At 38.2% G+C, this 57,671-nt stretch carries 50 protein-coding genes and 1 tRNA gene (2 of these 51 cut by a window edge); 13 read left to right on the forward strand and 38 right to left on the reverse strand.

The genetic code is table 11. From position 1 onward, the window contains the following. From BFL47_RS05980 to BFL47_RS06020, 9 genes are all read right to left on the reverse strand, one after another. Window positions 1-1,393, reverse strand: partial view of a hypothetical protein gene (locus BFL47_RS05980; RefSeq protein ID WP_069658898.1) — the 5' portion only. 8 nt of this gene lie to the left of the window's left edge; only the first 1,393 of its 1,401 coding nucleotides appear in the window; the start codon lies at window positions 1,391-1,393; the stop codon falls past the left edge of the window. Between the two features lie 156 nt (window positions 1,394-1,549). Beyond that, entirely contained in the window at window positions 1,550-4,876 is a 3,327-nt protein-coding gene (locus BFL47_RS05985; protein WP_069658899.1) for a TonB-dependent receptor, read from the reverse strand. 126 nt (window positions 4,877-5,002) lie between these two features. Next, a complete protein-coding gene (locus BFL47_RS05990; RefSeq protein WP_069658900.1) occupies window positions 5,003-5,992 on the reverse strand; it encodes a FecR family protein in 990 nt (329 codons plus the stop codon). 119 nt (window positions 5,993-6,111) lie between these two features. Then, window positions 6,112-6,666 (reverse strand): RNA polymerase sigma factor, encoded by a 555-nt coding sequence (locus tag BFL47_RS05995; RefSeq protein WP_069658901.1) that lies wholly within the window; start codon window positions 6,664-6,666, stop codon window positions 6,112-6,114. 89 nt (window positions 6,667-6,755) lie between these two features. Next, on the reverse strand, window positions 6,756-8,129 hold the full coding sequence (locus BFL47_RS06000) for a S41 family peptidase (RefSeq protein ID WP_069658902.1): 1,374 nt from the start codon (window positions 8,127-8,129) through the stop codon (window positions 6,756-6,758). A 126-nt stretch (window positions 8,130-8,255) separates the two neighbouring features. Continuing rightward, window positions 8,256-8,330 (reverse strand) — tRNA-Val (locus BFL47_RS06005). A gap of 94 nt (window positions 8,331-8,424) precedes the next feature. Beyond that, the gene (locus BFL47_RS06010) at window positions 8,425-8,934 is read right to left on the reverse strand and encodes a glutathione peroxidase (RefSeq protein WP_069658903.1); all 510 of its coding nucleotides are present in this window, start codon (window positions 8,932-8,934) and stop codon (window positions 8,425-8,427) included. Between the two features lie 30 nt (window positions 8,935-8,964). Further along, window positions 8,965-10,608 (reverse strand): NAD+ synthase, encoded by a 1,644-nt coding sequence (locus BFL47_RS06015; RefSeq protein ID WP_069658904.1) that lies wholly within the window; start codon window positions 10,606-10,608, stop codon window positions 8,965-8,967. Between the two features lie 32 nt (window positions 10,609-10,640). Next, the gene (locus BFL47_RS06020) at window positions 10,641-11,261 is read right to left on the reverse strand and encodes a porin family protein (protein ID WP_069658905.1); all 621 of its coding nucleotides are present in this window, start codon (window positions 11,259-11,261) and stop codon (window positions 10,641-10,643) included. Between the two features lie 21 nt (window positions 11,262-11,282). On the opposite strand from BFL47_RS06020, the gene gldB reads away from it, so the two are divergent. After that, the gene (gldB, locus tag BFL47_RS06025; RefSeq protein WP_069658906.1) at window positions 11,283-12,314 is read left to right on the forward strand and encodes a gliding motility lipoprotein GldB; all 1,032 of its coding nucleotides are present in this window, start codon (window positions 11,283-11,285) and stop codon (window positions 12,312-12,314) included. Between the two features lie 3 nt (window positions 12,315-12,317). Here the strand turns inward: gldB and BFL47_RS06030 are convergent, their stop codons facing one another. Continuing rightward, window positions 12,318-12,977, reverse strand: a complete 660-nt coding sequence (locus tag BFL47_RS06030) for a hypothetical protein (RefSeq protein ID WP_139125772.1) — start codon at window positions 12,975-12,977, stop codon at window positions 12,318-12,320. A gap of 393 nt (window positions 12,978-13,370) precedes the next feature. Then, window positions 13,371-14,363 carry an aldo/keto reductase gene (locus BFL47_RS06040; protein ID WP_069658909.1) on the reverse strand — a complete coding sequence of 331 codons (993 nt, stop codon included), beginning with the start codon at window positions 14,361-14,363 and terminating at the stop codon, window positions 13,371-13,373. A 578-nt stretch (window positions 14,364-14,941) separates the two neighbouring features. Between BFL47_RS06040 and BFL47_RS06045 the strand changes: the two genes are divergently transcribed. Next, the gene (locus BFL47_RS06045; protein ID WP_139125773.1) at window positions 14,942-15,397 is read left to right on the forward strand and encodes a hypothetical protein; all 456 of its coding nucleotides are present in this window, start codon (window positions 14,942-14,944) and stop codon (window positions 15,395-15,397) included. A 68-nt stretch (window positions 15,398-15,465) separates the two neighbouring features. Here the strand turns inward: BFL47_RS06045 and atpG are convergent, their stop codons facing one another. The 8 genes from atpG to BFL47_RS06085 all read right to left on the reverse strand — a co-directional run bounded on the left by atpG (window position 15,466) and on the right by BFL47_RS06085 (window position 21,259). Further along, entirely contained in the window at window positions 15,466-16,356 is an 891-nt protein-coding gene (atpG, locus tag BFL47_RS06050; RefSeq protein WP_069658911.1) for an ATP synthase F1 subunit gamma, read from the reverse strand. Window positions 16,357-16,418: 62 nt separating this feature from the next. Further along, the gene (gene atpA / locus BFL47_RS06055; RefSeq protein ID WP_069658912.1) at window positions 16,419-17,993 is read right to left on the reverse strand and encodes a F0F1 ATP synthase subunit alpha; all 1,575 of its coding nucleotides are present in this window, start codon (window positions 17,991-17,993) and stop codon (window positions 16,419-16,421) included. Between the two features lie 70 nt (window positions 17,994-18,063). Beyond that, on the reverse strand, window positions 18,064-18,612 hold the full coding sequence (gene atpH / locus BFL47_RS06060; RefSeq protein WP_069658913.1) for an ATP synthase F1 subunit delta: 549 nt from the start codon (window positions 18,610-18,612) through the stop codon (window positions 18,064-18,066). 28 nt (window positions 18,613-18,640) lie between these two features. Beyond that, window positions 18,641-19,150 carry a F0F1 ATP synthase subunit B gene (gene atpF / locus BFL47_RS06065; protein WP_170827282.1) on the reverse strand — a complete coding sequence of 170 codons (510 nt, stop codon included), beginning with the start codon at window positions 19,148-19,150 and terminating at the stop codon, window positions 18,641-18,643. A gap of 88 nt (window positions 19,151-19,238) precedes the next feature. Continuing rightward, a complete protein-coding gene (gene atpE / locus BFL47_RS06070) occupies window positions 19,239-19,454 on the reverse strand; it encodes an ATP synthase F0 subunit C (protein ID WP_016197443.1) in 216 nt (71 codons plus the stop codon). A 37-nt stretch (window positions 19,455-19,491) separates the two neighbouring features. Then, window positions 19,492-20,619 carry a F0F1 ATP synthase subunit A gene (gene atpB / locus BFL47_RS06075; RefSeq protein ID WP_069658914.1) on the reverse strand — a complete coding sequence of 376 codons (1,128 nt, stop codon included), beginning with the start codon at window positions 20,617-20,619 and terminating at the stop codon, window positions 19,492-19,494. 20 nt (window positions 20,620-20,639) lie between these two features. After that, window positions 20,640-21,014: a hypothetical protein gene (locus BFL47_RS06080; RefSeq protein ID WP_069658915.1), complete on the reverse strand. Its 375-nt coding sequence runs from the start codon at window positions 21,012-21,014 to the stop codon at window positions 20,640-20,642. Then, entirely contained in the window at window positions 21,011-21,259 is a 249-nt protein-coding gene (locus BFL47_RS06085; protein WP_069658916.1) for an AtpZ/AtpI family protein, read from the reverse strand. Before BFL47_RS06085 ends, BFL47_RS06080 begins: the two co-directional genes overlap by 4 nt. A 170-nt stretch (window positions 21,260-21,429) precedes the next feature. Here BFL47_RS06085 and porW point away from each other — a divergent pair, with 170 nt between their 5' ends. Genes porW through uvrC form a run of 3 tightly spaced genes read left to right on the forward strand, consistent with a single transcriptional unit; the run spans window position 21,430 to window position 28,234 of the window. Then, complete coding sequence (gene porW, locus BFL47_RS06090; protein ID WP_139125774.1) at window positions 21,430-24,144, forward strand: type IX secretion system periplasmic lipoprotein PorW/SprE; 2,715 nt, start codon at window positions 21,430-21,432, stop codon at window positions 24,142-24,144. A 4-nt stretch (window positions 24,145-24,148) separates the two neighbouring features. Next, window positions 24,149-26,380 (forward strand): penicillin-binding protein 1A, encoded by a 2,232-nt coding sequence (locus BFL47_RS06095; protein WP_069658918.1) that lies wholly within the window; start codon window positions 24,149-24,151, stop codon window positions 26,378-26,380. Between the two features lie 21 nt (window positions 26,381-26,401). Further along, on the forward strand, window positions 26,402-28,234 hold the full coding sequence (uvrC, locus tag BFL47_RS06100; protein ID WP_069658919.1) for an excinuclease ABC subunit UvrC: 1,833 nt from the start codon (window positions 26,402-26,404) through the stop codon (window positions 28,232-28,234). On the opposite strand, the gene porN is transcribed toward uvrC, so the two are convergent. The 9 genes from porN to BFL47_RS19560 form a co-directional block, all read right to left on the reverse strand. Beyond that, entirely contained in the window at window positions 28,231-29,109 is an 879-nt protein-coding gene (porN, locus tag BFL47_RS06105; protein WP_069658920.1) for a type IX secretion system ring subunit PorN/GldN, read from the reverse strand. The two genes, uvrC and porN, sit on opposite strands and share 4 nt — an antisense overlap. A gap of 7 nt (window positions 29,110-29,116) precedes the next feature. Beyond that, window positions 29,117-30,640, reverse strand: a complete 1,524-nt coding sequence (gene porM, locus BFL47_RS06110; RefSeq protein ID WP_069658921.1) for a type IX secretion system motor protein PorM/GldM — start codon at window positions 30,638-30,640, stop codon at window positions 29,117-29,119. A gap of 36 nt (window positions 30,641-30,676) precedes the next feature. Beyond that, window positions 30,677-31,489, reverse strand: a complete 813-nt coding sequence (gene porL / locus BFL47_RS06115) for a type IX secretion system motor protein PorL/GldL (protein ID WP_069658922.1) — start codon at window positions 31,487-31,489, stop codon at window positions 30,677-30,679. A gap of 27 nt (window positions 31,490-31,516) precedes the next feature. Then, the gene (gene porK, locus BFL47_RS06120) at window positions 31,517-32,833 is read right to left on the reverse strand and encodes a T9SS ring complex lipoprotein PorK/GldK (protein ID WP_069658923.1); all 1,317 of its coding nucleotides are present in this window, start codon (window positions 32,831-32,833) and stop codon (window positions 31,517-31,519) included. 130 nt (window positions 32,834-32,963) lie between these two features. Next, window positions 32,964-33,731 (reverse strand): uroporphyrinogen-III synthase, encoded by a 768-nt coding sequence (locus BFL47_RS06125; protein ID WP_069658924.1) that lies wholly within the window; start codon window positions 33,729-33,731, stop codon window positions 32,964-32,966. Between the two features lie 7 nt (window positions 33,732-33,738). Further along, window positions 33,739-34,677, reverse strand: a complete 939-nt coding sequence (locus tag BFL47_RS06130) for a DUF4271 domain-containing protein (RefSeq protein ID WP_069658925.1) — start codon at window positions 34,675-34,677, stop codon at window positions 33,739-33,741. Between the two features lie 23 nt (window positions 34,678-34,700). After that, window positions 34,701-35,036, reverse strand: coding sequence for a hypothetical protein (locus BFL47_RS06135; protein WP_170827283.1), 336 nt, complete (start codon window positions 35,034-35,036; stop codon window positions 34,701-34,703). Window positions 35,037-35,149: 113 nt separating this feature from the next. Further along, the gene (locus tag BFL47_RS06140) at window positions 35,150-36,205 is read right to left on the reverse strand and encodes a nucleoid-associated protein (RefSeq protein WP_069658963.1); all 1,056 of its coding nucleotides are present in this window, start codon (window positions 36,203-36,205) and stop codon (window positions 35,150-35,152) included. A gap of 289 nt (window positions 36,206-36,494) precedes the next feature. Next, entirely contained in the window at window positions 36,495-36,689 is a 195-nt protein-coding gene (locus BFL47_RS19560; RefSeq protein WP_131676596.1) for a hypothetical protein, read from the reverse strand. Window positions 36,690-36,924: 235 nt separating this feature from the next. Between BFL47_RS19560 and BFL47_RS06145 the strand changes: the two genes are divergently transcribed. The 5 genes from BFL47_RS06145 (at window position 36,925) to BFL47_RS06165 (ending at window position 44,461) form a co-directional block, all read left to right on the forward strand. Beyond that, the gene (locus BFL47_RS06145; RefSeq protein WP_069658927.1) at window positions 36,925-37,536 is read left to right on the forward strand and encodes a TetR/AcrR family transcriptional regulator; all 612 of its coding nucleotides are present in this window, start codon (window positions 36,925-36,927) and stop codon (window positions 37,534-37,536) included. Beyond that, complete coding sequence (locus BFL47_RS06150) at window positions 37,533-38,882, forward strand: TolC family protein (protein ID WP_069658928.1); 1,350 nt, start codon at window positions 37,533-37,535, stop codon at window positions 38,880-38,882. The genes BFL47_RS06145 and BFL47_RS06150 overlap by 4 nt, the downstream gene beginning before the upstream one ends. Before the next feature lie 6 nt (window positions 38,883-38,888). After that, window positions 38,889-40,022, forward strand: a complete 1,134-nt coding sequence (locus BFL47_RS06155; protein WP_069658929.1) for an efflux RND transporter periplasmic adaptor subunit — start codon at window positions 38,889-38,891, stop codon at window positions 40,020-40,022. A 27-nt stretch (window positions 40,023-40,049) separates the two neighbouring features. Beyond that, a complete protein-coding gene (locus tag BFL47_RS06160; protein ID WP_069658930.1) occupies window positions 40,050-43,250 on the forward strand; it encodes an efflux RND transporter permease subunit in 3,201 nt (1,066 codons plus the stop codon). Window positions 43,251-43,444: 194 nt separating this feature from the next. Beyond that, window positions 43,445-44,461, forward strand: a complete 1,017-nt coding sequence (locus BFL47_RS06165; RefSeq protein ID WP_069658931.1) for a LacI family DNA-binding transcriptional regulator — start codon at window positions 43,445-43,447, stop codon at window positions 44,459-44,461. Between the two features lie 106 nt (window positions 44,462-44,567). Here the strand turns inward: BFL47_RS06165 and BFL47_RS06170 are convergent, their stop codons facing one another. The 3 genes from BFL47_RS06170 to BFL47_RS06180 all read right to left on the reverse strand — a co-directional run bounded on the left by BFL47_RS06170 (window position 44,568) and on the right by BFL47_RS06180 (window position 47,489). After that, window positions 44,568-45,002: a hypothetical protein gene (locus BFL47_RS06170; RefSeq protein WP_069658932.1), complete on the reverse strand. Its 435-nt coding sequence runs from the start codon at window positions 45,000-45,002 to the stop codon at window positions 44,568-44,570. 443 nt (window positions 45,003-45,445) lie between these two features. After that, on the reverse strand, window positions 45,446-46,630 hold the full coding sequence (gene uxuA, locus BFL47_RS06175) for a mannonate dehydratase (RefSeq protein ID WP_069658933.1): 1,185 nt from the start codon (window positions 46,628-46,630) through the stop codon (window positions 45,446-45,448). A gap of 16 nt (window positions 46,631-46,646) precedes the next feature. After that, on the reverse strand, window positions 46,647-47,489 hold the full coding sequence (locus BFL47_RS06180; protein ID WP_069658934.1) for an SDR family oxidoreductase: 843 nt from the start codon (window positions 47,487-47,489) through the stop codon (window positions 46,647-46,649). Between the two features lie 547 nt (window positions 47,490-48,036). On the opposite strand from BFL47_RS06180, the gene BFL47_RS06185 reads away from it, so the two are divergent. From BFL47_RS06185 to BFL47_RS06195, 3 genes are read left to right on the forward strand one after another with little or no spacing between them, the layout of a single operon-like run. After that, window positions 48,037-48,624, forward strand: coding sequence for a Crp/Fnr family transcriptional regulator (locus tag BFL47_RS06185; protein ID WP_069658935.1), 588 nt, complete (start codon window positions 48,037-48,039; stop codon window positions 48,622-48,624). 55 nt (window positions 48,625-48,679) lie between these two features. Then, entirely contained in the window at window positions 48,680-49,402 is a 723-nt protein-coding gene (locus BFL47_RS06190; RefSeq protein WP_069658936.1) for a pirin family protein, read from the forward strand. After that, entirely contained in the window at window positions 49,402-49,704 is a 303-nt protein-coding gene (locus tag BFL47_RS06195; RefSeq protein WP_069658937.1) for a hypothetical protein, read from the forward strand. Before BFL47_RS06190 ends, BFL47_RS06195 begins: the two co-directional genes overlap by 1 nt. A 51-nt stretch (window positions 49,705-49,755) precedes the next feature. Here BFL47_RS06195 and BFL47_RS06200 read toward each other — a convergent pair whose 3' ends face one another. The 7 genes from BFL47_RS06200 to BFL47_RS06230 all read right to left on the reverse strand — a co-directional run. After that, a complete protein-coding gene (locus BFL47_RS06200; protein ID WP_069658938.1) occupies window positions 49,756-50,943 on the reverse strand; it encodes an ABC transporter permease in 1,188 nt (395 codons plus the stop codon). Window positions 50,944-50,947: 4 nt separating this feature from the next. Next, window positions 50,948-51,904 carry an HlyD family secretion protein gene (locus tag BFL47_RS06205; RefSeq protein WP_069658939.1) on the reverse strand — a complete coding sequence of 319 codons (957 nt, stop codon included), beginning with the start codon at window positions 51,902-51,904 and terminating at the stop codon, window positions 50,948-50,950. A 162-nt stretch (window positions 51,905-52,066) separates the two neighbouring features. Continuing rightward, the gene (locus BFL47_RS06210; RefSeq protein ID WP_083257038.1) at window positions 52,067-53,464 is read right to left on the reverse strand and encodes a TolC family protein; all 1,398 of its coding nucleotides are present in this window, start codon (window positions 53,462-53,464) and stop codon (window positions 52,067-52,069) included. Between the two features lie 102 nt (window positions 53,465-53,566). Next, window positions 53,567-54,130, reverse strand: coding sequence for a Crp/Fnr family transcriptional regulator (locus tag BFL47_RS06215; RefSeq protein ID WP_069658940.1), 564 nt, complete (start codon window positions 54,128-54,130; stop codon window positions 53,567-53,569). 98 nt (window positions 54,131-54,228) lie between these two features. After that, window positions 54,229-55,341 carry an endo-1,4-beta-xylanase gene (locus tag BFL47_RS06220; protein ID WP_069658941.1) on the reverse strand — a complete coding sequence of 371 codons (1,113 nt, stop codon included), beginning with the start codon at window positions 55,339-55,341 and terminating at the stop codon, window positions 54,229-54,231. A gap of 70 nt (window positions 55,342-55,411) precedes the next feature. Further along, entirely contained in the window at window positions 55,412-56,170 is a 759-nt protein-coding gene (locus tag BFL47_RS06225; RefSeq protein WP_245681319.1) for a polysaccharide deacetylase family protein, read from the reverse strand. A gap of 206 nt (window positions 56,171-56,376) precedes the next feature. After that, a protein-coding gene (locus BFL47_RS06230) for an endo-1,4-beta-xylanase (RefSeq protein ID WP_069658943.1) crosses the window boundary here: on the reverse strand, window positions 56,377-57,671 show its 3' portion. The gene runs 385 nt beyond the window's last position; only the last 1,295 of its 1,680 coding nucleotides appear in the window; the start codon falls outside the window, past its right edge; the stop codon is at window positions 56,377-56,379.

A 57,671-nucleotide genomic window follows, 5' to 3' on the forward strand; every position in this document is an offset into this window, starting at 1 on the left:
CTTTAGTCTGAGTAGTAAATACTGTCCAGTTTTTTAACCAGGTAGCGCCTGAAGCTGTACCTTTTGCAACCGCACCGGCTGTTGCTGGAATAGGTGAAGTTGAACGCGGAATCAACGTGTTCACGTTGTAAGCAGTAGAATGATCTGTGTAAAACGGCGTACCGCTAGTACCAAGTAACAAGTAAGTATTTGCAGAAGAAGCAGTACTTGCAGGAGTATATGCACCGGTTGCGCTATATGCATGTAGAATATTGCTGCTGAAAGTACCAGTTGCTAGATCTTCAGTAGTTACTCCATTTGGGTAGCCACCAATAACTGAATTCTGAATGTCAAAATTCGTATTTCTTCTAAAACGAGCACCTAATTTAAGCACTGAATTGTTTGAGCTTGTACCTAATAAGGTAAAGTTCCTTAACACAGGCAATGTTTTGGGAGTATTCGTATAAGGCGCAGCTTTTTCGTTATCCGATTCGATACCATTAGCATCAGATACACCACCAGAAGTACTGTGAGTAGAGCTTAAAGCTTTAAGACCTACTGCATACTGAATAGTACCGGTGTAACCGAAATCAAAATCAAAGTCATCGTCGTCACCACCTGCAGCAACTAAATAGGTTGCGTTTACAGTTCCACCGAAGAACTCGAAACTGTCATCGGCAGAATAAGTAACCTGGATGTGGTTTAAAGTTGTACCTGAACCGACACCACCAAGAGTTAAGCCATTGATCTCATTGTTAGCGAATAATACCAATCCAGGATATTCGATACGAACATACTTTAATATACCTGAATTATCTACATTGTCAGATCCACCATAAGTAATATCAACACCTGTAGGTGGAGTTGGTAAACCTTCAATAACTGTAGTATTCGGTTGATTAGTATCAGCATCTCCTAATAAAATTACCCCACCAAAATCACCTGCTGCCCTACTGCCAGGCGCATTAGGTGATGTAAACACGATTGGAAGGGCTTCAGTACCCTGCGCGTCGAGCATAGCACCTTTTACTACCACCAATACACCCCGAATATTTTTGTTGATAGTTACACCGCCTTCTGTTGCAGTATAGGATTTAAACGCACCTGATGAAAGGATAGAACCCGCCGGAATTTTTAAGGTTTTACCGCTTGGCACATAACTTACACCATCAATTAACCAAACCTTGTTGCTGGTCAGGTTGATAATGTTGTCTGTGGCATTACCGTCAAAGTTGTCCTGAATGACTCCATTAACATCAATAGCGATGCTTTGAGTAGGGTTTGTGAAACCTGCAGATGCAGCACGATCGTAGTTACCGCTACCATCATTACTTTGTTCTTTTCTGCAACTAGTTACAAGGAAAGCGGCGGCTACTATAGCTACCAAGCCTGCATTTTTGATTTGTTTTACCATTTTTTTTGTTGATTAATTTTTAGTACTGCTAAGTTAAAATGTTTATTGTTAAGTAAGTATTATTAATTGATATACAAATTATTATGACGTTTATATAAAGTTAGAAGTGAATTAATTATGCTATGAACCTTAACCAACAAATTGTACTAGTTACTATTAAAAACTGTAGGTAAATATCAAACTGTACGTTCGTCCGTACTCGGTTCCATATCGTATTCTATCACCATGCTCCAATTCATAATTATCCGTTCCTTTGATCCTTGTAAAACCATTGCTAAAGTCGCCCTCCCAAGAACTGGCGTTAGTGTAAAACTCATCACGGGTGTTCAACAGGTTAGCCACGTTAAACTTAATTTCTGCTTTTTGCTTTAGTAACTTTCCACTGAGTTGCAAGTCAACTAAGGTGCGCACCCTTTGAAATTCAGTCGATTTCGGATCTACGGAGACGATATATGAACGATAACCAGATCTGTTAAAACTCATGGTGGCACCTGCATATGAAGACTGGTAAGCCAAACCTGCATTGATAATGTAGGGTGACTGGCCAATGAGCGGACGTTTAAAGTCTTGTACAACTTCTATCTTAGCCGGCTCTTTGTCAGGATTTGCATAATCATATTCTGGATTATCAATCTTTGAAATCGTTTTTATCTCGCTCCAGATATAGGCCGCGTTACCATAGATATTGAAGTTGGCCAGGCTTGGGCTAATCACATTCAGCGATTTGCGAAACTCCATTTCAATTCCGGTGTTTTTCGCCGACTGTTGATTTTGATAGGTCAGTATAAGCGTAGAAGCTCCAGGGCTTAAATTTACGAGCTCCACAGGGCGATCTAAATATTTATGGAATCCTGATATTGAAAAGACCTCTCCGGGGGAAGGATAATATTCGAATCGCAGGTCAATATTTTGAATTTTGGTACTGCTTATATTGCCGCCGCTGATAGATGCTTGTAAGAATGGATCAGGGAATGCAAATGTGGCCGTCTCCCTAAAATCAGGTCTAATCATGGTTTTGGCATAGGCCGCACGAATATTAGTTTTTTCACTAAGACTGAAAATAGCATTTACTGATGGCAAAAAATTCCAATTCTTTTCGCCGGTGAGTATAGGCACTTCCTGATTAATGATCGCATCGGGGTTCTGTTCCTGTAGTAGTTGCCTGCGACGAATCTCTTTCTCCTGACGGTTTGCTAAGTTGAAGTTTTCAGCACGCAGTCCATACACTAAACGTAATTTATTAGTAAAAAAGTGCTGATCCAGCATCAGATAGGCAGCATGGTATTTTGAGTCGGCATTAAAAAGACCTCCGTTTTCAGCATCCATATAATAGTAAGCCTGGTTAAGTCCATACCCGACTTTTTGCGGGGAAAGCAAAGTTTCATAGAAATCGGTAAATGTATGCTGGTCGCGCTTAGCATATATTTTTGCAAAATAAATATCCTGGCTTCTCTTTTTATACCAGCCGGTGTAACCTGCCTTGACCAGGCTTCTATTTTTCAAAAATGGGAAAGGATAACTTAGGTTCAGTGCCCAGTTAAAATCGCGCTCTTTGATGGCCGTCCATAAACGATAGTCCCATACGTAATTACCGGCAACTGCTGCGAGCGTAGTTACATTTGGCCTTTGATAGAAGGTTCCAAATGTCTTATCCAAAAGAAAGTATGAAAATTTACGTGTATCCACATGCTGCTGGTTAAGGTTAGTGAATCCGCCGCTCCAGTCTAATTTGAAGCCCTTTTGCCCCATACTATGTTCTCCTTCAATTTTATGCTGCGATAAGGTGGTAAAAACAGGATCTATAAAATTATTATTAGTCATCTGGTTGTTGTTATTCAACCCTTTGCTGGTATAGAATTCTTCGTTAAAAATTCTTGTATAAAGATTTTTAATATTCACTTTGAACCTACGGCTTTGCAACCCCGCGTTTAAAACACCACCAAGGGTAGTGTTAAAAATATAGGCTGTACCCCGGGTGGCAGTATCAGAAGGATCATTATAAAAATCTTTTCCCATACCTAGTTCTCTTGCCGATGTGAAAGCGTTTGCCTGCTGCGTATTTCGGTATGTAAGGCCTGCAATAAAACCCGCCTTTATGCCTTTGGCCTGGTTGAGCTCATATAATCTTCCTAATGTAAATCGATAATTCTGGTTCGGAGTTGCTGTATATTTATAGCGTTTAAAGCCGTCGGAATTGAAGCGTTTGCTTTGCTCAATTGCTCCGGCATAACCAGTTTTAAACCCATTTGCGTCGGTAGCCTCTATACGAGGGTCATCCTGACCAGATGCCATACTCCAGGATACCAGGTTATCCGGCCGTTTGCGCCTGCCGTCATCAAAGCCCAAATAATCGCTTTTGTCCCGGCCGCCAGCAGAAAGGAAATCTTTTCCGGTCGTCCGATCATTATAACCGGCACCTAAGCTTATACTAAGATAATTATTATTAGGAATGGCCAGGGTATTGACCATTACCTGCCCGCCAACAAATTCAGCGGGCATGTCAGGCGTAGCCGTTTTGTTAACTACCACACTGCTAACCAGCTCTGTCGGAACGATATCAAACGAAAAGTTACGGCGATTGAGATCAGTATTTGGTAAGGTGAGACCGTCAATCAGTGACTGATTGTAGCGTTCAGTCAAACCGCGTACCACTACGTATTTATTATCTAAGATCGTAACGCCACTAATCCTTTTTAATACTGCCCCAACATTGTTGTCCGGTGTGCGGGCAATCTGTTCTGCGGAAATACCATCAGTAACCGAAGCAGCGTTTTTCTGCTGGGCATAAAGCCCTGCTATACTTTCTCTTCGGAAGGAAGATTTAACAATTACTTCGTTCAATGCTTTATTGGCAACATTCAGCACAATATCCAGACTTGTCAGCTGATCGTCTTTAACAATAACATCAGCTATACTTTTTGTCTGAAACGAGATATAACTTACTTCAAGGGTATATGTACCAGCTGGTACATTAAATTGGTAGGTACCGTCAACGCTGCTCTGCATTGCCTTGTTCAGTTCCCGGATCCGGATGTTTGCTCCAGGAAGCGCTTCGCCTTTATTATCTACTATTTTGCCCGCAATGCGACCGGGCTGTGGTTTTCTTGCATTTTTAACCTGTGGTTTGGTGTAATTGACAGCTACTGACTTATTGCTAACAGAGAAACTAAATCCAGATCGGTTCAAATCATTCAACACTGTTCCTAACGGCGTTTTGGTATAACGGATATTTTCCAATAACACTTTTTCAAGTGAATTATCATAGTAAAATTTATAGCCTGTCTGTTTACTGAGTTCTTTAAAAAGTGTGATTGCGTTTACTTTATTGATATATTGAACACTAACCGGGTTAGAAATATTGCTATTGGCCTGGGCAAAAAGGGGCGTACCCAATAAAATGAAAATATATAAGAGATTAAATCTAACCGGTTTTTGATAACTTCTTTTTAATCTATTAGTTAGGATATGTATATAAAATTGCATATTTTAGAAAAATTTTTTACGATTTTTTGTATAAGATTTAATTTTTAGTAGCGGGTTTGCTACCCGCATTTAGAAAGTGCCGTTTTACCGAACGGCACTTTCTTTTTGATCTAACCTTTAGTAGCGCTATTTCTTCATGAATGTGTATGTTAAGCTGTCTGTTTTGGTGAATTTAAGTTTATGAATAAAAGAGAGGGAGCTAAGAATTTCATCGATGGTCTTGCCCTTAAAATCTCCATTTACTGTAAAATTTTTGGTGCCAACATGATCGAATACGATGTTGACTTTATGCCATGAAGCTATCCTGTATACAGCTTCGCTAAAAGATGCCCTTTCGAATACAAGACCATTCTCAACGGGATTGCCTGGCTTTGCATTAAATGTGCTTAATGTTTCTTTTCCGTCTATATATTCGTATGCGTTGCCAGGGGTAAGAAAAATAACAGAACGGGATGAGTTTTTGTCTGTTGGGCGAATAGCGACCTTACCAGTATACAGGTTTACCTTCCCCCAGTGGTATACCGAATTATATTCAACCGTAAAAGAGGTGCCAAGAGCAGTAGTCTGCAATTCCCCGGACTCTACACTGAATGGTTTTTCCGGATTTTTGGTGACTTGAAAAAAGGCTTCTCCTACTTTAAGATACACCCTGCGTTCTTCTTTTCGGAAAGCTTTTGGATAACGGAAGACAGAACCGGAAGAAACGGTTACTATGGAACTATCAGGAAGAATCACCTTCAATGTTTTTCCTATTTCCGCCTCTACTGTAATAAAGGTTTTGGTATCTTGTATGAAACTGTAATACTGGAAACCTTTTGCACCGGCAAAAAGAAAGAGTACAGCTGCTACACTGGCGGCGATTTTATAAATCACCCTTTGCGGCCTTTTTTTGCCAGGAATGATTTTGGCGGTAAGATTCTGTTTTATGGAAGCTAAGGATTGTTCAATATCATCAGGAACATCCAATGCTTGGGATACCTCCAGTTCTGTTTCATCGTTAAGCAGCGATAGATGTGCTCCACTTGCTGTCATTTCCCAAAACTCATGTTCCTCTGAAGGACTTAGCGTTCTGTCTGCGAATTTTTTTAAAAGTTCTTTTTTCCTATGCTGATCCATTCTATATCCTTCACCGATTGCTTTTTTGACCGGTTACATTGATATATACAGTAAAAGCTAGGGGCAAGGGGGGCTTGATATGGAAATATTTTTTTTAAAGCCGTAACGGGAGCACTTGGCTATAAATATTCCCCTGACTGATTAAGCACGGATAGCTTCCGCGTAGCTTTGCTGATATGGTCTTTTACGGTTTCTTTGCCTATAGAGAGCTGGGTGGCAATCTCGTCATAGGACAATCCATGCACTCTTGACATTAAAAAAACCTTTCTTCTTTTTTCGGAAAGGATGGAGTGTGTTTTTTCAATTAACGAATTGATGTCCATGCGGGAATAAACGTCCTCACATTTAACTTCGCTATCATCCTTATTGCAGTAATCAGCATATGCGACCTCCTTTTTCTTTTCCTTAGCCAACTCCTGCAGCCAGTTATAAAAAATACTTCGGGCAATTTGATTTAGGTATTTTTTTACACCCTGTTCCTGATCTATATTATTGCGGTAATTCCATAAACGAATAAATGTATCCTGTACCAATTCCTCCGTAATTTCACGCGAATGGGTGTTTTGGTAGAAGTAAAGCCATATATTCCGGCTAAATAAATTAAAGACGAGCTCAAAGGCTTTTTCATCGCCTTCAATAAATCTTTTTATGATATTTGTTTCTAAACTTTCCATTGGATTGACAAGTAAGAGCTTCAAAGTTATTTATTATGGACCCAACCTATTTTATCTAAAAGTTATATATATGTTAACTTTTAGCATTGCTACGGTAGTCTGTTGATGTTTACCTGACCTGAATTTTTATCTATAGCCTCCCTTGAATCATAAAGTATTCGGGTGGGCACCTGATTTGTAAATGACTTAGCTTCTGCAGTGCCATTTATTCTTGAAAGGGCACTTTTTATGAGCGGATCGCTTAGGTCGCCAAAGGGGACAAGAGTTTCGCTGAACTCATTTGCAGGAATATCAGGGACTAAACCGGAAGGATAATCCCCTTCACTTTTACTATTGTACAGTTTGAAAATCATCGGTTCGATACTCCAATTATTATTTTTCCCGGTGTTACCATCGCTAATTGTGAAAGAAGCCATATCCTTTCCAAGTGTAGTATTGCCAACCTGAACAACAGTGACATATGGCCTTAAACTTTTTATCAAAAATTCTGCTGCTGAGGCCGTGTGGGTTCCTGTAAGGATAAAAACCCTGCTTATGGGCAACCGCATCGCTTCCAGTTCCTGGAAGCTGAATGAATATCCTGGGGAAATTTTTGATATCGTTTTTTCAAAAGCTTCCCTGCGTGTTCCGGCATTCTTATTGCCTTTATACTCAACGAAAATGTCATCTTGGTTTACATTTGAAAGTACTGCGGCGAGTGCAGCACTCATGCCAATGTCCCCTCCGGGGTTATATCGAAGGTCTATGATCAGTTCAGTAGCGTTTGCGTTCTTAAAGAATGCGAAAGCGTCTTGCAAATCAAATTTTGACCGCCCTTCAAATGAATTATAAAAAAGATAGGCCGTTGGCTTCCCCCCATTTTTAAATACCTTGTAGAGGTACACCGGATTTTCAGAAATCAGAGTAGCACCGAGCGTAACAGTACTTTTTCCTTCAATGTCAAGGGTGATGCTACGTTTTGCGATTGCTGATTCAACTAAATTTGCAATATTACTAGCTAATGGTTGTGTTCCATTGATGCTTTTTATGATGCTTCCCCGTTGAAGCCCGACGACCTGTGCCTGAGTACCTGGTACCACCAGCACCAAAGCTGTTTTTATCGTACTTGAACTTTCCTCATACACCACCAGATCAAAGCCGAAAGTATGAACGAGGGAGGGGTAATAGCTTTCTCGATAAGATGGGTTCGTTAGCCTGGAAAACCGGTCATCTGTATTTTTAATGGATGAAAAAAAATCAAGTGGCTCCTGATCAAGATTAGATTTAGAGGGAAGTGCATTATTCCAATAATAATAGACCTTCATGCTATCCATTACCCAGTTATTGATATATTGATTAGAGCCTGAGGGATAGTCGGGTTCAGTATTGTCTTTTTTGCAGGAGCTTTGTGTAAACGAAAATATCAGGATGAAGAGTAGCCAGGGAATGAAGAACTTTTTTGAAGTACATAGTCTATTCCACATGATGCTTACTTTAGGTAATTATTGCATGCAAAATTAGGCGGCTAATGTTAATATATGATTAAGTTTTATAGAGAATAACGTGTCTTTAAAAAAAGAAAACCCTCTCTATGAAATAGAAAGGGTTTGTGGAGGCTACTGGGTTCGAACCAGTGACCCTCTGCTTGTAAGGCAGATGCTCTGAACCAGCTGAGCTAAGCCTCCTTGATCCCTAAACAGTGTTCCTGTTTGGGATTGCAAATATAGGCGCAGATTGTAAGATTACAAAATAAAATGCAAAATACCCTACCTCCCTGATCTACAGATATTTGGTCAATTCAGGAGACAAAGGTTCGGTTTTTGATCTGAAACGATGGATCAATTTGCCGTTCTCATCGATTAAAAACTTCTCAAAGTTCCAGTTGATATCACCTGTAAAATCCGGATTTTCGGCAGTAGTCAAATATTTAAACAAGGCAATCTGATCGTCCCCTTTTACGCTTACCTTGTCACCTAATAGAAAAGTAACACCATAATTAGCTTTACAGAATTCTTTAATTAATTCATTGGAGCTCAACTCTTGTTTGAAATTATCGGCAGGGAAGCCAATAACAACTAGCTTGCCTTTATACTGCTTGGAAAGCTGCTCAAGCCCTGCATACTGCTTGGTAAATCCGCATTTGGATGCAGTGTTCACGATAAGGATTTTTTTACCCTTGTAAGCGCTTAAATCAATCTTATTGCCATCAATAGATTGTATTTTGAATTCGTACACAGACGCGGGAGGTGTCGCAAATAAAGCGACCAGGAGAAATGCTAAAATTTTCATAGATGTTGTTTTTAGATGTTGATATTTAAATTATGACAGATATTTCCCTACCAAGGGCATTCTTCTTCCCATTCCAAACGCTTTAGGTGATACTCTCAGTATAGGAGCCGTTTGATATCTTTTGAACTCTGCGGTGTTGACCATCTTTAAGACTTTTTTGACCATTTCGGGATCAAATCCTTGTGCAATAATAGCTTTAGAGCTTTTCTTTAATTCTATATATTGATAGAGTAAGGAATCCAGAACCTCATAATCAGGTAAGGAGTCGCTGTCCTTTTGTCCGGGTCTTAATTCTGCTGACGGTGGTTTGATGATACTATTATTAGGAATGATTTCTCTTTCCCTGTTGATGTAATTTGCAAGCGTAAACACCTGGGTTTTGTACACATCACCTAATACCGATATCGCACCTGCCATATCGCCATAAAGGGTTCCGTATCCAACCGCGCACTCACTTTTATTTGAGGTATTCAATAAGATAAAGCCAAATTTATTTGAAAAGGCCATCACGACGATGGCGCGACAACGTGCCTGAATATTCTCTTCAGTGGTATTAAAAGGCAGACCTTTAAAGGCAGTTTCCAACATTCCCTCAAAAGCATCAGCCGCATCTTTAATCGCAATGATCTGATGTTTACAACCTAGATTCTTAACCAGGTCCATAGCATCTTTAACAGAATGGTCAGTAGAGTATTTAGAGGGCATCAACACGGCCATTACATTTTCGGGACCTAATGCTTCGGCTGCTAATGCACATACTACTGCTGAATCTATGCCTCCGGAGAGTCCTAATACCGCTTTACTGAAGCCCGATTTATAGAAATAATCCCTGATTCCCAATATCAGGCCATGATGAATTTGTTCTATGTCTGGCAAGGGCTTATAGGCTATGGGATCCAATCCGTTTATTTTTCCATTATTGAAATCATAGATCCTAAAATCTTCTTTAAAGTAGTTCATTTGATCAAGCAGGACTCCTTCCTTATCGAAGGCAAAGGAACCACCGTCAAAAATTATTTCTGTCTGTGCCCCTACCTGGTTAATGTATAACAGCGGAAGGTTATATTTTTTACAATTATCACTTAGTACCTTGACCCGGTTATCGTCATGGACATAAGAAAATGGAGATGCTGCTATATTCAGCATGAGAGCTGGTTTTTGTTTAATCAGCTCGTCCATGGGTGACATCAGATAGAGCGGATTATCATTAATATTCCAGAGATCTTCGCAAATAGTTAATGCAATCGGGGTGCCTTTAACCTCAATACAATTGAAGTTACTCAGGCCTGGCTCAAAATATCGGTATTCATCAAAGACATCATAATTGGGTAATAGCGCTTTGTGTACCTGTTGTACAACTTTTCCATCCTGGATAACATATGCCGAATTGAAAAGGTCTTTACCTTCGTGGGCCGGGTTTTTTGAAGGAACACCAACTATACAGACAATATCGGTGCAAACCTCTGCTATTGTATTGATGGCTTCTTCGCAAAGATCAATGAACTCAGTAAACTCCAGAAAATCTCGTGGTGGATAGCCGCATACTGCAAGCTCTGCAAAAACAACCAGGTCTGCTCCTTCCGCTTTTGCTTTATTAATCGCCTGTATTATTTTAGAGGTATTGGATTCAAAATTCCCGATGTGGTAATTAAGTTGAGCTAGGGCTATCTTCATGAATGAATATTTTACTTAATGCTTAAATCTAGTTAAAAGAAAATGCCCAGAGTCAATGCCAGATAGGAATTTTTGATTTTAGTACCCTCATCGTTCATCGATGTAAATCCATTATTATAGGTAAGACCAGTCATTACATTTAAACTTTCATTTACTTTCCATTCCACACCTGCGCCTGCAATCATGCTTATGCGGAAGAAATTTATATTTGATGAGATATCCACATCCGTTCTTTTTGTAGTACCTACACCTTCGGAAATATCAGCCTTTGCACCAATTTTATATCCAGTACCTAAACCAAACTGGCCATAATATCGGCCTATAGAGGTAGGCTGACTTTTCAACTTTAATGTTAAAGGAACTTCAATGTATTTTATTTTGTAGTTGGTAGAGGTTTGTTCTTCCATCGCCCTTCCATTAATAGAGGTTATGGTAAATCCGGATGAAAAGTAGTAGTTGGAGGATAGTGCTAAATCTGCAAGTAAGCCATAAGAGACTCCTGCACGGGTACCGTCATTTATTGATCCATCACCAGATAACCAACCTAAATTCGGAGAGACAGTAAAGCCGAGTTGCGTATTACTTCCTGATAGCTGAGCGGAGGCAACAAAAGGTGCAATAAAACATATAATTACAAGAAAAAGATTTTTCATATTTGCGTATCTGATTTAACTATGAATTTTAAAAACACGCGTCAAATCTACTTGTTTTTTTTCATTGCATTATTCTTATGTAATTGCCAGAATAAACAGGGGATTGATACCAGCCAGATTAAGCTGGATTTGAAAATTGAACGATTCGATCAGGAGCTAAGTGCTTTAAAAGCTTCCGATCTTACATCTGAAATACCACCATTAGAAAAAAAATACACTCCCTTTTATTCCGATTTTATAGAGGGAATGGTCAATGCAGGATCCAATTCTGATACCGGGTATTATGCTAACATGCGTCTTATACTTCAAAATAAAGATTTTAATGAACTGAAGACAGAAGTCTCCAGAACGTTTAAAGACATGAATCAGGAGGAAGAGGCTTTGACGAATGCTTTTAAAAGAGTAAAATATTTTTATCCTCAGAAAAAGATTCCGCAACTAATTTCTTTCTTTTCGGGGTTTGCTGTGCAGGTGCCAATAGGAGAAAATTATATAGGCATTGGTTTAGATATGTTTTTGGGTGCACAATCTAAGTTTTACCCTGCGTTGCGACCTGGTATTCCACAGTATATATCCAGACGGTTTACACCGGAGAATATCACCCCAAGGGTTATGGAAACGTTTGTAAGGGAAGATTTATTTCCAGAGCCCAGATTGCAGCATAACTTGTTGGAGAGAATGATCTATAATGGAAAAGTTTTTTATTTCATGCAGACTATAATGCCTGATACTCCTGATTCGCTCCTGATTAACTACACTTCGGAACAACAGCAATGGGCAGAAAAGTATGAGTCTGGGATATGGGGTTATTTTTTGGAAAACAATCTGCTTTATGAAAGTGATTACATGAAAATTCAGAAATTTTTAACTGAAGCTCCCTTTACTCCGGGTATCGGAGATGGCAATCAATCGGCCCCTAAGCTAGCGTTGTATAGTGGTTGGCAGATAGTAAAATCATACATGGAAAGGAATCCAAAAATCAGTATTCCTGCTTTAATGAAGGATGAAGATTATCAGTCCATCTTAAACAAATCGCATTACAAGCCTAAATAAGATTTATTCTTTTAAATTATTCACAGATATCATCGAAAATTTACCTTCAGCTCCTGTGTTACCAGAATAAACGCGGCCATTAGGTAACTGGCTTAATGGTCGGCCAGGGTTACCGGATCTTATTTGTGAAAACACCACACTAAGATCGGACTGGGCATTGGTTATGTAGCCGCCTGCTGTGTTTTTAATATTTAAAAAGCCAGTTTTTTTTGAATTTTCAGTTTGTGGTTTAATACCAGAGGATAAGTATTTAATGGTAACTTTCCCTCCATCCCCGTTATCAAATTTCCTATTTGAGGTCTTTGCGTCCAAACCAGGCACATTAATAGTTAAATTTTTAAGGGCAGCAAAATTGATACTTAATTTCAGATTAGTGCCATTGTTCTTCCCATCATTACCATTGAACAAGGCTCCTTTATCGATTTGAGCATAATTTACGACCATGCTGACGTCTTTTTTATTGTAAAAGCTAATTTTAGAATCAGGACGCATGATAAGTGTATCTATAAAAATAGATACACTTGAGTCTCTCGAAGAGAAGTTATATGAACCACGCTTGTCGATGACAAGCTTTTTTATTTCAATATATTTTACTTTTTGCTCTGTCTGCGAAATGGCGAATAGCGGGATAAGCATACCCAAGTACAACATGACTTGCTTCATAGTAATAACATTAACGATTTAATGATGCTATTCGTTTGAAGATTCCATAAATTATTTTATCTAAGTACGTTATATATTGCTCGTAAGCAAATTCCCACTCCAACGACAAGTATAACATTTGATATAAGGTCAATAAAGCTCCAATGACCTATAAAACGCAACAGGACACCCAATAAAGTTATTATAAGCCCAATAGTTAATAATTTGTAATGACTTGAATCATTTGCGTTGATACCGTCATTCTTTGTTTCGATCGTATTATTCGTGTTTTCCATTTCTAGCGTAAGCGTTTTTAAATCTAATAGGTACAAAATCAGGCTTTTCAACCGCCTTCATATTATGTGTTGCAAACATACAATATTAAGCGGTGTATTTTTATTCCGGCAAAAACTTTCAATCGATTAATAATTGATCCAATTGAGAATTGATAAAGCTCATTTCATCTGGTGAGATCTTCACCTGTACTGCTTTAGCATTTTGAATCGCCTGTTCGGCATTTCTGGCACCTGCAAGCGCAATCGTGATTCCCGGTTTATCAATTGTCCAACGAAGAACAAGTTGCCCTACACTTACGCCTTTATCGGCCGCCAATGGAGTGATTTCCTGAAGAAATGCATTTACTTTAACAATATTGGTCTCAGTAAAAAAATGATTGCTGGCACGATGATCGCCTTCTGCAAATACATGTCCGGGTTTGATCTTTCCGGTTAGCAATCCTCTTTCAAGCGGACTATATGCAATAATTGATTTCTTATTGGCAAGTGAATAGGGCAAAACGACTTGTTCTATTCGGCGATTAACCATACTATAGGGAACCTGATTGGACACCAGATTAATAGTTTTCGCAGCCTCCATCATTTGATTTTCATTATAATTACAAACACCAGCATGCAAAACTTTTCCCTGGGTAATAAGATCCTGGATAGCTTCCATAGTTTCCTCAATTGGCGTAGTAACATCAGGCCAATGAATTTGATATAGGTCGATATAATCGGTACCTAATCGTTTGAGACTATTTTCACATTCCTTGATAATACTTTCTTTTCCGCTGTATTTGTAGACGTCAATATCCTGACCATCATTATTTTTGCTCTTGAATGCAAAATCACCCTGTTTGAGATCCCATCTCATTCCATATTTAGTAAGAATCTGGACCTTATCCCTTGGGATTTCTTTTATTGCCTCACCTACTATTTCTTCACTTAAACCCTGACCATATATTGGTGCCGTATCAATTGAAGTAACCCCTTCATCGTAAGAGGCCTTAATTGCCTTGACGGATTCATTCCTTTCAGTTCCCCCCCACATCCATCCTCCGGCGGCCCATGAACCAAATGTTATTACGGAGACTTCAAGATTCGATTCGCCTAATTTTCTATATTCCATATTTCTCTTGAACAAAGAGTACCGTATTAAGTTTAGCTGTAAACTTTATAAATATAGCTGATCCAGACTGGCTAAATCAAGCAAAAACCTACCTATTCGAAAAGAGTTAGGAATATTGGGCTTCATAATCATCTCTCCATAATGGCCTGTTTACATTTGTTCAACAGAAAGATTTAATTCAATTATTCATTCAACTGGATTTTGTTTTAGATCGGAAGCAGCTTAGAAATAAGGTATTGGATCAGGAGCGGATAGAAACGTCTATATCGCAGATGCCGGACTCAATAGGAATGAAAGACTAACCTATTTTTGGTTTGGCACATAACGAAATTATAGGATCGGGATTATAGAAATGGACAGGAATGTTCGGCCTGATACAAATAAATGCGCTCTCAGCATTTCATCGTTTGGCCTTATGGAGATCAGGATCGAATGATGGGACGCCTGGGAGTTTATAAGAAATAGTCAAAAGATTTATTAAATAAGCCTAAAATGTCGCATTTAGGGGATGTAATCCGTAAAGGCAGAGAAATGAATTAGTAACCCTTCTTTAAATGGGCTATTATATTATAAATGAAATGAATAAATTACTGCTGCATATCTTTTTTATACATTTTTTAATTTTGGGTGGATGCACGGTTGAAGATAACCTTTGCGAGGTAGCGAGATGTGAGGCCCCTGTTGCAACTCTTAAGATTAAACTGGTTGATAGACTTACAAATAAAAACCTACTGGATAAGGGAGCAGATTTCAAACTGACAAACCTATCAATAACTAGTACAGCTTACCATTCAGACATGGTGATTAAAATTGATAGCACTGAACTCAACAATAACTACATTAGTATCTTGTCATCAGGAAATGAAGCTCTTTCATTAAAGTTCAAGAATTATCCTGAAGACGTAATCACTATAAATTCAAGACTAATAAAAAGTGGCTGTTGCAGTATAATGGAAATTCAGACGCTTACTTTGAATGAAACAGAAATTTGCAGCAAATGCGCTTCTGTTCAGATCATTGAAATCAGGAAATAAAATCTGTAAAATATAAAAGTCCCGAACTTTTCAGTCAGGACTTTCAGCATATTGTATTAAACGAAGAATTAACCGTTAGAAAGAGCAGCCGCACCACTTACAATTTCCGTAAGTTCAGTTGTAATTGCCGCCTGACGGGCTTGATTATAAGAAAGCTTAAGTGCCTTGATGAGGTCACCTGCATTTTCTGTAGCCTTATCCATTGCAGTCATACGTGCACCATGTTCTGACGCCCAAGAATCTAAAACTGCTTTGTATAATTGAGTTTTGATAGACTTAGGTATCAGGCTATTGACAATTTCCTCTTGTGAAGGCTCCAGAATATAATCCACCCTGGATTCTGCAGCCGCATCTCCAGCTTTAGCAACAGGACGAGGTAATGGCAATAACTGTTCAGTTACCAGAATTTGCATTCCAGCATTTTTGAATTGGTTGTATATAACTTCTACCCTGTCATAATCACCATTTACAAAACCATCCATGATGGTTTGAGTAACAGTAGAAACGTTCTCAAATGATAGATCTGAAAACAATTCATTGTGATTCCCGATAGTTTTGTATTTGCGCCTTTCATAAAAGTCTTTACCTTTCTTACCAATGGCCAAAATACTTATATTTTGATTTTGGTTTTGAGAGGCATATTTACCAGCAATAAGACTATTAGCAGCTTTAATCACGTTTGCATTAAACGCACCTGCTAATCCCCTATTAGAGGATACGACAACAACTAATACCCGGACCGGTTCTCGTTCCTGAATAAATGGAGAGGTTGAATCCTCCAGGCTCGCAGACAAGTTGGTCAGAATATCCTTCAGCTTATTTGCATAAGGACGTAACTGAACAATAGCATTTGTAGCCCTTTTAAGTTTAGCAGCAGATACCATTTTCATGGCTTTAGTGATCTGCTGTGTTGAACTTATGGAAACAATCCTGTTTCTTACTTCTTTTAAATTAGCCATCTTATAAAATTTAAATCACAAGTTCAAAAGATGAATTGACCTTTTGAACTTATGAAAACGAACTAGTAGTTCGCAGCAAGTTCTTTTGCAACCGTTTCAAGAACCCCGGTAATTGTATCATCAAATTTCCCAGCTTTTAAGCTTTTCAGCACTTCCGGATGACGGACTTCTAGCTGTTGAGTATATTCTGCTTCGAATTGTTTTACTTTATTAACAGGCACCTGTCGCAATAAACCTTTAGAACCGGCATATATAATTGCCACTTGTTTTTCAACAGCTACAGGAGAGAATTGACCTTGTTTTAGTATTTCAACGTTTCTGGCACCTTTATCTAATACGGATTGAGTAGCCGCATCAAGGTCAGAACCAAACTTAGAGAATGCCTCTAACTCACGATACTGTGCCTGGTCTAATTTTAATGTTCCGGCAACTTTCTTCATTGATTTGATCTGCGCATTACCACCTACACGGGATACAGAAATACCCACATTAATAGCTGGTCTTACACCTGCGTTAAACAAGTTAGATTCAAGGAAGATCTGACCATCAGTGATTGAAATTACATTGGTCGGAATGTATGCAGAAACGTCACCTGCCTGTGTTTCAATGATAGGAAGTGCAGTTAATGAACCTCCTCCTTTAACAAGGTGCTTGATTGAATCAGGCAAATCATTCATATTTCTGGCAATTGCATCAGAACTGTTAATCTTTGCAGCACGTTCTAATAAACGACTGTGAAGATAAAACACATCACCGGGATAGGCTTCGCGGCCTGGTGGACGGCGTAACAATAAAGACACTTCACGGTATGCAACTGCCTGTTTTGATAAATCGTCATAGATGATCAAAGCAGGACGACCTGTATCACGGAAGAATTCACCTATTGCAGCACCTGAAAATGGAGCATAAAACTGCATTGGAGCAGGATCAGCAGCAGATGCAGCTACAACAATGGAATAAGCCATTGCGCCTTTTTCTTCAAGAACACGTACAATATTTGCAACTGTTGAGTTTTTTTGACCGATAGCTACATAGATACAATATACGGGTTTGCCTTCATCATAAAACTCTTTCTGATTGATAATCGTATCAATACATACAGCAGTTTTACCAGTCTGGCGATCACCAATAACAAGTTCACGTTGACCACGACCAATAGGAATCATGGCATCAATAGCCTTAATACCCGTTTGAAGAGGTTCTGTAACTGGTTGACGATAAATTACACCAGGAGCTTTACGCTCTATCGGCATTTCATAAGTAGTACCTGTTATTGGACCTTTACCATCAATAGGAAGACCTAATGTATTTACTACGCGGCCCAACATACCATCACCCACCTGTATAGAAGCGATCTTTTTAGTACGCTTCATGGTGTCACCTTCTTTCACATTATCCGCAGAACCAAGTAAAACAACACCTACATTGTCTTCCTCTAAGTTCAAAACTACACCTTGTAGTCCATTATCAAATTCAACCAATTCGCCTGATTGAACTTTGGTGAGCCCATAAACCCGGGCAATACCATCGCCCACCTGCAATACGGTACCTACTTCTTCAAGTTCAGCCTCTGATTTAAAGCCCGACAATTGCTGACGCAATATAGCCGATACTTCATCCGGTCTTACCTCTACCATAGTCTTATATTAATATTTTGTTTCTTAATCTGTTAAAATATATTTCGGTATGTTACAAAGTAATAGATACTTAACTAACAACCTTCTGCAAAAACTCTTTTCTTAATTTATTCAGGCTACTTGAAATACTGGTATCAAATTGTTTGTCGCCAACCTTCAGTACAAAACCGCCGATCAGATCTTCATCAACTAGTGACTCCAAAACTACTTCATTATTAGTTGCCTCTTTTACTACACGTAATATTTCAGCCTTATTTTCCTCCGTAAGCGGTGCTGCTGAAATAATCTTAGCTTTAATAATTCCTTTAATTCGGTTATAACCGTTTACAAACTCTTTTGCGGTTTCAAAAAGAATTTCAGATCGACCTTTACTTATCACTATTTTAAAGAACGTCAGCACGATCTCATGAACAGATGTACCAAACACAGCCTTAATAATCGCGAATTTTTTATCCGGATTAATAATGGGATTTTTTAATACAGCTTTTAATTCGGGCGTTGAACGCAGAATGGCTAGAAAAGAATCGATATCAGACTTAATCATCTCCAAAGAATTTTGTTCTTCGGCTAGGTCAAGTAATGATTTTGCGTACCTTGATGCTACTTGAATTTCAGACATCTTATTTTTTGTGAGTGTGTGAAGTTAATTAGTTTAATTTCACGTCTTTTAATAGGTCAGATACTAACGCCTGCTGTTTCTGTTGATCTTCAAACTGTTTGCGCAGGATTTTCTCTGCTATTTGGATTGAAAGTTCAGCAACCTGATTTTTAACTTCGTTAAGAGCAGTCACCTTTTGAGCATCAATCTCGTGTTTAGCTTTTTCAATCATCTTTGTTCCTTCAACCTGTGCACTTGTACGGGCTTCTGCAACAATTTTATCTTTAAGTTCTTTAGCTTCTTTTAAAATCAGATCACGTTCTACACGCGCTTGTTTCAATAAACTTTCGTTTTCATTGGTAAGACGCGCCATCTCGTTCTTTGCATTTTCAGCAGAAGCAAGTGCACTTTCAATAAAACGCTCACGTTCAGAAATAGCACCTAAAATAGGTGTCCATGCTAATTTCTTAAGCATGACCAGTAAAAGCAAAAAAGCAACAGCTGACCAAACTACAAACCCGAGGTGGTGATTAAGTATACCCTCAAATAATTCTCCCATTTTCTATCAAATAATTTTTTATTGCAAAATTAAAGGACCGGAATTAACCAATCGTTAATCTCCGACCCTTAGACCGAAGTCCTTTTAATTATTGAGGATTGTTACCCAATAATGCTACTACAACACCAAACAAAGCAACACCTTCTACAAGGGCTGCAGCGATGATCATAGCAGTTTGAATTTTTGAAGCAGCCTCTGGCTGACGTGCAATACCTTCCATTGCTTTACCACCAATTTGACCGATACCGATACCAGCACCGATTACTGCTAAACCTGCACCTAGTGCAGCGATTGAACCTACCATAATTGTATTGATTAATATTAAATAAAAATGTTTCTAACTAATGATGCTCCTGTACCGCTGTTCCGATAAACAAGGCAGTAAGCATTGTAAAAATAAATGCCTGTAAAAATCCTACTAAAAGTTCAAGTACATCCATAAACAATACAAATGCTACCGATACTGGTGCTATTGCAATTGATTTAAAAATAAATATCAGGGATATCAGACTCAAAACAATAATGTGACCTGCAGATATATTCGCGTATAAACGAATCATTAACGCAAAAGGCTTAGACACTACACCAATGATCTCAACAGGGATCATAATAGGGTATAACCACCATGGCACATCTGGTAACAATATATGTTTCCAGTAGTACTTGTTTCCACTTGTGTTCACAACTATCAATACAATGAATGACAGAAGAAAGGTCATAAAGATATTACCGGTAACGTTAGCTCCTCCTGGAAAAATTGGCAGCAAGCCTAATAAATTATTGATCCAGATAAAGAAAAACAAGGTCAGCAACAAAGGCATGAATTTAGCATACTTATAACCAATATTAGGAATAGCGATATCATCCCTTACAAACATAATAATAGGCTCAATAAGGGACTGAAAACCCTTTGGAGCTTTACCTACGCGCTTTTTATAAGCTGAGGATACGGATGTAAATATCAATAGTAAAATAATGATAGAGATCCAGGTTGACGCAACATTTTTGGTAATGGAAAAGTCATATACATGAGAAGATGCTTCTTTGTCGACAACTCCTGTCGTATCTACAGCAAAAACCTGATCTTCAATGAGCTTATAAGTGTAATGATTACCCTGATAAGCATCTTCGCCGTGATTAAATTTAGAAGAAGAGAATAGATCAACGCCTTTATCTGAAATAAGTATAACAGGAAGTGGAATAGAAGTATTTCCCCATAAATGCCAATAATGAGAATCGGCAATATGTTCCATTATGACGGCGGTTGGATCGAACTTACCTTCTTCGGTTTTGTGCTCTACGTTTTCTACACCCGGAATCTGGGCATCGGTATTAACAGAGGAACTAGTCGTATCACTTGGGTGATTTTGAGCTGATAAAGAGGTACTAAAACTAAATAGAGTGAAAAAAAAAGCGTAAACTATACTAAGTCTAACTTTTCCTGTACTCAAAATACGCGTAGAGATCATCTAATTGGAGATTTTACTTTTTATTTTGGTGCGCGCAAGTTAACTAACAATGATTTAACTTCAAAGGCCGTAAATAAAAAATATATAGAAAAAAATTCAAGTGCAAAAAAAGTACTGTTAACCTTATATATTCTCAGGTAAAAAACAACGAAAAACAAACTAACAATTAACTTTATAAAAATAGCAGCCAATAAAATATAAACGGATAGTTCTCCCCCTGTTTTTATTGCTATACTGGATGTTATGTAAGCAAGTAATGTAAGGCCAGCCAAAAAACCAAAAATAATCCAGAATTTGGGAACAAGAATAGAGTTGGCGGAATCTAATAACAAAGCTGCGACTGCAAGGATGAGCACAAGGATGCCGAATTGGGTAAGGAACTTTTTTAAACTCAACTTTTATTCTTTTTAACTGAACGAATAACTAGATATAATGAGGCAAACACACCTGCCAAGCTAAAAAAAGCTGTAAAAAGAGGTGTGGCTGAAGATTTTGCTTCATCAATTTTATACCCTATAAATGTAAATACACCTATGACAGCTATCATCTGAAACCCCAATCCTGAATAATAAGCATAGCTATTAAGACCCTTCTTCCCGTCTTGCTCGTCCATTTGTTTTGGAGATTTAGGCTTTAACATATTTCACATTTATAATAATTGTCAAAAATACAAAATACTTCTTCGCTAACAATAACAATGGGAATAAGATTTTTTGTTAATTGCCTAAACCTAACCTTTCAAATTAATTGTCGTAAAATTGCTATTTACGAATCAATGTTGGTGTGAAGCGTTTTCTTACATATTATTATTTGTCTTTTTTCCTGGGTCTGCTTCTTATGGCAGGCTGTGGTTCGGCCAGAAAGATGCCTGCCATACAGAATCTTACTGCCCGGTATAATATCATTTATAACGCAGAAAATTTACTAAATGAGTGCCGAGAAAATACAGAAAGAAGTATTATCGATGATTACACTCAATTATTGCCGGTGTATAAAGAACCAATAAATGAAACGGCGGAATTTAACAGTAAGACACTCGATTCGGTAATTCAGAAAGCAAATACTATAATTTTAAAGAAAACAGAAAGTAAATATGTAGGTGATGCTTACTTTTTAATAGCTGAAGCCAATTTCCAAAAAGCAAATTACTTTGATGCTTCGGAATTCTATACCTATATATATACCTCCTACCCGGATGATCCACGTTTGTCTCAACTTTCAAAATCAAGGAAAGCTCGTGCATTGATTCAACTTAATTACCCGTTTCAAGCGGAAGCAATCTTGGATAGTGCTTTAAAAAACCCAAACGCCTATAAAGATGCACTAGCTGATCTGTATGCAATAAAAGCACAGCTCTTAATTTTCCAAAATCGCTTTCCAGATGCGGAAGAAATGATCAATCAGGCTCTTAAAGCTAAGCCGACAAGAAGTCAGAAGATCCGATGGACTTATCTTCTCGCTCAGCTTCAAGAAAAAAACAAAACGCCGGAAAACGCTTATTCTAATTATACGCTCGTTGTAAAAAGCAATGCGCCTTTTGAAATGGCTTTTAATGCAGATCTTAATCGTATTCGAATTGATAATGAGCATACTGGAAACAAACAAGACAAAATTATTATCCTCAAATCATTGCTTAAAAGAGATAATAATATAGATTTTCAGGATCAGATTTATTACAAAATAGGAAGCATCTATCAGGAAAGGAACCAACTTGATGAAGCGGTTAAAAGCTACAATAAGTCGATAAAACTCAATACCGGTAATAAAAACCAAAAAGGACTCTCTTATTTGAAGTTAGCTGAAATAACTTTCCAGAACGGACAGTATACGTTGTCAAAGGCTTACTATGACACCACTTTGTCTACTTTGCCTGCTACATATCCGGATTATTCGCTAATAAAACGCAAAGCAGCCAGTCTCACTTTTCTTGCAAATCGGTTCAATAATATGTATATTGAAAAGCAATTACAGGTATTTGCAAGGCTTTCCGAACAAGACCTTAAAGAAAAAATTGATAGCTTAATAAGAAAGCAATCGGATCTTACACTGCATGTTGAACCTTTTCACTCTTCACAAAATAATTTATTAGCTTATTCAGATCAAGCTGTGGAAAGTTCCAGAGATAACACATTTTACTTCTACAATACGGCAGCTTTAAGCAAGGGGAGCGGTAACTTCAAGCAGCGGTGGGGTAATAGAAAAAGTAGTGATAACTGGAGAAACAGTACTAATTTAGGTATCGAAATCACAGAAGCTGTCTCTAGTGCGCTTACTTCCTCTATCTCAGATACAATAAGCACCAGCCCTGCATACACATCCTTATTCAACGAATATATGAAAGAGATACCGCTGGATAATCAAAAAATGCAGCTTTCAAATGAACGAATTGCAGCTGCAATGTATGAAATTGGTGATTTTTATCGTACCGAACTCCAGGATAATGAAGAAGCACAGAAAACATTTGAAAATTTATCAGTTCTTTACCCGGCAAGCAGTTACGCCAGCTCTACAATGTATAGCTTATATCTTTTAAATCTGGATAAAAACCCTGTTAAGGCTAATAATTATAGAAAACTGATTATAAGCAGATACCCGGAATCAAACTTTTCAAAAAGCTTACAAAATCCATTATTTAATATGCAGTCGGCTGAAAAGGAAAAAACGCTTAATTTGGATTATATAGCTATTTTTGAAATGTATACTCAAAAAAAATACAGGGAGGTTATTCAACTTACAAATGAATTTAAAAATCGGCATAATCGTACATTTCTTTCAGCGCAATTGGCTTATCTGAACGCCCTTGCTACAGGCCATTTACAAAAGCTTCCTGCATTTGAGGAGTCACTTCAATCCATTATTTCAACCTATCCGGAAGATTCTCTGGTTACTCCTCTGTCGAAACAGCAACTTCTATATGTGAATCTAAACAGGCAGGAGCTTATGAATAGAAATACGGCTTTATTGGAAAATGATTCAAAGAGTGGGATCTATGAACCGGAAATTCTAACCGAATCAAATGAATCTGAAAGGCATTTATTACCTCCTTCGAACCAACTAAAGTTGGAAAATAATATTCCAGCAATTGAGAATAAGGGGATTCAGGATGAAACTAAATCAACTGAAGATCCTGTTGTTCCTACAAATCAAGTCTTGGCTGAGGCTCAATTTAGTTTACCAGATACAGCTGAATATTATTTTGTTATTAATATCTTAAATTCAAGAACTAATCTTAGTCCTTCCAGATTCGGAATTGGGCAATTTAATAGAACCCGATATCTATCTTTATCAATAAAACATCAATTAAAAGTGGTGAATAAGGAAAATCAACTGATATTTGTAGGTCCATTTACATCAAGAACTAGTGTTAATTCTTATGAAAATAATATTGTTCCGCTATTAAAAGACATAATGAAAATCCCTTCTGATAAATATAATACCTTTATTATCACCAAAGAAGGGCTTGAAAAACTAAATACAAGTACGATTATACAATCGTATATTGAATACTTTAATAAAAGTAAGTAGAAATATGCCACAAAATAAAACTTTACTCTCCAAGCAGGAAATTACCAAGTACACCATAACCTTTTGGAAAATCATTATTGGCTGTATCGCATTTGGCATCATTTTAATTTTCAGTATTGGATTAGGCCTATTTGGGAAATTACCATCATTCAGAGACCTTGAAAATCCTAAAAGCAACTTATCATCCGACGTAATTTCTGATGATGGAGTAGTTTTAGGATCCTACTATGTGCAAAACAGAACCAATGTTCGCTACGATCAGATATCACCCAACGTAATAAATGCCCTTATAGCAACTGAAGATATTCGGTTCTATAGTCATTCAGGAATTGACTTCAAACGTACTTTCACGATTATCTTTTATAATCTGATGGGAAACAAACAAGGAGCCAGCACAATAACACAACAATTAGCAAAGAATCTTTTTCCGAGAGAAGGTGTAAACGGTTTTTTTAGTACCGTTATTGTTAAATTTAAAGAATGGATAATCGCCTTAAAGCTCGAACGTAATTATACCAAGGAAGAAATTATTACCATGTATCTGAATACGGTAGATTTTGGTTCTTATAATAGTTTTGGCATTAAATCGGCCTCTCAGACCTACTTTAATACATCACCGTATAAATTAGCCCCTGAACAGGCTGCGATATTAATAGGAATGCTTAAAGGGCCTTCATGGTACAATCCCGTGCGCAATCCGGATCGTGCTCTAGCAAGACGAAATACAGTACTGGACAATATGGGAAAGGCTGGCTATCTATCTGATCCGGAAACAGAAGAACTAAAGCAAAAACCCTTGGTTCTATCCTTCAAAGCAACGCATCACTTTGATGGATATGCTGCCTATTTCAGAGCAGTGCTTAAAAAAGATATACAGAAAATATTTGACAGTCAGAATATCACTAAAGCAGATGGTACTCCCTATGATCTGGATCGGGACGGATTAAAAATATATACCACTATAAATTCGCACATGCAGCAATATGCCGAACAAGCACAGCGTGAATATATGAAAAAGCTACAAGTATCATTTAACAGAGTCTGGGCAAATAGAAACCCATTTAAAGGAGAAGCAGCAAAGATTCTTGAATTGGGTATGACCAAGTCAGAACGGTATCGCCAGTTGAAAGAAGATGGAATGTCTGATAGCGAAATCCGAAAAAACTTTAATACACCAGTAAAAATGATCTTATTCAGCTGGAACGGTGATGTCGAAAAAGTGATGACCCCAATGGACTCTATCAAATATAATAAGTTAATGTTGCGGAATTCCTTAATGTCTATGGAGCCACAAACAGGCTTCGTACGTGCCTGGGTTGGTGGAATTAACTTTGAGCACTATAAATATGACCAGGTTAAAATGGGTACGCGCCAGGTAGGATCAACAGCTAAGCCCTTTACCTATGCTGTAGCCATTGAAAATCAAGGTTACTCTCCTTGTTTTATGGCTCCTAACTCACCTATAAATGTGGATGGTTGGGAACCTCGTGCCTATAAACCTATTCCAGGACCAATTTCATTAAAAACGGCCCTCGCATTTTCTCAAAACTATGCAACAGCCTATTTGATGGGTCAGGTAGGCGCAACGGCAGTATCAACTCTAATTAAAAAGATGGGAGTGACAAGTGACGTCCCGGCTTATCCATCCATTGCCTTAGGAAGCTTTGATGCATCCGTCTTCGATATGGTAGGCGCTTATTCTGTATTTGCCAATCAGGGCATTTGGACTGAGCCTACATACCTGAACAGAATTGAAGATAAAAATGGAAATGTGCTATATGAACGTAAGGCAAAAGTTGTGGTTGCACTGAATCCTCAAACTGCCTACGCGATGACAGATATGCTAAAAGGGGTAGTTCAACGTGGTACAGGACGTCGGTTATTGTATACTTATAAATTAACCAATCCAATAGGTGGAAAAACTGGAACCACTCAAAATAACTCTGATGGTTGGTTTATTGGCATTACACCTCAACTGGTTACAGGGGTCTGGACAGGTGCTGATGATCGAGGGATACATTTTATCAACACGGATCAAGGAGGTGGTGCTAACTCCGCGTTACCAATATTTGGGCTTTACATGCAAAAAGTATACAAAGACCCAACTCTTAAGTACTCCAAAGGCGACTTCGAACCACCGAAAGGCGGTAGTACCATCACCTTAAACTGTGATGCTTATGCTCCTAAAATCACCAAAGACTCAACATTAGTTCCAACTGAAGAACCAACCCCATAACAAATCCTTGCCATAGAAAAGATGAAGTTTGATTATCGTGAGGCGTTAAAAAAGATTCCAGTTAATCCTGGTGTATATCAGTATTGGGATGAAGCTGGTGAATTGATTTATATTGGTAAAGCCAAAAACCTTCGAAACAGGGTAGGTTCTTACTTTAATAAGGACAGTTATCGCATTAATTCCAAAACAAGGGTGCTGGTAAGCAAAATTGCAAACATCACATTTACAATAGTTGATTCTGAAATAGATGCCTGGTTGCTGGAAAATAGTCTGATTAAAAAACATCAGCCCCGATATAATGTACTATTAAAGGACGATAAAACCTATCCATGGATTGTTATTAAAAATGAACCTTTCCCAAGAATCTATTGGACAAGGAACATTATAAAAGATGGATCAAAATATTTTGGTCCGTATGCCTCAATCAGCATGATGCATACTATTCTTGACCTCATCAAGGAGATATATCCATTGAGGACCTGTAATCTACCTCTCAGCCAATCCAACATCGCATCCGGGAAGTTTAAAGTATGCCTTGAATATCAGATTGGAAACTGCAAAGGGCCCTGTCAGGCATACCAGTCAGAAGAAGATTACAATCATAATATAAGCAACATTTATGATATTTTGAATGGCAAAACAGGACAGGTAGTTAGAAGTGTTAAATCGCAACTGGAGAATGCATCATCAGAACTGAACTTTGAACTTGCTCACAAATTAAAAATGCAGTATGATTTGCTTGAGAAATATCAGAGCAAATCGACTATAGTAAATTCTTCTATTTCCGATGTAGATGTTTTTAGCATCGCTTCAGACGAAAAACTTGCGTTTGTTAACTTTTTGAAAGTAATGAATGGATCTGTGATTCAAACACAGACACTAGAGCTAAAGAAACGATTAGAAGAGACAGATGAGGAACTTCTAAGTATCGCGATTACAGAGTTTAGAAGTCGCTTTAACAGCAGTTCAAAAGAAATAATTGTGCCGTTTGAACTCGAATTGGAAGACCCTTTGCTTAAGTTTACCGTGCCTAAACTGGGAGAAAAGAAAAAGTTGCTGGAGCTTTCTCAAAAGAACGTAATTTTCTTTAGACGGGATAAGATGGAACAGTACGAAAAACTCAATCCTGAAGTTCGAACAGATCGACTACTCACGCAAATGATGAAGGATTTAAGGTTGAATCAGTTGCCCCGACACATAGAGTGCTTTGATAACTCAAATTTCCAGGGCAAGTACCCCGTTTCAGCTATTGTAGTATTTAAAGACGCAAGACCTTCCAAAAAAGATTATCGCCACTTTAACGTTAAAACTGTAGAAGGCCCAAATGATTTTGCCACGATGGAAGAAGCGGTATACCGACGCTACAAAAGAATGTTAGAAGAAGAAACTCCCTTGCCTCAACTAGTAGTTATAGACGGTGGAAAAGGTCAGCTGTCAGCTGCTATTAAAAGTCTAAAATTATTAGGTATTGATAAACAATTGACTGTTATTGGAATCGCTAAAAGGTTGGAAGAGCTATTTTTCCCTGGCGACCAATATCCATTATACCTGGATAAAAAATCAGAATCACTTAAGATTATACAACAACTTAGAGATGAGGCTCATCGCTTTGGAATAACCTTTCATAGGTTAAAAAGAAATAAAGGTACACTTGTAACGGAGCTTTATGATATCCCAGGAATAGGAAAAACAACGGCAGAAAAGCTTTTAATACGCTTTAAATCAGTTGTGAAAATCCGGGAAGCAACGAAATCAGAACTTCTAACCGTTCTTAATTTAAAACAAACAGAATCGCTGCTTTCTTATTTTGATTATGGCAGCGTTGATTTATCAACAAAAGAACCTGGTAATTAGTAAGACCACAAATCATGCTCATAATCCATTAGCGCTTTTTTGACTCGCTCTGACTCATAAAGGCGATCAATACCCATGGTGTAATCTTTAAACCTTAGATCATCCGGATTAGATTCTTTAACGATATAACTTGAAAACAATCGCTTCATAAAGATATCATCATAACTCAATCCTGTAGCGTCATTATTTTTTGTTGAAACAGCTTTAGTTGCAAAAATATGTCTTGCTTCTGGAAAATAAATCCAAAATGCGGGTTGTTCGCCTAGGTCCTGACCTGCTGCTTTAATTTTAACCATTGGTGCGATACCAATTATACGGGGCTCAAAAACGGACCTTTGTTTATCAAAGATCCAGTCCTCTTTAATTTGAAATCGAGTTACACTATCCGGATTGAATTCTCCGCTTGCTATATGCGACCCAATTTGCTCTCCATTGTCATTAAAATCTGGAATCACTACACTATCAGCAAATTTAGCCATTACATTACTAGCAGGTAAAAGCGTACCGAAGGCATCACCATTAGGATCCGATTTCGTGCTTACAGCATCATAAGCATTAAGCTCTCCGGCCATTACAGCGTCCATAATCACATCAATTAAACGTGACTTTGGCGAGGCATACACATGATTCATTCTTTCCCTGGTGTCTATTTCGCGCCATACACGCTTAGAAAACATAACATCTGCATCCCTCAAATTTGCATAGGGTGTTACTTTAGCATTCTCTATATTGCTACGCTTATAATAGCCATCTACAGGTCGTTCCGTTTCAGGTTCTTCAGAGATAGGCTTTATTGAATTGTTCTGATTAGGCTTTTGTGCACTTGCCAATGCCACAAACAAACTAAAAAAAACGAACAAGTAGTATCTTTTCATTTTCTGATTAATTAGCAGTTAATGCAATAGAATTTAAAGCTCTTTGAGACCCATCCGGACCCACTGCAACAATATTGTCAAATATAACCCTTGAACCCGGACCTATACCAGCTAAAGCAGAACGCATAGGACCACTTAGGCTATTACCTGAAACACTTAATACCACTGCATCAGCTCTTGGCTTAGCAATAATTAAAGTAAATCTGGTCACATTAAACTTAGCGTCAAAGTCAAAGTTTTCTAATGTAGCAAATACTTTCCCCTGCGATTTTATTGCAACTGAACTCATTACGCCACCTGTTTTACCTGCAAATTTTGCTACCGGATCAGGTATCCGTTTAACACGAAATTCAGTACTTCCAATTGTCTGAACTCTGCCTGGAGCTATTTCCGCCGAAACAGAAACCTTAGCAGTACCTGGAGAACTAACGTTAACTGTATATTTTCCTTGAGAGCCACTTATAGAACCACCATTCATACTCACCCGTAACTTCTCTTTAGGTATTCCTGGAGCAGACACAGAAACCGGATTAGATACTCCTATATAAAAAACATTCATTTTATCAGGAGAGACAACAGCAGAAGGACGAGCAACCTGATATTTTTGTTCAGGGGTACGGTATTCCTTTATTTTGCCATCAGTTTGTTTTACTTTGATAATCCCCGACCATGAAAATATTCCTTCACGTGTAGTTGATACAGAATATAGGCCCTTTCCATCTCGCAATGTAAGGTTTGAGCCTCCTACACTTATTGCAGGAATAGTCCTTGAATCATAAGCTGTCAAAAATACTTCAGCAGTATAAGGTTGTCCTTGAATTAAATAAGATGTTGGAGCCACAACGACTGCCGCAAATTTATCTAGATTTACAACTGCCACATCCATTTTTCCTAAAATCCTTTTTATAACATCGGCTTCTGTATTCTTTGCATCCGTCTGTATTTTAGTTAATATGGTCATTGCTGCAGTAAGCGGTGTACCTTCTCCAAAATTCGCATCCTCCCATTTAGTTCTGCCTTTACCCGGATCATTTGCTTGCAGAGACATAGATAAACCTGCACGTTCCTTAGGATCAACTAAAGCCATAAGCTTTTCCCGGGTTTCGTTAATTTTCTCTTTTAACATTTTACCCTTCCTCTTATTAATCATAATTCCAGGAGCAATATCCATGTTATCACGTTGAACCAAATCTCCAGTTTCAGGATTGTAACCTTGACCCGCTGTTATAAATTCTTTTTTCAGTTGTTCAATGTAAGAATTAAGCTCTTCAGCCACTGATTGTGCTTTTTTAGCTTTCTCATATATTGGTCGGGCTCTTTCTGGTTCTTTTTGAAGCTTTGTAGCTTCAAATGCCGCAAAGAGTTGCTCTACACTTGTATTGACATTTGAACGAGATGTTTCCAAACTGTCATTAATATTTTTAAATGCATTAAGAATACTATCCGACACATTCAACGCGAGCATAGCTAGCAATACCAAATACATGATATTGATCATCTTCTGTCTCGTCGTTTCTTTTCCTCCTGCCATTATTTAATATTGAAATAATTAATAAATCTGAACTGATTAAACTCTTGGCTGGTTCATTGCTGAAAGCATATTACCATAAATAGCATTTAGAGATGCTAGATTTTTAGCCAGATGGCCAACTTCATCTTTAAATTTCTTTGAGTCCTCCAATGATTCATTAAAGTTCTGCATAGTAACAGAAACATTCTGGTAGAATTTATTCATCGACTTCAAATGAGCACTTGAATCTTGCAATTCAAGCTCATATACCGTGTTTAGAGCTGATAAATTTTTTGCCAAATTATTAACCTGATCATGATAAGATTTTGTATCAGAATTAGAATCCCCCATCTCTCTCAAATTTTCGGTTGCTCTTGCAAATGTTTCATTCAACCTGTCAAATCCAATAGATGCTCCTTTTACCTTATCAGTGAATTCTTTAGCAGTCAACGAAGCATCCGCTACATTTGATATGGATGCTACTTTGTCGCCAAAAGTTTTTAACCCAGTGCCTAAGCTTTCAATAAGTTCAGGACTAATTTTCGCGTTTGCTAACATTTCATCTAAAGCAACAGCAGCCGATGGAGCTTGAGCAGCAGACCTTCCCGATTTAACGGGCAATTCTCCTAAAGAATCATCCGCCAGTTCAGGATATACTTTAGACCATTCAAGATCTTTTGCTGGTGGAACAAACCCTGTGATGAAAAACAAAAATGCCTCAACTCCCAGTCCTATTCCAATCATATAATTACCCCAAATTCCTCCAAGATGCAATATTTTAAACAATGCGCCTAAAATCACCACACTTGCTCCCCATGAAATTGCTTTATGTAGAAAAGCCTCTGCACCTGCACTTTTTTTATCAGCCATTTTATTGTTTTGAATTATTTTGAATTTCTAAATAGAACTTTTGTCTCTAATATCCCTTCCTGGGAAACGAGTTACACATCGAAACCCTATAAATGATTTTGATGTGTCCTGATACTCATAAGTTCGCGTTGAATTTTGCAGGAAATAACCTATATCTTTCCATGAACCTCCTCTTACTACCTTTCGCTTCATTACCTCCGGATCATTGGCTTTTGCTTCGTAACTAAAAACCGGATTCAAATCATGAACAAATGTAGAAGCCGACTCATCATAAGCAGACGATGTCCATTCTGCTACATTACCTGCCATATTATAAAGACCGTAATCATTAGGGAAATAAGATTTTACATTTACAGTAGTTGCCCCACCATCATCATTATAGTTTCCTCGCCCTGGCTTAAAGTTAGCCATCAAACACCCCTTTGCATTACGTATGTAGGGTCCGCCCCATGGATAATCAGTTCCAATCCGTCCACCACGAGCGGCATACTCAAATTCTGCTTCTGAAGGTAAACCATAAGGAAGACGAGGACCTCTTTTCCCATTTTCTGAGTTTCCATATAATCGAGTCCTCCAAACCGTAAAAGCCCTGGCCTGTCTCCAGGTCACTCCTACTACTGGATAATTAGCATATGAAGGATGTGTAAAATAGCCCTCTGTTAAGGGATCATTTTGCGCATAAGCAAAGTCAGCTAACCAACTAAGAGTATCTGGATAAATAGCGACAGTGTCTCTAAAAATAAAATCTGATCTCTTCTTTGTTCGATCACCACGATTATTTGCGGCATCTTGCAAATTCATCATGGCAAAATTATATTTCAACAAACGCACGTCAATCTCATTCTGATCGAATATTCTATCTTCTCCCTGGTAATACATTCCCTGAAGTTTGTTTACGTTTGCTGTATTCTTTTTGTTACCCCAAATTGAAGATCCATCTCCAACTTTTCGCCAATCTATATTTTTTCGGGCCGAAGCATTCTCTGCTGGTTTGTTCGCCTGAATAAAAAATTGAGGGTCCTGTAAATAATCAGTTATAGCAATAGAATCTCTAACCCAGTTTACAAATTGATGGTATTCACTGTTTGTAATTTCAGTTTCATCCATGTAAAATGCCTGAACAGTGACTTGCTTATTTTGAGCAACTTGAGAAAATGTTATATCCTGATCTGTTTGACCCATAATAAAAGTACCAGCTGGCACATAAACCATTCCATATGGGATTTGATTTGTACTCACTTTCTTGCTCTTTACTCCTATTAATTCTCCTCCTGCTCCACCTTTACCGCAACTTGCGAAAATAACTGTGATGAGGAAAAAAGCAACAATGGAAACTTTTTTCATTTGTAAATGATACACTTTAAATATTAGACTAAGATATTAAAACCTTTACTAATTGAGGCCAACTGTGTAACAATTTTCTCATAAATTCTCAATTAATACTTAAAGGAGATTACTTTAAGCATAAAAACCTCTATTTATTGACTATTTTCAGGTATTGTTCAATGGCCATAGTCATACTAGGGGCTGCAGGTGTAGGGGCTGGTATATCCAGAATCAAATCCCTTTCATGAATTGCTTTCTGTGTACTCACGCCGAAGGCTGCAATACGCGTATCATTTTGTACGAAAGTTGGGAAATTTTTGTACAACGACTGAATACTTGATGGGCTAAAAAAGGCAATGACATCATAAAATACATCAGCTAAATCAGAAAGATCGCTGCAAACAGTGCGAAATAATACGGCAGGGGTTATGTCGTACCCATTATCCTGCATAAATTTCAACATCTCTTCAGCCGCCATATCAGAACAAGGGTACAAAAATTTCTCTGACGCATTCTTTTTTAAAACCTCTGCAAGATCTGCTGCAGTTTGCTTACCAAAAAAGATTTTACGCTTTCTGTACTGTATATACTTTTGTAAATACAACGCGATGTTCTCTGAAAGACAAAAATATTTCGTTTCGGAGGGTACGTCATATCTCATCTCTTCACAAATTCTGAAAAAATGATCCGCTGCATTTCTACTGGTAAAAACGACAGAGCTGAAGTCAGCTAAATTGATCTTTTCTTTTCGAAAATCCTTTGCTGAAACTGCATCCACGTGTATAAATGAACGAAAATCCACTTTTACGTTATACTTTTTCGCAAGTTCATAATAAGGCGATTTTTCTGTTTCCGGTTTTGGTAAAGTCACCAAAATATTCTTAACTTTCTTTCTTCTTGAGTCTGATAACTGCATCTTTATTTTAGAACCTGAGAGCTTTAATTAACACTAATATTGGGCAGATTTCGAGGGCACAAAGATACAGAATTAAATATAATTTAGGGAACTTGTAACTTGTTAAAATATTTGAAATAGCCCGGGTGAACTGAAAAAAAGCAATAAATAGAATTAAAGCTAACGACAAATAGATATAATACGGCGCAAAACGTGTAGGAGTTAAACTAAATGCAACAACAATTGGCAGAAACAATAATGCCGCACTAAAATAGCTTAAGAAAAGTATTGAAATATATTCCTTAACTAACTTTACCGAGTCAAACAGAAACCCAAGCAGTCGTAGTAATATGATTTTTAATGTAAACAACCCAATTACAATCATGGAAAGTCTTAAGAACCATTGGAAACCACTGTATGAATAGGAGAGTTGAAAATATTTCCCACATTGATATAAAAACATACCAATAGTAAAACCAAACAGTAAATAGAGAAACACAAAAGGCCATGAATTGAAAAATTTCTCCTCCTTATTTATCTGACCTAAAACCCGATTACTAAAAAAAGCATTTATGATGGCTGATAGTTCATTAAAAAACATGTTTCTCAAAATAGCGAACAGAATAAGAGCCACAAATACAAATGCGATAACCCATAGTTCACCTTTTTTTCTTTGAGCTCCTTTATTATATTGCTGCTCATTTTTAATAAACTTTTTTGCCCAGCCAACAAAATCTAGATTTTTTACAGTATGAACAGCGATAAGGCTATCCTTGAAAAGATTTACTCTATTAGGGTCCGGTGCCCGGAAAGAATTTATGTTTAATGAATTGACTGAATCAGATAATCCAGATGAATCTTGTAAAGAATACCTTTCCAGATCCGCAGAATCTACCTGAGCTTGCAGTGTAATACTATTTACAAAGAATAGAACTGAGAGAAGAATCAGGTATCTAATCGAGATCATAACTTATATATTCGCAAATGTAGCTATTTTGCAATCATTTTTCGAGCAGTTACACGTACAGCATCTGCCTCCATAGTTTCAAATACCAAAATATCCTGATTAAATCTTTTAATCAAAAACCGAATACTTCTTATTCTCCCGTCTGCCATACTTTCCTGATAACTTATCGTAGGATACTCGAGTTTAAAAGTGCCATGAGAAAGCTGTTTACCGCCCCAAATCATCACCATATCCCCTTTTGAAGTAAAGGATATAGAAGGATCATTTGCAGAAAGCTCTTCCTCTGAAGTCGTATTCGAAGGATTTTGATTAGGATTTTCAACTTTAATATACTTCCATTCTCCGTAAAGGTCTTGCACTTGGGGTGATGAAGAACAGCCAAACGATATCAACAAGGTACAAAACACAAGTACTCGAAAAGTTTTTTCTAACATATCATACTAAATTAAACCGATAATGTGATCAAAATCTGCTATTCTTCTTCTTTAAAATAAACCTTATAATAATTCATAGACTTTCCATCATCAAAACCCTTTTCAATAAATTCCCTGTTTCCATGAATATATATATGAAAATTCTTATCTAACTTTAAAACACTCTTATAGTTTTTGGTCTGGCTTTTAACAGCCGCTGCTGAAATATCAAAAGAATCACTAATCTCTGTATTAAATTCTTGTTCGTAATTGCTTTTGAACGTCTTAAATGAAGCAATTGCAGTCGTATTACCTATCACCTCCTTAGAAAATTCATCAATATCAAAACTGTCCTTGTCTTTGAAATACTTCATTGATTTATTTAAAAGGTCAATTTTGTCAGCCTTTGTCACTTCAAACTCTGCTTCTACCGCTGATGTGATAAAACTTTTATAAACACCCAACGTGTTGAAAGTTTGATTATAACTATCATTACGAATCCCTAATTTCAAAAAATCATCCTTCCAATATACCGCTTCTGAACTTCGGTTCGTATGATCTGCCACCATCACCTTGTAGCCCAGTTCCTTTTCTGTCTTAAAAATCAGAGCTCCCTTGTCCAGCTTATTGATATCAATTCCACTTTCTTCATATTCCATCTCAAACCCACTTTGAACAGGCAATACTTTTAGATAAGTATCCTTTGTCTCTGATTTAAATATCCCGATGGCATCCAAAAGCTCGCCTTCAATTTGAACATTTTTAAACAATACAACATAAAGTTCGCCTGATTTTATCTTAGGATGGCTGGAGACGTCATACAGATACTTCGCCATTAATTCACTATTTTCATGAAAGCATCCTGCATCATCAAAAATAGAAGTACAAAAATGAAATATCTCATTTAAATCCAGATTATCGCTTGAATGGATCAACCGATAAACTTCGTTTATTTTTTCAAAAGGTTTTAGAAAATACTGGAGAAGGAGTTTACTTAAAAACTCATCCTCTATTTTTAGAGGTTCTTCAGATAGAACATAAAATTCATCCTGCATCTTGTTTCCAATACGATGAATGGATAATTGCTCAAGTGAAGCTTCAAAAAAAGTGACCATAATAATTGTAAAAGGACGAAACTTAATGAAATATTTCTTCATTAGTATACTTTTGATCAAAATATACTGGATATTTTTATTAAAACATAAGATTAATGGCCAGGATCATCCTTAAATTTTCTCCCAGCAAAGCCATATATTTAAATCAATCTTTTCTCATAAAAAATGGCAACTCTCCATTAGAAAATTGCCAACAATTACCTTTCTATTACTGTTAAATACTAGTTAAATCTGTTTGCCCAAAGGCGATTATGATTCACGATATAGTCTCAACTTCAATAGACTATTTTTAATCAAAGAAAGCAGGTACATCTTCGTCTTCTGTCATTAAGCTATCTATACGGGTGCCACAATTCTGACATTCAAAGAAATCTTCTTGAATTCTTAACTCATCATTTAATATTTGTACGTAATTTAATGGAGAGTTACAGCAGTGGCAGGTAAATATAGATGTGCTCACTCTTGATATTTTTTCGTTAGCCATGACTTCTGGTTTGATGCATCAAAGGTACTTTTCATTCCACATACGTAAACTGATCAAGATCATTTATCTACCTGATATTTGGCATAAAGAACATTTTAGCCATCTCAAATAATGAAATTTTTACCAACCAATGCATTATGTTAATGAATTTTTAAATATAGAGGCCATCTCATCCAAATGTCATTATCTACGCAAAAGCTATTTCTTTTAATCTGAATCCTATATTTGCAACCGAATGAACGTTCAGTTAAACAGCATCACCTGTAAAAAGACAGCAATTTTTGATAGCACATTGTGCTTAATCAAAGAGCATGGCTTCCATGGCACACCGATGAGCATGATTGCCAAAAACGCAAATGTAGCCGCCGGCACTATTTACCATTACTTTGAAAGTAAGGATGCTCTGATTAAAGCACTCTACATTTACGTCAAAGACGGTCTTGCCGACGCAATACCTTCAGACGATAACCTCCTTTCCTATAAAGAATTATTCATTCAATACTGGGTAGATCAATGCGCGTATTTTATTGCACATGAAAATGCGCTCTACTTTCTTGAGCAATATAATACATCACCCTACAGAATCTCAAATCCGGAAATAGAAAGCAAAGTCTTTTTAACCCGAATTGTTCCTTTTTTCCAAAAGGGGATCGATTCCGGACAAATCCGTAAAATGGATTACCAGCTTCTTATGCCTGTTATTCATGGAAGCATTGTTGCTACGGCAAAATACCATTTGTTGGGTCATTACGATTTCACAAAAGAAAGACTTCAAGAAACAGCCCTAATTATCTGGGATGGTATAAAAATGCAGCAATCCACAATTACCACTCACCCAATCATATGAAAATTAACAACCTAATCCTCCCATTAGTATTAGCTATACCCTTTATTATACCAGGGAAATTAACCGGACAAACACTTGCAGGAGATTCTACAATCAATAACGCTACTTTGGATCAGTGTATTGAATATGCGTTAAAAAATCAACCTGCTATTAAACAAGCACTTATAGATGAAGAAATTGGCGAACGTGATATCAAATCTGCCCTTTCCGGCTGGTTACCCCAAATAAATGGGAACGCTAATTTTAACCATAACTTTAAACAACAAGTTTCCGTATTTCCAGTAGATGGAGTACCCACAAATGTCACTATAGGAACTAAAAACACTTCCTTAATATCAGTACAGGCTAATCAGAACATATTAAACGCTGGATTAATTCAAGCTTCTAAGACAGCCAAGTACTTTAGACAGCAGTTTAAGCAAACTACCGAGAACAATAAAATATTTACAGTTGTCGATGTTAGTAAAGCATTTTATGACATATTGACCAGTAGAGAACAATTGAACATCACTGATGAAAATATAACCCGTCTTCAAAAACAGTTAAAGGATGCTTATGCCCAGTATGAAGGAGGCCTTGTTGATAAAACAGATTATAAACGTGCTCAAATCAGTTTAAGTAATTCCCAGGCTGATAAAAAAAGAATCTCCGAACTATTAAAATATAAGTACGCTTATCTAAAGCAACTTATCGGATATCCCGGAACAGCAAATTTTAGTATTAACGCGAATAACACTAATATGGAAAATGAAGTATTGCTGGATACCACACAACAAATTAATTACCAGAATAGAGTTGAATACAGACAGTTGACTACACAACGAGAACTGCAAAGGATCAATACGAGTTATAATAAACTAGCTTATCTTCCTACTCTTTCCGGCTTTATTAATTACGGTGAAAACTATCTAAATGATAAAGTTCGAAATCTTTACGACACCAATTATCCGAGCTCAGTTGGTGGACTAACGCTGAGTATCCCTATTTTTCAAGGAACCAGACGTACTCAGGAAATCCGAAAAGCACAATTACAGGAAAGAAGAGCAGATTTGGATCTTGTACAAGCAAAAAATGAAATCTATAGTCAGACTGAAGCGGCCATGGCCTCCTACAAAGCAAATCTAAATGATTGGAAAACATCCCGTCAAAATGTTACCCTTTCCCAGGAAGTGTATAATACCATTAAGGTTCAATATGATGAAGGAATTAAATCATATCTGGAACTGATGACAGCAGAAACCGATCTGCGCACCACTCAAATTAATTATCTCAATGCATTATATAGTTTACTATCCAGTAAACTCGACGTACAACAGGCTTTAGGAACCATTACCTTTCAACAATAACCCATCATGTATAACAAATTAACACTTGCTTCTTTACTAATTAGTACCGTTTTATTTACGGCCTGTGGAGGATCAGACCAAAGCAAGCAACAAGCACAGGCAGCACCACCTGCTGTCACTGTCACCACTTATACCGTTCAAAAAGAACAAGTTAACGGTATTGACTCTTACCCGGGAACTATTGTTGCATTAAACGAAGTAGAACTTAGGGCCGAAGTAAACGGCTACATTACCGCTATCTATGTAAAAGATGGCCAAACGGTTTCAAAAGGACAAAAGCTATATGAAATAGATCGTAGCCGTTACCAGGCCGTATATAACCAGGCTAATGCACAACTTCAAATTACAAAAGCGAACCTGACTAAATCCCAGAAAGACTCAGAAAGGTATACCAGACTTGCCGCTCAGGATGCCATCGCAAAACAGCGTGTAGATTATGCACAGGCTGATTTACAAACCGCACAAGCACAAGTTTCAGCAGCACAGGCTACTTTGGCCAACGCCGCTACCGATCTTCGCCGCTCAACTATAATTGCACCCTTATCAGGAAAAATCGGAATCACTATGATCAGAAGAGGAACATTGGTTACTGCTGGTTCTACCCTGATCAATACACTTTCTGCTCCCGATCCAATTGGAGTTGACATCAATATCAGCGAAAGTGACATCTCTTATTTTACCGGATTACAACAAGCAAAAGAGGCAGGCTTCGACATTATTTTGTCCGATAAAACGAAATACTCATCCAGCGGAAAAGTACTTGCAGTAGATCGTGCCGTAGATGCACAAACCGGTACAATACGTGTTCGCGCCAGTTTCCCCAATAATAAAGGAAAACTTATTGCTGGTATGAACTGCACCGTTGAGGTTCCAAACAAACAATCTGGTGAACAAATTACGATCCCTTACCAAGCGGTAAGCGAGCAACTAGGCGAATTCACTGTATATGTCGTAGGCGATAGCAATAAGGTAGCTCAACGTCAGGTTAAACTTGGTATTAAAGTAGCCGATAAAATTGTGATTCAGGAAGGACTGAAAGCAGGAGAAGTCATCGTCAGTGAAGGCACACAAAACCTCAAAGAAGGAGCCAAAGTGCAAACCGGAGCTCCGGCACAAGCAGCTACCGTTGCAAAGAAATAATGTTATTACGAAGTAGATAAAATCTATATGATCTCAGAAGTATTTATACGACGACCCGTCACCGCTATCGTCATCTCAATTCTGATTGTGCTGATTGGTGTTATTGTTTTAACCACCCTGCCTATCAGTCAATACCCTAATATTGCCCCTCCAACGGTGACAGTAAGTAGCACATATACAGGAGCAGATGCTGAAACGGTTGAAAAAACGGTTACCACACCCATTGAAAGTCAAATCAACGGTACACCAGGAATGTCTTACATTTCGTCCAACAGTACATCTGACGGACGTTCTGCTATTACCGTCACATTTGATGTAGGTACAGACATAGACATCGCCACACTGGATGTACAAAACCGGGTAGGAATTGCAGAACCTGCTCTTCCAGAAGCAGTAAGACGCCTTGGAGTAACAACAAGGAAAGCCAATACAGATATCCTGATGGTATTAGGACTATATTCTCCTAAGGGCACTCACGACGTAAAATTCATGTCCAATTACGTGAACTTATATTTACGCGATGCCATCCTTCGAGTACCTGGTGTTGGTGATGTCCAATCTTTTGGGCAACCCTTTAGTATGCGTATTTGGCTGGATGCCGGGAAGATGGCTCAGCTAAATTTAACTCCGGCAGATGTATCCACCGCTATTCAGGAACAAAATGTACGGGTTCCAGGAGGAAGTGTAGGCGGTGCCCCCCAACAATCTTCTCAGGCATTTGAGTTTTCGGTAATCCTTGATGGAGATCTGGAAACAGAAGAACAGTTTGAAAATATCATCGTTAAAACGGGTACAGACGGATCAATTGTCTATCTGAAAGATGTAGCTCGCGTTGAACTTGGAGAATTTTCTTACGCAATCAACGCTAAAGTTAATGGCAAGGCAGCATCCATGCTGGCTATTAATCAAATGCCCGGAGGAAATGCAGTTCAAACAGCTGAAGGGATTAATAAAACGCTGGAAGAACTAAAAAAATCGTTTCCAAGTGATATGGATTATACCATCGGTTACGAAACGGTTTCCGTTATTAACGTATCCATTGAGGCTGTAATTCATACCCTGATTGAAGCGCTTGTATTGGTTACACTTGTAGTATTCCTTTTCCTTCAAAGTTGGAGAGCGACTTTAATACCAGTACTGGCAATTCCGGTATCAATTATCGGTACATTCATTTTCTTTACCTTACTTGGCTTTTCCATTAATACACTGACCATGCTGGCCTTCGTACTGGCTATTGGTATAGTGGTCGATGATGCCATTGTGGTGGTAGAGGCTGTCCAGCATTATATCGATCATGAAAAGCTCTCGGCCAAAGAAGCAACATCCAGGGCGATGAAAGATATCACAGCTCCGGTAATTGCCATTGCACTTATCCTCGCTGCCGTATTTATACCCGTTGGATTCATTCCTGGAATGGTTGGTCAGCTCTATCAGCAGTTTTCCATTACCATCGCAGTATCTGTAATTATATCTGCTTTTATCGCATTATCGCTTACCCCTGCATTGTGCTCTCTACTTTTAGTACCGATGAACCTGAATAAAGAGTCAAGGGGACTTAATAAATTCTTCTATAGATTCAATAAGTGGTTTCAGCACATTACAGGCAAGTATTCCAATGGCGTTCAATGGGCCATTCGTAAAACTCCTATGGCATTGATCCTTCTGGTATGTATCTTTATCGGAACAGTGGGATTATTCAGAAGTAAATCCTCCGGTTTCATCCCTAACGAAGATGCCGGGGTGTTTCTAATGGGGTTGTCTCTTCCTGAAGGAGCATCGGCAGCCCGTACTAATGCGTTTGTTAAAACCATTACAGAAAAAATTAAGAAAGAAGTACCCGAAGTAAAAAATATCACCTCAATCCAGGGAATTAACATTCTAAACAGATCATTTAAATCAAATGCAGGAACGTTCTTCGTGCAAATGAAGAATTGGGACGAGCGCGAAAAAACCGTAGTTGAAGCTATAGGTCAAATTCAAGGTATGTTTGCCGGCAGCAAAGAAGGAAGTATACTGGCTGTTTCTCCTCCTGCAATTCCAGGCTTAGGTGTCAGTGGAGGGTTCAGTATCCAAATTGAAGAGCAAACCGCGGGAAACCTTAAGGACTTCCAGGCAGCAGCTTATAAATTCCTTGGAGCAGTAAGCCAACGTCCGGAGATCGCCATGGCCTATACTTTATTTAATGCCAATACTCCTAATTATCAGCTCACAGTTGATCGGGAGCAGGCTAAAAAGATGGGAGTATCCGTTGGCGCTATTTATAGTACAATTTCCAGTTATCTCGGTAGTAGCTACATCAATGACTTTACCCGTTATGGCAGAAATTACCGGGTAGTTACACAGGCTGATACCACTTATCGTCAGCATATCGAAGATATAGGCAAGCTCTACGTCAAAAATGCAACGGGCAATAATGTTCCTCTAAGTGGATTAGTGAAGTACCAAATAGCACAAACAGCTACAATTATCAATCATTACAATTTATTCCGTTCTATTGAAGTCAGTGGAAGTGCAGCACCAGGATACAGTAGTGGTGATGCACTTGATGCCCTTGAGGAAGTTGCCGCACAAACCCTACCACAAGGTTATTCTTACAGCTTCTCTGGTTTAAGTGCTCAGGAACGTAAAGCTGGAAGCAGTACCCTACTCATTTTCGGATTATGTATTGTGTTCGTATTCCTTTTACTTGCGGCACTTTACGAAAGTTGGTCCGTACCTTTCTCAATCCTGCTATCCGTTCCATTAGGACTCTTTGGCGCGATACTAGCGCTGACATTCCTTCCTAAAATCGATAATAATATTTATGCACAGATTGGATTGGTTACCCTGATTGGTCTTGCCGCTAAAAACGCGATTCTGATTGTAGAGTTTGCAAAAGAACGCGTTGATTGGGGAATGGAAGTTGTTGCAGCCACTATTGAAGCTGTAAAATTGAGGCTTCGACCGATCATCATGACCTCCATGGCCTTTATATTAGGTATTATACCATTGATGCTGTCATCTGGTGCTGGTGCTATTGCCCGTACAACGATCGGTTGGACCGTATTTGGAGGAATGCTTGCAGCAACGCTACTAGCTATCTTTTTCGTTCCCGTTCTATTTATATTCATCACCCGCTTGGCTTATGGAAAAAAGAAACTGGAAGAACTTCAGGCTAATTATAATGCTGAACAGCATAAAGACACGCTTCATGTCGACGAGAAAGACAATGAAGATGGTAAAATCTAGCTGATGCTGCTGATTAAAAAGACGTTTACATAAGTTAATTGTAGCCGCTTTACTCCCGTAAAAAGGTATTACTATCAAAATTGGAAAGTTTGATAGTAATACCTTTTTTATGCCTAAAATTTCCATAGCTTCCTGATTCGCTTCTGCCTCAGCCATTCAACTCTAATCATATTTTTCTATCTTCGTATTGGGATATGGATCATGTAAACTTAAAACGACTCGCAAAAGAATTAAAACTGGCCGTCTCTACGGTATCCAGGGCACTAAGCGATAGTCATGATATCAGCATAGAAACCAAAAGGAAAGTCATTAATCTTGCAAAAGAGTTAAACTATCAGCCCAATCCATTTGCAAGAAGCCTCAGGAAGCGCAGCAGCAAGACGATCGCCATCATTCTACCCGAAATAGCTAATAACTACTTCTCCCTTGCAATCAATGGAATTGAAGAAGTTGCTCAAGAAAATGATTACCATGTACTGATCTATCTTACTCATGAAAACCATGCCAAAGAGGCCTCCATTATCCGGCATCTTCTTAATGGACGCGTAGACGGCGTAATAATGTCCCTTTCAATTGAAACTGAAGACATCACTCACCTTCAGGAACTTCAGGAAAACAACATACCCATTGTATTCTTTGACCGGATCTGCGACAGCATCGATACCGTTAAAATCACCACCAATGATTATGAAAGCGGTTATCTGGCAACCAGTCACCTCATTAGTAAAGGTTGTAAAAGCATTGCCTACTTAACCTTTTCAGGCAATCTCTCTATTGAACAACAGCGGATGAAAGGTTATCAGGATGCCTTAATCCGGAAAAATCTCGTTCCCGATGATCAGCACATTGTAAGGTGCAGTACCAACACCAAAGAAAGTCATACCAAAATTAAAATCCTTTTTTCTGGGGATAACAGGCCCGATGGGATCTTTGCTTCCGTGGAACTCCTGGCCATCCTATGTTATGAAGTATGTGCGGAAATGAAGATAAACATCCCCAATGACATCAAAATCATCGGATTTTCCAATCTTAGAACAGCCTCTTTACTCAATCCTGCACTTACTACCATTACCCAACCCGCTTTCGATATGGGAAAAGAAGCTGCCAAAGCGCTATTTGAGGCACTGAAAAAACCACAAATCCCTATGGAAAACAAAAATATAGTATTAAAATCAACGCTCATTGAAAGAGTATCTACATCTAAGTTGTAGAAATAGCAGGTTCTAACATTACTAGTTTTGGGAAATAAAACAGTAGCAGCGATAGAAATGCATATGCAATTTTGATGATGAAGAATAAAATAGTAAGTCCCTCATTCTACTTATAAATGATATTGTCTAAATCAATAATAAGGCTGTTTCTTTTTCGATTAGTGGATCCTCCATGCTCCAAAGTAAAAGTGATTTTCTCCCCCGAATCATTCTTGGCTGTAATCTTTGGATTATAAAATGGGCCAACTGTAAAAACCTTTGAAATAGGATGCTCAGCAAAATCAGATACAGAAATTATATAGCTATTTGACACTTCATCTGCTTCGGGAACATTGGCACTACCTGATCCATTCGTTATCATAAAGATACCCACACATAAGTCTTTCCCTTTCTCAAGATTAAACGTTTCAACGGAAGAAAGTGTGTTTATTAAATTTTTATCCGTTACTTTAGTAACACTTTGACTGTATCCGGCTATAGAAATAAACATTAAACATGACATAAATAAAATGCCATAGTGTGACTTAAAAGGTCCTTTCATAATTAGTTAATTTTGTAATCAAAAATAATTCAATGCAGACTTCTCTTCTAAGCAATTTAGTATCATTGCTAGTACTATTTTAACGTATTTATTAAATGGTTCCATTCTCTTTAAAGTTTTAAACTGCTTTCACAACCATTTATTTTTAGCATCTGCTTTATTGAATAAATTGGAATTAACATACCCTCAAGGGTGTGACTCTATTGCTTTCTATTATGCCTCCTACTATAATAAACATATTGACTTGGTAAAGTAACATCCAAAATGGATCTTCTTAAGAGACTCAGTAAACCCGATTTAGCAACAATTGGCTTTAAATAAAAATGTTCCCTAGAGAAGCCAATACTTTCCTAGAGAACATTTTTATATCCCGATACGTCTTCTTAGTCCGACACCCGTGCTACAGCTGCTTTAGCTATTGGTTATCTTACTTCTTTATCAACTTATCCTTTACTCCTTCTTATTCCTAATTCAAGTCCTCTTAATTCTGCAAGACCTCTTAAACGACCAATTGCAGAATACCCAGGATTAGTTTTCTTCTTTAAGTCATCCAGCATCTTGTGTCCATGATCGGGTCTGAAAGGCATCCTTAAATCTGTACGACCCGCTGCCTTACGTTTATCCTGTTCTTCAACAAGCGCTTTCATCACCGCATACATGTCTACATCACCATCCAAATGATCTGCTTCGTTAAAATTCCCTTCTTCATCACGACGGGTACTTCTTAAATGAATAAAATGGATCCGGTCACCTAATCGCTCAACCATACCGGCAAGATCATTATCTGCCCGAACACCGAATGAACCAGTACAAAAAGTCAAGCCATTATTTGGACTATCTACTGCTTCATACAAGTCTTTGATATCCTGCTCTGTACTTACCACACGCGGCAAGCCCAATATTGGAAAAGGAGGATCATCAGGGTGAATACACAAAAGCACCCCAGCCTGTTCCGCAGCAGGTACAATGTCAGTTAAAAAGCTATATAAGTTAGCCTTCAACTCCTTCGGTCCCGTTGCATCATATCCGGCAAGTACCTTTAAGAAATCATCTAGCGAATAACCTTCTTCCGATCCTGGAAGTCCGGCAATAATATTATTAACCAACTTCTTCTTATCATCCTCAGATAAAGACTCAAAATAAACCTTACCCCTAATCCGTTGCTCTTCAGTATAATTCGCTTCAGCGCCTGGTCTTTTTAAAATATACAACTCAAATGCCGCAAATGCTGCTGCTTCAAAACGCAAAGCAGTAGATCCATCAGGCATAGGATAATCCAGATTCGTACGTGTCCAATCCAGTACCGGCATAAAATTATAACATACCGTATCGATGCCACAAGCACCCAGATTAATCAGTGTTTCCTTATAGTTAGCGATATACTTCTGGTAATCACCCGTACGTTTTTTGATATCCTCATGTACAGGTACACTTTCTACAACAGACCAGGTTAAACCGGCTTGTTCCACTATCGCTATTCTTTTTTGAATCTCTTCCTGGGACCATGCCTGGCCGTTAGGAATATGGTGCAAAGCAGTAACGATTCCCGTAGCGCCTGCCTGCCTGATATCGGATAAAGATACCGGATCATTCGGTCCGTACCATCTCCATGTTTGTTCTAATGACATCTTCTTCTTTTAAAAATTAAACTCCACTAAATGAACTGAATCCACCATCAATTGGAATTACTACACCAGTTACAAATTGCGATCCATCACCACATAACCATAATAATGTACCGGTAAGGTCATCTGGTGTACCAAAGCGACTCATTGGTGTATGTGCGATAATTGTATTTCCGCGGTCAGTTAAACTACCATCCGCATTGGTTAACATCGCTCTGTTTTGGTCTGTCAGGAAAAATCCAGGAGCCAATGCATTTACACGGATCCCTACTTTAGAAAAATGAACAGCCAGCCATTGCGTAAAGTTGGAAACAGCTGCTTTAGCACCACTATAAGCAGGAATTTTAGTTAGTGGAGTAAAGGCATTCATGGATGATATATTGATGATAGAAGCACCAGTTTTACCAATCATATCCTTTGCAAAGATTTGAGTAGGCAATAGCGTTCCTATAAAGTTTAAATCGAACACAAACTTGATACCTTCAGGATCAAGGTCGAAAAATGTCTTTAACCCTTCTTCTGTTGAAGTCAGATCTTCCGCATATAAATGTGTTTTAGATGTTGTTCCCTTAGGATGATTACCACCGGCACCATTGATCAGGATATCACAAGATCCAAGTTCCTTATTCACTTGCTCATGTGCTGCTTTTAAGCTTTCCACTTCCAACACATTACAGGCAACACCTATTGCATCACCACCGTTTTCCCTTATTTCTGCAGCAACGCGTTCTGCTGTTTCTAATCTTAAATCTAAGATGGCAACTTTTGCCCCTTTACTAGAAAGAGCCTTTGCCATTGTACTGCATAACACACCACCACCACCGGTAATCACTGCTACTTTGCCTGAAAATTCTGAAGACATATCCTGTTTGGTTTAATTCAATCTATTATTGGACGAGTAAAATTGAGAAAAAAAAAGGGATCGTAACAGGTTTTTGAAGGATTTATTTACGGAAACGATTGTGTATTGTTCCTGTTTGAAGGAATATAAATGTCCTGTTTAGCGCCATAATGGCTTTGTGCAGATTAGGACTAGATCATAATGAATCAAAGAAATTTTTTAATTTATCTTTGGTTTTTATGGTTATTCCTTTATCTTAACTAACCTGTTGGATGGATTCTTTAATCCTTGCCATTAATTGGGGAGTGAAATATAATCATCCTTTGATATAGGGATAATGGGAAAAAGGTTAAATTTGAGATGTCAGATCCTAAATGATCGAACTTAAAATTAGCGCACCTAACATCCACCTTACACGCACCTTCTCCGCACATCGTCCGCTCTACACAAAATAAACTGCGTATTAATTGCTTGCAAAATCAGGCTTATATTAAAATCACGCAATAACAAAATCGAAACTTTTCCAGAAGTTGAGCACAATGGATCCATTCTCTTATCTTTATGCATCATGAACGGATCAGACCTGATAATAGAAAACATTTCCACTTACATTCAACTGGACGAGAAAGAAAAAGAGTTATTCCTTTCACTCCTCATTCCTGCCAACATTTCCCGAAAACAAATCATTCTGCGAAAAGGTGAAATATGCCGTTATTCCACTTTCGTATACGAAGGATGCCTCAGAGGTTACACCTACGATAAAAATGGATCGGAGCATGCACTGAATTTCGCTCCTAAAAACTGGTGGATTGCAGACATGTACAGCTGGATTTCGCAAAAACCCGGAATCTTAAACATTGAAGCCCTGGAAGATTCAAAAGTCTTAAAGCTCTCTAAAGTGAATCAGGAAATACTATATAAGGAAGTACCAAAGTTTGAACGCTTTTTCCGGATTATTATTGAGAAATCACTTGTAGCCTCACAGGAACGGGTATTAAACAATTTAAGTTTGACGGCAGAGGAACGATATACCCAATTCTGTTCTAAATACCCTAGTCTGATTGAACACGTTCCTTTAAAACAGGTAGCCTCATATATCGGCGTAACCCCTGAATTTTTCAGTAAAATGAGGAACGGTTTGCTCAAGAAAAAGTAGTTCTTAACCTATATTAAGTGTGCTAACCTGCAATGGTACTTACCTTTATAGTGTTATGGAAAAATCAGTATTGCATAAAGCAGACACAAGAGGATCAGCGGATCACGGTTGGCTAAAAAGTCTTCAAACCTTCAGCTTCGGTGGATATTATAATGAAAAGCGCATCCATTTTGGCGCCCTTCGTGTGCTGAATGACGACACGGTAGATGGCGGAAAAGGCTTCGGCGATCATCCTCATGATAATATGGAGATTATTTCTATTCCCCTGGAAGGGGAACTACTTCATGAAGACAGCATGGGTAATAAAGCGGTGATTCAGGCAGGAGAAATCCAAGTGATGAGTGCGGGAACGGGAATCTACCACGCCGAATACAACAAAAACCCTTATCTGCCCGTGAAGTTTCTTCAGATCTGGGTTTTCCCTAACCAGAGGGATGTTTCTCCACGCTATGATCAGATTAAACTGAATACACTGTCTGACCAAAACAGCTTACAGCAAATATTATCACCTAATAAAGATGATGATGGGGTATGGATCTATCAGGATGCCTGGTTCCACATGGGCAAATTTGATCAAGACAATAAAGCATTATATAAGTTGAAAAAAGAAGGCAACGGCATCTATTTCTTTGTGCTGAAAGGAGACTTGAAGGTGAATGACCAGGTACTGAATACCCGTGATGGTTATGGAATCTGGGATGTGGAAGATGCTTTATTGGAAGCGGAGTCAGCAACTGAATTTTTGATCATGGAGGTTCCAATGGAGGTAAAGTTATAATGAAAAAGATAACAATTATTGCAGCAGGGGAACATGCTGAGATCATGAAAACTGTTCTGCGCCTGATCAATAACAATCCGGATTGGGAAGGAGAGATTGCCCTATCGATAGAGGAGCTGGGTGAGAAGTTGTCAAATAACAGCTATGATCTAATACTTTTGGGCGCCGGAATAGATGAGGTTCGATTACGAGCGCTATTACACGATTTGCGACTTGAGATTCCCGTCGTCCTTCATTATGGCGGCGGCAGTGGGTTGCTTTTGAGTGAAATCCAGCAAGTTATTGATAGAAAATTGATTTAAAAAACTGACAGGCATTTACGGTTATAGTACTTGTCCGAATAATTAGTTAACTTATTCAGACTCGCCATTAACCCCTTCAGCGAAATTCTTTCTAGCCCGCCATATCTTAAATTGAATGGTTGAAAAAGCCATAATTCCATAGATCAGGATCAGGATACATAGATGGATCAGAGAAGGGGAAACATTACTTAGCGTGCCCTTTTCGAGGAGTAGTATCTTGTGGGCATTGAGAAAGGGCGTTAAAGGCAATGCGTTTGCCAACCATTGCACGCCCATAGGCATCGATTCTGTCGGCCAGGTATACCCTCCAATGATGAAAGCAGGCATGGATAGTAACATCAAAACCTGGGTAGCTTTTAATGAATTAGGGAAAATGGCACTAACCAATACACCGAGAAAAGAGGTTGCTATGATAAACAAGGCGGTTGTAACCACAAACTTGCCCAATGGACTAGGAATGGGCGCATGAAAGATATGATGGAAAATATAATAGGTAAATAAGATAAAGATGGACATAATCCAAAAGGGCAAAATTTTCACCATCATGGCCACAAAGGCGGATCCTGTATTGCGGAGCAGTTCAGAATTAAATGTATTATTTTCATACTCGCGTGAAAAGCTTACTGCCAGGCCAAGCAAGATTACCTGTTGCAGCACAACAGCGAGTACTCCCGGCCACATAAAGGTAAAATAGTTGCCTGTTTCATTAAAAAGCTTGATGTAATTCGCTTTGAAGGGTTCATATTGTGTGAAAGCCTGCTCGGCATTCATGCCCTTTTTCTTTAAGCCCTGCATATTAATTCCGGCACTAAAAGTTCCAATTGTTGCCTGTAACCCTTGCGAAGCCATATTGGCTGTAAGTAAATTGGTGGTATTGAGATAGGTATTTATTTCAGGATAGTTTTTTTGTAAGATAGAGGCCTCAAAACGATCGGAAATCACGACAGTGGCAACGGCTTGACGTTCGACCATCGCTTCGGTAGTGCCTAGATTATCGTGTTTGATGAGCACCACATGGAGCTTTTCATTGTCATTTAACAAGTCAATTAGCTGGTTGCTCAGAGGAGTATTGTCGAGATCGACCACTATAACAGGGAGATGCTCTACTTTACCTGACTTATATACATAACCAAACATGACCGCGTAAATAATGGGGGCAAGAAGAAAAACAGACATCAGCGTGGTGTCTTTAAAAAAGAGCCTAAACTCTCTTCTGAGCAGATAAAAAAAGTTTCTCATCTTTTTAGTTTAACGTTATGGTCGCATTTACCAACAGGTTTTCGACTTTATTCTCGTCAGACGGAACGATTTTCAATTCGTAAATAGCTTCTTCAATTTGGTAATCAGGGTAGGCTGCAGTGATATCTGCGTAACGGGCCAACTGCTTAATGGTGACAATTTTCCCGGTGATATCGGTTTTAGCATACGGGACATGAATAGTAATGGCCTGCCCTCTTTTATAATTGCCAATTTTGCTTTCAGGAATGGTAAAGCGGAAATAAGTTGTCAAGGGTTGGTAACCGTTAAAAAGGGTATATCCAGCGGTAGCTAATTCTCCTTCATGGAGACTAATAGTCTCCAAAAGCATCTCATTTGTAGCGATAATATATCTTTCGGAATATGCCACTTCAACTTCTTGCACAACGCCTAGTGCCTGATCTTTCTGACCTTGGGCAGCTGTTTGGCTTTCTGTCCGCACGCCCTTAATAGCTTCATTCATTTCTGCATTCACAGCGTCATACTGCGCTTTCGCACCTAAATATTTAGCAGTAATTTCGTCAAAAGCCTGTGCGGTCATCATGCTGTCGGCAAACATTCCTTTTGCACGCGCATAAGATTTCTGAGCGAAATTAAACTGTTCTTTTATACCGGATTGTTTGGCTCTTAACTGAGTAAGCTGATTGGCAGTCGCTCCATTTTTTGCGAGATCGCGCTGTGCGCTTGCGGCTTTTAAAACGCCTTTGGCCTGCGATAATTTGGCATTAACTTCGGGTACATCCAGCATGGCAAGGGTATCACCCTTTTTTACCAGGTCGCCTTCTTTAACGTATATTTCAAGAATCCTGCCTGTTACTTTTGGGGCAAAACCAATGAGCTCTCTTTTGATTTTACCTTCAAGAGGTTTGTTCTTTTTAGTAGTACAACTAAAAATGGTCGATACAATGAAGAGTAGGACAACTATTTTATATACTGTTTTCATCTTTTTAGAAGTATTTATTTATTTGATAACCGATGTTATACTATGTGTACCAATAGCTGTTCATTCATTTTTCGCAGAACGCTTAACAGTTAAAAATTCCAGGATTGATACCAATTGGTATTAAACACTTTGCCAAAGTTCTAAGGTCCATGGGTTTCGTTGTTAATGAATACTGGCTTTCGTCAGACTTCCTGTTGCTTTTAGTAATTCCAATGCCGCCTGACGTTGGTTAAATACCGCTTGCAGTTTTTGTAGGGCTGCATTTTGATAATCAGTTTCTGCACCTATTAAATCCGCTGCTTTAATCAATCCCAGTTTAAATTCTTTACCTGCCTGCTCTAATGCATTTCCGGCTATTTGTTTTTCCTTTTCCTTTACTTGTATTTCTGCAACTGCGTTACTAAAGTCTGTTTGAGTTTTCAGTAAAAGAAGATTAAGCTTTTCTTCGGCGTCTATCTTCTCATTTTCGGCTTTTCTGACTTCAATCCTGGCATGTTGTACATCCCTCTCCCCTTTAAATCCAGTAAAGATATCCCACTTAAAGCCTACTCCTATGTTGAAATTAGGAACAATTTCAAACTTGTCGGCTCGCAGCTTTAAAACACCTACAATTGGCAGAGCTTCTTTACCTGTTAATTTAGTATTGAAAATATTCAGATAACCTAGAGAGGAAGCGGCCTGAATCTTAGGAATCCACCAAGTTTGGGCTGCTTTAACTTTATATTCATAGGCTGCGATACTGAAGTTTAATGCTTTCATTTCGGGCCTATTTTGGACAGACTGAGCGGCATCAAGTAGATTAAAAGAGAGTAATTCGTTGTCTATGGCAGCTAATCGCTCAATCTCTATCCCTGTATACATTTCTATTTGATGTAAAATTAGGTTTTTCTTTCCTTCATAATCCAATCTTCGGGAGCTCAGCTGTGCTTTAGCGACTTCAATCTTTTGATGTTCGTATTTGGTTATCAGACCATAACCTAATGCTTTATCGGCAGTTTTAGCATTTATGTCGAGGCGATCTTGACTTTCGTCCAATACAATTTTAACCTGTTTCAACAGCGCTAACTGATCGTAAGCTTTACTAACATCTGTTATGATCTGCTGGCGATTAATTTCTAATAAAGCAGTCTGAGCTTTGGTTTTTTCCGTTAATGCTTGTTTTAGAGCTGGAACTTTCCCTCCAGTGTACAGTAAAGCGCTTACGGTTAAATCAGTCTTAAACAGGTTAGCCTGACTATTAAAACCAGCGTTTACTTCGGGAAGATTCATTGCTGTACCGTTTAGAGAAAAACTTGAGGCAGGAATTCCCAACTCAGCAGAGTTGGCCAGAAATGCATATTTACCTGAAATATCTGCCGTAGGGAGATATACTTCCTTTAATTGCTTTAATTCAAGATTAGAAGATTGTATATCTAATATTTTGTTAGCAAGTACATGGTCTTTAAGTAAGGCTTTGTCAATTAGCTCATCCAGGGACGGGGCGGCTCTATTTTGAGCGGACAAAACAAAAGGAAAGTATATAAAGGCAATCAATAGAAATATTACTGTACTCGATTTCATTACTTATTAATGGTATCACTTTATGCTGGGCAAAGCTAGCCATTAATAAATTGTAACCTTTTGATCTAGATCAAAAATTAATATGAGCACAGGCTTGTATCATTATTTTTTTGCCCTTATTCTGCTTAAAGTCTCCTGAGTGATACCTAGATAAGAAGCTATATGACCTAATGATGCGCGTTGAATAATAGAAGGATAGTTTTTCATAAGAAGATCATATCGTTCCTGCGCAGAAAGAAACTGCAGGGTTACGATACGATCGGTAGCTTTAAGTAAAAATTCCAATAAACCCTGACTTTTAATCTTTTCGGTTTCAGGATAGATTTTCAGCAACATTTCAAAATCAGTATAAGTAATTTTTCGCATTTCACAGTCTTCCAGGCTTTCAATGTTGTACCTGGAAGGTAACTGACCAAAAAAACTTTCTGCCACGGTAAGCATCATTCCTTCAGTAAAAAAACTGTAGGTTATATCTTTGCCAGACTCATTATAATAATAAATTCGGGCTAATCCTTTTTCAATAAAAAACATCTCTTTTGAAATTTTACCTTCAGTAATGAGAATCTGTGTTTTACTAAATTTAACGGGAATAAATGCGTTTTCTATTGCCGTATTCGTTAAGTCCGATAGTGGTAAAATCTGATTGATGTAAGAGGATAATTGCATAGCGGGTACGAATATATTAACACTTGGTAATATAAAGGCAATTAACACGTCATTGCAATTAATATATAGGTAGCCAGACTACCCGCTGTCCTTACATTTTATTTGGTATCACTATTTTTAAATTTAACAACTTCCCAATAGGCTTTTTTTGGTTGCAACTGCTGGTCAAATAATAAAGGATAGTTTTTTCGGCCCTTTACAGGGTATTCATCAAGCCATGAATACTGGTCAGATATATTCCAGAAAGTTATACCACTTATCACTTTTTTATACTTTCGGAATTCTTTAAACGCCATGCCATATTGGTCCGTCTGTTTTTGTTGCATGTCGGCCGTAAACGTATCTGATTCACCAGCTCGCAGATCGCGTTTGTTTTTCTCCCAGGGATATACGGAGATATCTAGCTCCGTTACCTGCACTTTCAAACCCAATGAGGCAAATCTTTCAATCGTAGCTACAAGTTCCTTTTGCGTGGGCTCGAATAAAGACCAATGCGCCTGTAGGCCAACAGCTTGCACAGGGATCTTTTGGTCTATTAGTTTCTTTAACAATTTGAACACTCTTTCCCGTTTCTCTGGCCGTTCGGTATTGTAATCGTTATAAAAAAGAACTGCATCGGGATCTGCAGCATGTGCATATTCAAATGCTTTAAGAATAAAATCCTCACCGCATATTTGATACCATAAAGAATTGCGCAAAAACTTCGTACTATCGTCGTCAATGGCTTCATTTACGACATCCCATGCATAAATCTTCCCCTTATATCTTCCTACCACAGAATCAATATGTGACTTAAGTCGTTGCAGCAGCACTTCTTTGGTAACCAGTTTTTTATCCTTGTCCACAAACATCCAATCAGGGGTCTGCTCATGCCAGCAAAGGTTGTGACCTCTTACTTTTAATCCATGCAACTGTGCGAAGGCAACTATGGAATCAGCGTCTTTCCAATCGTATCGGTTTTCTTCCGGATGGATCGGACCCATTTTCATCGCATTCTCAGGTGTAATACTATTAAAATTTTTTAATATCAGAGCTACTTGGTCAGCATTCTTAAGTGATTGTGGCGATACAGCTACCCCAACAGGGAAATAATTCTGGTAATAATCTTTAAGTCCTTTTGTTTGCTGTACGGACTGACCCTTTATAGTTGAAGTATTTACCAAAAGAAACAGGATACTAAATCCAATAAAAAAAGCAGACGTTTTAAGCATAAAATAAAATTTAAAATGTTTATGATTCATAACTAGTTTGTATGAATTGGATTATAAGATTCGGCACCAATTATCGGTTAAATTGCTCCTTTTTAATGTATTTTGCAGCATTTACCATGGTGGTAATCCAGATATCTTTTTCGTTATTTTTAAGATAGTGCAAAAGCTTGCTGTGCTCATTTAGATCAACATTGATATTATGGCCTCCACCAACACCATGAAACAAAAAAACAAGCAAGGTATTTGAACGCTGAGCCTGTACAACCAAATTAATCATATATGCTGCAGATTGACCGTTAATAAAATAACAATCTATATTGTCTAAGTTAACTTGTGTGGCTGTTTGCAAACCTGCACTTACACCTCTTGCTCCTACAAAGTCGCCCTTAAGCTCATCGTAGAACTTTTTACCTCCAACAGTAAGGTCTCCACATGGATAGGCAAAGGTTCGGAGATCCTGGCCATCTATTGCGGTGAGTAAGGTATTGTTAATTTTGATCTCATTAATTGCACGAATCAAAGAATATTTGCTCAGGTCGTTTTCAAGATTAACAAAATCTCTCCCTGGTAAGCTACCATCACAAGGATGAAATAAAGAGTGATTTCCAAGCTCATGTCCATTGGCAGCTGCTTTGCGCCATTCTATCATCCTGGATTTTACAACCGGCGATGAGCCGATAATATAAAAGGTAGCTTTGAGATTCAGGGAGTCAAGTGCTGGTATCACATTATCCAAGTCTATACTTATAGCATCATCATATGTTAATACTACCGCACATTGTTTATTATTCCATAAAGAATTTTGCGCTTTTAGGCAAAAAACGGTCATAAGTAGTACTATTAATAGACAGTATTTCAGGTTTATCATGAATAAGCTTTTTGACTTCTATTTAATTACTTAATAAGTGAATTCGCAGATCACAGGGAACAAGTGTTATATTATTGTACTATTTGATTGCGCTAATGCAACCGTCAAGGGCAAGTCGTTTTTAAATTACCTGCCCTGATTGATATCTTGCCGATTCTTAAATTGCGTTATTTCAAACCTTGTAAAAAGCCTGCAAAAGCAACTTTTTTCTTGTAGTTTTTGTCAAACAGCAATGGTACGTCAGGATTTGCTGATGTGTTTAACCAACTATCAGTATCAGATACTCCCCAAACTGTGACACCATAGCGCTGGGCTGCAGGCACATTTTTAAGGTAAGACTGCATCACATATTTGTATAAGTCTGCCTGTAAATTCAAACCTGATACACTTGGTGTATAGTTTGCGGCTTTTGACGAGTTTAATATTACATCAAGTTCCGATATTCTTATCTTCAAACCAGTAGAGGCCAATGTTTTGAACGCGTAGTCGATGCCTGAGTGGGAGGTATTTAACGCTATGTGCATTTGGGTTCCTATCCCATCTATTAACGCTCCTTGTTTATTAATGTAGGAAACCAGGGCTACCATTGAATCTGTTTTTGCTTTAGAAGTTTCGAGGTTGTAATCATTAATAAACCTTAATGCGGTCGCATCTGCGGCCTTTGCATATTGAAAAGCTTTCAAAACGTAGTTATTCAGGTCGTACTTTCCACCAATGTATTGGGCATACAAAAATTCACTGTTTGCATTAGCAGATGGAATGGTATAATTGGTGTTTGTTCTCAATGCGCCATTTTGCATAAAAGGTTCATTTACAACATCCCAGGCTTTGATCTTTCCGGCATAGCGCTGCATAGTGGTTGTAATGTACCTTCTCATCTCGTTGTCAATTGCTGTAGCCTTCTGAGCATCTGTCTGCTCTATGGTTCCGCTGCCAACCGCCGGACCGGTGACCGTGATATCATCCACATAATAGGTATTCGCAATTGAACCAATATCGATTAAGACCCTTGATTGTGCATCTTTAGCAGAAAATGTAAATGTATAAGGAGCAAATCCTGTTGTAGTGGTATAGTCTGCAGAATATTGTGCTGTTGTACCTGTAGAAATCCTCATTTTACCACCTGCTGTTGCTGCTTTGATATAAAAAGTCATGGTGTAAGAAGTGCCGATTGTGGTAGCAAAAAGATCACTGGCTAGTTGTACGGAATACGCCTGACCGTCAGCTGCTACGATAACTTTAAGAGACCGGCTTCCTGTACGAACTTCACTTGCCCCTGAACCTGCAGAAAAAGAAGTGCCACCATTGTAAGAGCTCCAATTGGTAAATAAAGAACCGCTGCCGGCTTCAAAACCTCCGTTGGCCAATACATTAGTAAGTACCGGCGCCACTACCTGTGCAGCGATAAGCGAGTTTAAGTAAGTACTATTTTGTTGCGAATGCCAAACCAGTGTATGACCAA

Origin of the sequence: Arcticibacter eurypsychrophilus, from assembly GCF_001730525.1 — a bacterium.
In the GTDB taxonomy this organism is placed as follows: domain Bacteria; phylum Bacteroidota; class Bacteroidia; order Sphingobacteriales; family Sphingobacteriaceae; genus Arcticibacter; species Arcticibacter eurypsychrophilus.

Coding starts and splice junctions, on each gene's coding strand:
- BFL47_RS05985 (WP_069658899.1), bottom strand. CDS start 4,876: ATGCAATTTTATATACATATCCTAACTAATAGATTAAAAAGAAGTTAT.
- BFL47_RS05990 (WP_069658900.1), bottom strand. CDS start 5,992: ATGGATCAGCATAGGAAAAAAGAACTTTTAAAAAAATTCGCAGACAGA.
- BFL47_RS05995 (WP_069658901.1), bottom strand. CDS start 6,666: ATGGAAAGTTTAGAAACAAATATCATAAAAAGATTTATTGAAGGCGAT.
- BFL47_RS06000 (WP_069658902.1), bottom strand. CDS start 8,129: ATGTGGAATAGACTATGTACTTCAAAAAAGTTCTTCATTCCCTGGCTA.
- BFL47_RS06010 (WP_069658903.1), bottom strand. CDS start 8,934: ATGAAAATTTTAGCATTTCTCCTGGTCGCTTTATTTGCGACACCTCCC.
- BFL47_RS06015 (WP_069658904.1), bottom strand. CDS start 10,608: ATGAAGATAGCCCTAGCTCAACTTAATTACCACATCGGGAATTTTGAA.
- BFL47_RS06020 (WP_069658905.1), bottom strand. CDS start 11,261: ATGAAAAATCTTTTTCTTGTAATTATATGTTTTATTGCACCTTTTGTT.
- gldB (WP_069658906.1), top strand. CDS start 11,283: ATGAATTTTAAAAACACGCGTCAAATCTACTTGTTTTTTTTCATTGCA.
- BFL47_RS06030 (WP_139125772.1), bottom strand. CDS start 12,977: ATGAAGCAAGTCATGTTGTACTTGGGTATGCTTATCCCGCTATTCGCC.
- BFL47_RS06040 (WP_069658909.1), bottom strand. CDS start 14,363: ATGGAATATAGAAAATTAGGCGAATCGAATCTTGAAGTCTCCGTAATA.
- BFL47_RS06045 (WP_139125773.1), top strand. CDS start 14,942: ATGAATAAATTACTGCTGCATATCTTTTTTATACATTTTTTAATTTTG.
- atpG (WP_069658911.1), bottom strand. CDS start 16,356: ATGGCTAATTTAAAAGAAGTAAGAAACAGGATTGTTTCCATAAGTTCA.
- atpA (WP_069658912.1), bottom strand. CDS start 17,993: ATGGTAGAGGTAAGACCGGATGAAGTATCGGCTATATTGCGTCAGCAA.
- atpH (WP_069658913.1), bottom strand. CDS start 18,612: ATGTCTGAAATTCAAGTAGCATCAAGGTACGCAAAATCATTACTTGAC.
- atpF (WP_170827282.1), bottom strand. CDS start 19,150: ATGGGAGAATTATTTGAGGGTATACTTAATCACCACCTCGGGTTTGTA.
- atpE (WP_016197443.1), bottom strand. CDS start 19,454: ATGGTAGGTTCAATCGCTGCACTAGGTGCAGGTTTAGCAGTAATCGGT.
- atpB (WP_069658914.1), bottom strand. CDS start 20,619: ATGATCTCTACGCGTATTTTGAGTACAGGAAAAGTTAGACTTAGTATA.
- BFL47_RS06085 (WP_069658916.1), bottom strand. CDS start 21,259: ATGTTAAAGCCTAAATCTCCAAAACAAATGGACGAGCAAGACGGGAAG.
- BFL47_RS06095 (WP_069658918.1), top strand. CDS start 24,149: ATGCCACAAAATAAAACTTTACTCTCCAAGCAGGAAATTACCAAGTAC.
- uvrC (WP_069658919.1), top strand. CDS start 26,402: ATGAAGTTTGATTATCGTGAGGCGTTAAAAAAGATTCCAGTTAATCCT.
- porN (WP_069658920.1), bottom strand. CDS start 29,109: ATGAAAAGATACTACTTGTTCGTTTTTTTTAGTTTGTTTGTGGCATTG.
- porM (WP_069658921.1), bottom strand. CDS start 30,640: ATGGCAGGAGGAAAAGAAACGACGAGACAGAAGATGATCAATATCATG.
- porL (WP_069658922.1), bottom strand. CDS start 31,489: ATGGCTGATAAAAAAAGTGCAGGTGCAGAGGCTTTTCTACATAAAGCA.
- porK (WP_069658923.1), bottom strand. CDS start 32,833: ATGAAAAAAGTTTCCATTGTTGCTTTTTTCCTCATCACAGTTATTTTC.
- BFL47_RS06125 (WP_069658924.1), bottom strand. CDS start 33,731: ATGCAGTTATCAGACTCAAGAAGAAAGAAAGTTAAGAATATTTTGGTG.
- BFL47_RS06130 (WP_069658925.1), bottom strand. CDS start 34,677: ATGATCTCGATTAGATACCTGATTCTTCTCTCAGTTCTATTCTTTGTA.
- BFL47_RS06140 (WP_069658963.1), bottom strand. CDS start 36,205: ATGGTCACTTTTTTTGAAGCTTCACTTGAGCAATTATCCATTCATCGT.
- BFL47_RS19560 (WP_131676596.1), bottom strand. CDS start 36,689: ATGGCTAACGAAAAAATATCAAGAGTGAGCACATCTATATTTACCTGC.
- BFL47_RS06145 (WP_069658927.1), top strand. CDS start 36,925: ATGAACGTTCAGTTAAACAGCATCACCTGTAAAAAGACAGCAATTTTT.
- BFL47_RS06150 (WP_069658928.1), top strand. CDS start 37,533: ATGAAAATTAACAACCTAATCCTCCCATTAGTATTAGCTATACCCTTT.
- BFL47_RS06155 (WP_069658929.1), top strand. CDS start 38,889: ATGTATAACAAATTAACACTTGCTTCTTTACTAATTAGTACCGTTTTA.
- BFL47_RS06160 (WP_069658930.1), top strand. CDS start 40,050: ATGATCTCAGAAGTATTTATACGACGACCCGTCACCGCTATCGTCATC.
- BFL47_RS06165 (WP_069658931.1), top strand. CDS start 43,445: ATGGATCATGTAAACTTAAAACGACTCGCAAAAGAATTAAAACTGGCC.
- BFL47_RS06170 (WP_069658932.1), bottom strand. CDS start 45,002: ATGAAAGGACCTTTTAAGTCACACTATGGCATTTTATTTATGTCATGT.
- uxuA (WP_069658933.1), bottom strand. CDS start 46,630: ATGTCATTAGAACAAACATGGAGATGGTACGGACCGAATGATCCGGTA.
- BFL47_RS06180 (WP_069658934.1), bottom strand. CDS start 47,489: ATGTCTTCAGAATTTTCAGGCAAAGTAGCAGTGATTACCGGTGGTGGT.
- BFL47_RS06185 (WP_069658935.1), top strand. CDS start 48,037: ATGAACGGATCAGACCTGATAATAGAAAACATTTCCACTTACATTCAA.
- BFL47_RS06190 (WP_069658936.1), top strand. CDS start 48,680: ATGGAAAAATCAGTATTGCATAAAGCAGACACAAGAGGATCAGCGGAT.
- BFL47_RS06195 (WP_069658937.1), top strand. CDS start 49,402: ATGAAAAAGATAACAATTATTGCAGCAGGGGAACATGCTGAGATCATG.
- BFL47_RS06200 (WP_069658938.1), bottom strand. CDS start 50,943: ATGAGAAACTTTTTTTATCTGCTCAGAAGAGAGTTTAGGCTCTTTTTT.
- BFL47_RS06205 (WP_069658939.1), bottom strand. CDS start 51,904: ATGAAAACAGTATATAAAATAGTTGTCCTACTCTTCATTGTATCGACC.
- BFL47_RS06210 (WP_083257038.1), bottom strand. CDS start 53,464: ATGAAATCGAGTACAGTAATATTTCTATTGATTGCCTTTATATACTTT.
- BFL47_RS06215 (WP_069658940.1), bottom strand. CDS start 54,130: ATGCAATTATCCTCTTACATCAATCAGATTTTACCACTATCGGACTTA.
- BFL47_RS06220 (WP_069658941.1), bottom strand. CDS start 55,341: ATGCTTAAAACGTCTGCTTTTTTTATTGGATTTAGTATCCTGTTTCTT.
- BFL47_RS06225 (WP_245681319.1), bottom strand. CDS start 56,170: ATGACCGTTTTTTGCCTAAAAGCGCAAAATTCTTTATGGAATAATAAA.